Below are 56,615 nucleotides of genomic sequence, written 5' to 3'. Positions count from 1 at the left end.
CCAGGGCCGTCAGCTCGGGGATGAGCTGCCCGAACTGGAACACCACGCCGAACTCGGTGCGGCGCAGCTCGCTCAGCCGCTTCTCGGGCAGGTCCTCCAGGCGCCGGCCGTCGTAGGTCACCGAGCCCTCGTCCGGGCGTACGATCCCGGCCAGGCAGTGCAGCAGCGTCGACTTCCCGCTGCCGCTCGGGCCGGTCACGGCGAGGATCTCGCCGGCGCCCAGCTCGAGCGACGCGCCGCGCAGGGCGGTCGTCCTGCCGTGCGCCTTGGTGAGGCCGCTGGCCGTGAGAACAGGCACAGGTCTGGTCATGCTGCGTCGACCTCCGCGGTCAGGGTGGTGAGCCGGGCCGCTGTGGTGGTCATCCAGCGGAGGTCGGCGTCGAGATGGTTGAGGGCGTAGTCCGCCGAGAGCACGGTCGCCAGGTCGGCGCTCCTGGCGGCCTTGACCGCCGTGAGCTCCCGCATCCGCTCCATGTGGGCTGCGCGCTGGGCGCTCAGGTACGCGGCCGGGTCGCCGCCCGTGAGGATCGCGACGACGACCTTGGCGAAGATCTCGTTCGTCACGAAGGGCGCGGGCGGGGCGATCTCGGCGGCCCAGCGGGACAGTTCGCTCGTCCCCTGGTCCGTCGCGCGGTACCTCGTCCGCTCCGGGCCGCCGTCCGAGTCGGTGCCCTCGATCTCGGCGAGGCCGTCCCGGACGAGGCGTTGGAGGGTCGTGTAGACCTGCCCGTAGGCCAGCGGGCGGGCCTGCGGGAAGCGTTCGTCGTGGCGTCGCTTGAGGTCGTAGCCGTGGCTCGGACCCGTGGCGAGCAGGCCCAGCAGGATGTGGCGGGTGCTCATGCCGAGCATTATGTACTCAGTGTATGTACTGAGTACATAGCGAGCGGCGAGAACGTATGGGGAGATGGCCGATCCGGCGGCCGGGGATTCACTCCGTGACGGCGTACGCCTCCGCCGACCACAGCGAGTACCCGTACGGCGTGGCCCGCTTCTCGCCCTGCACCCGTACGAAGCGCACGTCGCGCTCGTCCATGCGGACGCTCTCGCGACCGCCCCGGCCGTCCCGTACCGCGGCGGCCGTGCGCCAGCGGCGGCCGTCCGGCGAGACCTGGACCCGGTACGCCGAGGGGTGGGCGTCCTGCCAGCGCAGCACCACCCGTCCGAGGCGTGCCGGGCGGGGCAGCTCGACCTGCCACCAGGCGCCGTCGTCGACCGGGGAGGACCAGCGCGTGTCCGGGTCGCCGTCGTTCGCCGCCGACGCCGGGAAGTCGGGCGTCTCGTCGCCCGAGGAGCGGGCGGTGCCGGTGCGGGCCAGGTCGGGGCCGCCGGTGGGCGGGAAGGCGCGGACGGTGAGCGTGCGGGTCGCGTCCGCGAAGCGCAGCCGGACGTCGTACGACCGCATCGGCGTGCCGCGGGGCACGGTCACCTCGACCGGGACCTCCACGGTCGTGCCACGGGGCACGGTCACCTCGGTGCTCGGCACCCGGACCCGGACGCCCTCGGGTGCCTCGACGGTGAGCCGGCCGCGGGCGTCGGCCGGACGCAGCGAGCCGAGCCCGGCCGTCAGCCGCCGGACCCGGCCGGTCTCGGCGTCCACGCGGTCGCGCGTCAGCTCCAGGGAGGCGGCCGGGGAGTCCGCGAACCACGGAACGAGATGCCGCACACGGGACGGGGCGGCCCCGACGACCCGCACGGCGTCCACCACGACCCGGCTCGCACCGGCCCCACCGGCGCCCCGCCGCTCCTGCTCCGGCCCGGGGTTCCCACCCGTGTCCGGTTCCGTCGTCGATCGGCCGGGTTTCCCGCCCGTGTCCGGTTCCGTCGTCGATCGGCCGGGCTTCCCGCCAGCGCCCGGCTCCGTCGTCTCCCGGTCGGGGTCCCGTCCGGGCGTGGTGCGCGGGCGCAGTTCGCTGGCGCCGGAGGGGGACAGGTGGCCGAGGGGCTGCCAGCCCCGGCCGGGTACGTGGACCTCGGCGGTGCCCTCCGTGCCGGGATCGGTCAGGATCGTCACGGCGGTCAGGGAACGGGGGTGCGGGAAGCGCAGCGTGCGGCCGTCGCCGGGGTCGCGGAGCGGCTCGTGGTCGATGCCCGCCCAGGCGGCGTACGACTTCTGCGCCCGCTGCAGGAACGGGTCGAGCACGTCCCCACCGACCTCGACCCGGGCCGACTCCAGCCGGGCCCGCAGACCGCCGAGCCCGCGGTACGCCGTCCAGGCCGCCGCCGCGTCCCCGGCGCGCTGCGCGTCCAGCATGTCGAGCGCGGTCGCGCCCGCCTCGCCGTACCGCGCCAGCTGCCCCGCCCAGGGGCCGACCTCCCTGGCCAGGGCCGTGCCCGACAGCCGCCGGGGCAGCTCGCGCAGCACCGTGAAGGCCTCGCGCAGCCGGCGCGCGGCGGTGTCGTCCCCGCCGGTGCCGCCCGCCGTGCGGGCCTGCCAGTACGCCTCGGTCAGCGGGCGCAGATACGCCGACTCCTGCTCGTCCAGCACCGACGACGCGTCGTTGCCGGCGAGCGCGGCCAGGGCCTGTTCGCGGCGCCGGTCCCCGCCCGCGAGGTCGGCGATCGCGGCCCGCCAGGACTCGCCCGGCCGGTAGCCGCGCGGGTTCCAGGCGAAGTCCGCGGCGGTGAACAGCGGGATGCGGGACGCCTCCGGCTGCTGCATCGCGTTGGCGAGCAGGGCGGCCGAACCGGTCGCCACGGCCGGCTCCCGGCCCCGGTACGGGCCGAGGAAGATGCGGCCCGGGTCGTAGTCGTTGACCGGGTAGTTGTCCATCGTGACCAGCGGGTGCCGGAACGCCTCCCGCGCGGCGGCCAGTTCACGGCCCGTGATGGTGCGCGGCACCACCCCGACGCCCGTCCACGCCACCTCGGCCCCCTCGGCCAGCGCGCCCGCCAGCGCCCGCCGGTAGTCGGTCGTGCCGTCCTCGTAGTACTCGGTCGGCATCAGGGACAGCCCGGCCGCCCCGGGATGCCGGTCCGCCAGGTGCCGGGCCACCGCGTTCGCCACCCGGGCCTGCGCCCGCGCGGCCGCCTCCGGGCCGGAGCCGAACCGCTCGGCGTCCGCCTCGCAGTGCCACTCGCTGTAGCTGACGTCCTGGAACTGGAGCTGGAAGGCCCGGAACCCCAGCGCCCACATCGCGTCCAGTTTCCGCGTCAGCGCCCGCACGTCGGCGTCCGACGCGAAGCACATCGCCTGCCCCGGGGCCACCGCCCAGCCGAGCGTGACGTGGTTGCGGCGCGCCCGCTCGGCCAGCTCCCGGAACCCGGCCCGCTGCTCCGCCGGGTACGGCTCGCGCCAGCGGGCCTGCCGGTAGAGGTCGTCGCCGGGGGCGTACAGGTAGCGGTTCTGCTTGGTGCGGCCCATGAAGTCGAGCTGCGCCAGCCGCTGCCGGTGCGTCCACGCGGTGCCGTAGAAGCCCTCCGTGATGCCGCGTACGGCGGTGCCGGGCCAGTCCCGTACGACGGCCGCCGTGATCGTGCCGTCGGGGCGCAGCAGCCGGCGCAGCGTCTGCACGGCGTGGAACAGGCCGTCCTCGCCGGTGCCGGTGAGGCTGACGCCGCCCGGGCCCACGGACAGCTCGTACCCGCCGGAGGGGAGCGCGTGGCGGTCGCCGGGGCGCACGGGTTCCGTCCGCGCCCGGACGAGCAGGGCCCCGGGCGCCGCGGAGTCCGTGATGCGGCGGGCCCCGGCCTGCCGCAGCAGCTCGCGCAGGGCCTCGACGGCCGGACGGTCCGCCCGCGCGTCCGCGACCAGGGCGACCTCGTCCGGCACCGCGACCGGGGCGCCGTTCGCCCGCAGGGACTGCGGGCGCGGCCACACCGCGAGGCCCGCCGCCCCGGCCGTGTCGGATGTCGGCGCGGTCGGCGCGGTGGCCGTACCGGGAGCCGGCGGTGCCGCCACCGCCGCGGGCGGGGCGCCGAGGCTGCCGGCGACGACGGCGACCGCCAGGGCAGCCGCCCGCTTCCCACGCCGCAGTCCCACAGGCCCCCCCTCCACAGGTGTTCGACCAGGAGAACGAGCCCACCACCCGGCCGGTGAGAGTGTCAACGAGAGTGGCCGCTCTGACCGGATTCGACGGAATATGGTCAGAGCGGAGGGGAGTGAAATGTGAGCAGAAGCACGATGTTCGGCCCAGGGCGTCTGCCTTCGCGTCGACTGGGTAGGGCTGCGATAACCCGTCGAATGCCGTACCCGACAAGGAGGCCCCCGTGGCTGCGATGACTTTCCTTCCGCTCCCGGCCCCGTCCAAACCCGTGGCGGACCCGTCCGCCGACCTCGACGACCCCCACTACGACGAATCCCCCTACGACGACCCCCACTACTGCGTCTTCAGCTCCGAGAGCACCTGCACCGAGCCCCCGCTGACCAGCGAGCCCCCGCTGCCCGACGCCGAACCCCTCACCAGCGAGCCGCCGCTCGCCGAAGCCGCCCCCCTCACCAGCGAGCCCCCGGCCTTCGTCCCGGACTTCACGAGGCCCTAGATGACCGCACCCCGGCCGGCCGACGCACCCTCCGAGGACCTGTCCCGCCTCGCCGCCCTGCACGGCGTGGCCACGTCCTACAGCCCGTCCCCGGACCGCACGGTCGCGGCCTCGGCCACCGCGGTCACCCTGACCCTGGCCGCCCTCGGCGTGGACGCGAGCACGCCCGGCGCCGTCCGCGCCGCGCTCGCCGCCCGCGAGCGGGAACAGGCCGCGAGGCTGCTGCCGCCGACCGTCGTCGGCTGGGGCGGCAGCCCCCCGGCCGCCCTCGCCGCACTCCCCGAGGGCAGCCGGCTGCGCATCGACACCGAGCAGGGCGAGACGCGCGCCTCGGCGGAGCAACTCCCGCCCGGCGTCCACCGGCTGACCGCCACCGCCCCCGACGGCCGCACCGCGGACGCCCACCTGATCGTCGCCCCGCCCCGCCTGCCCACCCCCACCGGACGCTCCTACGGACTCCTCGTCCAGCTCTACTCCCTGCTGTCCCGCCGCTCCTGGGGCATGGGCGACCTCGGCGACCTCGCCGAACTGGCCGGCTGGGCCGGCCGGTCCCTCGGCGCCGGATTCGTCCAGGTCAACCCGCTGCACGCGGCCGTCCCCGGCGCCCCCACCGACCCCTCCCCCTACCGCCCCTCCTCACGCCGCTTCCCCGACCCCGTCCACCTGCGGATCGAGGACGTCCCCGAGACCGCGTACGCCGAGGACCCCGAGCGGCTGCGCGCGCTGCTGGAGAGATCCGGCCGGCTGCGCGCCGCCGTACTGGAGAAGGGCGCCCTGATCGACCGGGACGCCGTGTGGGAGCTCAAGCGGGAGGCGCTGGAACTGCTCCACGCCGTCCCCCTCGGCCCCGGCAGACGCGCCGCCTACTGCGACTTCCTCGCCGAGCAGGGCCAGGCCCTGGAGGACCACGCCACCTGGTGCGCGCTCGCCGAGGTGCACGGCTCCGACTGGCACCGCTGGCCGACCGGCCTGCGCGACCCCCGCTCCGCCGACACCACCCGCGCCCGCAACGGCCTCATGGACCGCGTCGACTTCTGGTCCCGGCTCGCCTGGCTCACCGACACCCAGCTGACCGCCGCCCAGCGCGCCGGCCGCGAGGCCGGGATGCCGGTCGGGATCGTGCACGACCTCGCCGTCGGCGTCCACCCCGGCGGCGCCGACGCCTGGGCGCAGCAGGAGTACTTCGCCGCCGGCATGTCCGTCGGCGCCCCACCGGACGCCTTCAACGCCCGCGGCCAGGACTGGGGCCTGCCCCCCTGGCGCCCCGACCGCCTCGCCGAGTCCGGCTACGCCCCCTTCCGCGAGCTGCTGCGCGCCCTGTTCCGCTACGCCGGAGCCATGCGCATCGACCACGTCATGGGCCTGTTCCGCCTCTGGTGGGTCCCCCAGGGCCACCCGCCCACCGAGGGCACCTACGTCCGCTACGACGCCGAGGCCATGCTCGCCGTCCTCGTCCTGGAGGCCTCCCGGGCCGGGGCCCTGGTCATCGGCGAGGACCTCGGCACCGTCGAACCCGGCGTCCGCGAGGCCCTGCGCGAGCGCGGCGTGCTCGGCACGTCCGTCCTGTGGTTCGAACGCGACTGGGAGGGCGACGGCCGCCCCCTGCCCCCCGAGAGCTGGCGCGCCGACTGCCTCGCCACCGCCACCACCCACGACCTGCCCTCCACCGCCGCCCGCCTCACCGGCGAGCACGTCGAGCTCCGCGACAGCCTCGGCCTGCTGACCCGCCCGCTGGAGACGGAACGCGCCGAGGCCGCCGCCGACACGGCCGAGTGGCTGTCCCTGCTCTCCGAACTCGGCCTGCTGCACGGCACCGGCGGCGGCACCGACACCTCCTCGGAGGAGGCCGAGATCCAGGCCGTCCACCGCTTCCTGCTGCGCACCCCGGCCCGCATGGTCGGCGTCTGGCTCCCGGACGGCGTCGGCGACCGCCGCCCGCAGAACCTCCCGGGGACCTGGGACCAGTACCCGAACTGGCGCCTGCCGATCGCCGACGCGCAGGGGCGCCCCGTGACACTGGAGGACCTCGCCGCCTCGCCGCGGCTGCACGCGCTGATGGAGGTGCTCAGAGACGCCGGCACCTGACGCCGGGCTCCTTACGGCACCCCGGACGCGCGTCCCCGGTCGGCGTTGGATACTTTGACACCGTGGACAAGAAGAACGCCCTGCGCGCCGGCGCCCTGGCAGCCGGTACGACGCTGATGATGCTGCTCATGTCGTCCCCCGCGAGTGCGCTCACCCGCGACGACGGTGACGACCCCGGCCCGGGCCTGAGCGTCATCGAGACGCTGGGCCTGTTCGTCGTGGCCCCGATCGTGCTGTACCTGGTCATCGCCGGACTGGTGATGATCGGCGACAAGTCGCACAAGAAGAAGGACCCGACCAGCTCCAACATCAGCACCAAGTCCGGCGAAAAGGCCGACGCGAAGGCCTGACGCGGGGCTTCGCGTCGCCCGGACCGCCGCAGGGCTTTCCGAGGGCGTCGTCCGCAGCGTACGTACGTGTGATTTCGCCGTACGTGTGCCGCAGGCGGCGCCTTCGTCTTTTCGCCCCCTCCCGCTTCCATCCCTTCGCCATGCGCGCCTTCGCGCCGTCGCTCCTAAGGGTGCGGGGCCGTCAGATAGCGCTGCACGGTGGGTGCCAGCCACGCCACGATCTCCTCGCGGGTCAGTGCCACGGCAGGCGGGAACCGCAGGACGTACCGGGTCAGGGCCAGCCCCAGCAGCTGCGCGGCGGTGAGCGCGGCGCGCGTCGCGGTCTGCTCGGGATCGGGGCACACCCGGCGGGCGACCGGCATCACCTGGTCGCGGAAGACGCCCTGCATGCGCTCGGCCCCGGCCTGGCTGCCGGCACCGACCCGGAGCAGGGCGGTGAGCACCTCGTTGCCCTCCCACTGGTCGAGGAAGTGCGCCACGAGGACGCGGCCGACCTCCTGCCGGGGCAGCGTGCCCAGGTCGGGCAGCCTGATGTCCACGGCGACGGCCGCCGCGAACAGGCCCTCCTTGCTGCCGTAGTAGCGCATCACCATCGACGGGTCGATCTTCGCGTCCCGGGCGATGGCGCGGATGGTGGCCCGCTCGTACCCGTCGGACGCGAAACGCTCGCGGGCGGCGTCGAGGATGGCGGCGCGGGTGGCGTCGGAACGCCGGGCGGGGGCCGGGGCGGGGGCCGGGGGGCTGCTGCTGGCTGACGTGCTGTCGGGCATGTTGGCGAGCGTAGGACAACACTCGTGGGCCAACAACCGTTGACGCGGCCCGGTGGGCGCCGTACGTTGGTCAACGAGCGTTGGCAAACAGTTGTTGGCAACCGGCTGTTGGTAACCGGCTGTTGGTAACCGAGCGTTGGCAACCGGCTGTTGGCAAGTCGGCTGTCGGCAACCAACTACCATTGGCAAACCGCCCGCCCGCACCCGCCGTTGGCAACCAGCTGTTGGCCCACGCGTGTTGACCAACGTACGTTGGCCCCAGGGAGGCCCTGATGAACGGCACCACCCGCTCCGTGATCGTCGTCGGCTCCGGCCCCACCGGTCTGCTCCTCGCCGGCGACCTCGCCACCGCCGGAGTCCCCGTCACCGTCGTCGAGAAGCGCCCGCACCGGATCAGCAACCTCTCCCGCGCCTTCGTCCTGCACGCCCGCACCCTGGAGCAGTTCGACGCCCGGGGGATGGCCGACGAACTGGAGCGGGTGGGCCGGCGGCTCGCCCGGTTCCGCCTCTACGGCCGCCTCTCCCTCGACCTGACCGCGCTGCCCTCGCGGTTCAACCACATCCTGGTCCTCCCGCAGTACGAGGTGGAGGAGGTGCTGGAGCGGCGGGCGGCCGAGGCCGGGGCGCGGTTCCGTCACGAGACCGAGGTGACCGGGCTGACGCAGGACGCCGAGGGCGTGACGGTCGAGGTCCGGGGGCCCGGGGGCGGTACGGAGTCGCTGCGGGCGGCGTACGTCGTCGGGGCCGACGGGATGCGCAGCACCGTGCGGAACGCGGTCGGGCTGCCCTTCCCCGGCCGCTCGGTGATCCGCTCCCTCATGCTCGCGGACGTACGGGTCGCCGAGCAGCCCGGCGAACTGCTCACCTTCAACGCCGTCGGCGACGCTTTCGCCTTCCTCGTCCCCTTCGGCGACGGCTACCACCGCGTCATCTGCTGGGACGGGGGGCGTGAACTCCCCGACGACGCGCCCGTCGGCCTCGACGAGATCAAGGCGACCACCCGGCGCGCCCTCGGTCGGGACTTCGGTATGCACGACCCCCGCTGGATGTCCCGCTTCCACAGCGACGAGCGCCAGGCCCCGGCCTACCGCGCGGGCCGGGTCTTCCTCGCCGGGGACGCCGCGCACGTCCACACCCCGGCCGGCGCCCAGGGCATGAACACCGGCCTCCAGGACGCGGCCAACCTGAGCTGGAAGCTGGCCGCCGTCCTCAAGGGGCACGCGGACGACGCCCTCCTCGACAGCTACCAGGCCGAGCGCCACCCCGTCGGCCGGGCGGTGCTGCTGAGCAGTGGCGGCATCGTGCGTGCCGCCATGGCCAAGCGGCCCTGGACGATCGCCCTGCGCACGGCCGCCGCCTCCGTGGTCGACACCGTGGGCCCGGTGCGGCGCAAGGCGCTCGGCCAGGTCACCGGCATCGGCTACCGCTACCCCGCGCCCCGGGGCGCCCACCGCTTCACCGGCCGGCGGGCGCCCGACGTCGCCCTGGCCGGCGGTACGCGTCTGCACGAGGCCCAGCGCGGTGGCCGGTTCGTGCTGATCACCCCGGAGGAGTTCGAGACGCGGGCCGAGCGCAAGGACCGGCTGGCCGTCGAACGCTGGGCCAGCGACCGTCGTACGACCGTGCTGGTGCGGCCGGACGGGTATGTGGCGTGGGCGGCGGAGTCGGCGGACGAGCGGACGGTCGAGACGGCCCTCGCCGCGCACGTGGGGTGAGACGGCGCGCCTCCCCGGCCGGGCGCGCCTCCCCGGCCGGGTGCGGCTCCACGACGGTGGGCGCCGTTCCTGCGGCGGGCGCTGCTATCCCTCCGCGGACCGGAGCAACTCGCGCAGCAGGCCGGCCAGTTGGCCGGCCTGTTCGGTGTCCAGCGCCGACAGGGCCTCGGTCTGCGCCGCGAGGCCCGCGGCGACCGCCTCGTCGACCAGGGCCAGGCCCTTGTCGGTGAGGGTGACGTGCAGACCGCGGCGGTCGTGCGGGTCGGGGGAGCGGCGCAGCAGGCCCGCGCGCTCCAGCTTGTCCAGGCGGCCGGTCATGCCGCCGGTCGTGAGCATCAGCGTCGCGGAGAGCTGCCGGGGCGAGAGCGTGTAGGGCTCTCCGGAGCGGCGCAGGGTGGCCAGGACGTCGAACTCCCCGCGGGAGATGCCGAACGACGCGTACGCCTTCGTCGCCCGGTCCGCCATCGCGTGCGAGATGCGGTTGACCCGGCCGAAGACCTCCATGGCGGTGGTGTCCAGGTCGGGCCGGACCTTCGCCCACTGCTCGATGATCGCGTCGACGGGGTCCTTGCGCTGCTCCGGGCGTTCGCTCATGGCACGAGTATCGGTGCCCCCTCGGTCACCCGCAAGAAAGTAGCTTGACTGAAAGTTGCTTAGCGCTAAGCTACTTTCCACTGACCTACCCGAAGGGTGCTTCCCATGGCCGCGTCCCGCCCCGCTCTGATCGCCCTCACCGCCCTCGCACCCGTGTCCTGGGGCACGACCTACGCGGTCACCACCGAGTTCCTCCCGGCCGACCGCCCCCTGTTCACCGCCCTGATGCGGGCCCTGCCCGCCGGTCTGCTGCTGCTCGCCCTCGCCCGGGTGCTGCCGCGCGGTGCCTGGTGGTGGAAGGCGGCGGTGCTGGGCGCGCTGAACATCGGCGCCTTCTTCCCGATGCTGTTCCTCTCCGCGTACCGGCTGCCCGGGGGGCTCGCGGCGGTCGTCAGCTCGGCCGGTCCGCTCTTCGTGGCAGGCCTCTCGGCGGTGCTGCTCGGACAGCGGCCGTCGGCGCGCACGCTGCTCACCGGGGTCGCGGCCGCGTTCGGCGTCAGCCTGGTCGTGCTGCGGGCGGCCGGGGCGCTGGACGCGCTGGGACTGCTGGCGGCCCTCGCCGCCACCGCCTCGATGTCGGCCGGGACCGTGCTCACCCAGCGGTGGGGGCGTCCCGAGGGCGTCGGCCCGCTGGCCCTCACCGGCTGGCAGCTGACCGCGGGCGGCCTGCTCATCGCGCCCCTCGCCCTCCTGGTCGAGGGCGCGCCGCCCGCGCTGGACGGCCGGGCGGTCGGCGGCTACCTCTACCTCGCCGTCGCCAACACGGCGGTCGCGTACTGGCTGTGGTTCCGCGGCATCGGCCGTCTGACCGCCACGCAGGTCACCTTCCTCGGCCCGCTCTCGCCGCTGACCGCGGCCGTGGTCGGCTGGGCGGCGCTGGGGCAGGCGCTGACGCCGGTGCAGCTGGTGGGCATGGGGCTGGCCCTCGGGGCGACGGTGGCGGGGCAGTTCGTCACGCCGCGCGCGGCGCGTACGTTCCGTGTCCCTGGAAAGCCCGCTCGCAAGGACGCGTCGGACGTCACGGACGGGGCGCTGCGACGGTAGACGAAGGGGCGCCCGGGTGTACCGGGCGCCCCTGGGGAAGCCGTCGGGCTACTGCCCGGTCGCCGCGTCCGCCCGCTGCGCCCGCAGCGCGCGCTCCACACCGGCCCGCGACTCCGAGACCAGGCGCCGCAGGGCCGCGTTCGGCTCGGCGGAGTCCAGCCAGGCGTCCGTCTTGTCCAGGGTCTCCTGGGAGACCTGCACGGTCGGGTAGAGGCCGACCGCGATCTGCTGGGCCATCTCATGGGAGCGGGACTCCCAGATGTCCTTGACCACCTCGAAGTAGCGGTCCGCGTACGGGGCGAGCAGCTCGCGCTGGTCGGTCTGGACGAAACCGCCGATGACCGCCTCCTGCACGGCGTTCGGCAGCTTGTCGGAGTCGATGACCGACGCCCACGCCTCCGCCTTGGCCTCCGGCGTCGGACGGGCCGCGCGGGCCGTGGCCGCGTGACGCTCACCGGCGGCCGTCTTGTCCCGCTCGTACTCGCCCGCGATCTCCGTCTCGTCGAACCGGCCGACCGCCGCGAGCCGCTGCACGAACGTCCACCGCAGCTCCGTGTCGACGACCAGGCCCTCGATCGTCTGCGAGCCCTCCAGCAGCGCGTCCAGCAGGTCCAGCTGCTCGGGCGTGCGGGCCGTCGCCGCGAACGCCCGCGCCCACGCCAGCTGGTGGTCGCTGCCCGGCGCCGCCGCCCGCAGGTGGGCCAGCGTGGCGTCGGTCCAGCGGGCCAGCAGCGCCTCGCGGGCGGCCGGGTCGGCGTACAGGTCGATGGCCAGCTTCACCTGGCGCTGGAGCGACTGCACGACACCGATGTCGGACTCCTTGCCGATGCCGGACAGCACCAGCGAGAGGTAGTCGCGGGTCGCCAGCTCCGCGTCGCGGGTCATGTCCCAGGCCGACGCCCAGCACAGGGCGCGGGGCAGGGAGGACTCGAAGTCGCCGAGGTGCTCCGTGACGAACGCCAGCGACTGCTCGTCCAGGCGGACCTTCGCGTACGACAGGTCGTCGTCGTTGAGCAGGACCACGGCCGGGCGGCGCTTGCCGACGAGCTGCGGGACGGCGGTCAGTTCCCCGTCGACGTCCAGCTCGATGCGCTCGTCGCGGAGCAACTTGCCGCTGTCGTCGTCGAGTTCGTACAGGCCGACGGCGATGCGGTGCGGGCGCAGCGTGGGCTCGCCCTTCGCGCCGGCGGGCAGGGCCGGGGCCTCCTGGCGGATGGCGAAGGAGGTGACGACGCCGTTCGCGTCCGTCTCGATCTCCGGGCGCAGCACGTTGATGCCGGCCGTCTCCAGCCACTGCTTCGACCAGGTCTTCAGGTCGCGGCCGGAGGTCTCCTCCAGCGCGCCCAGCAGGTCGGACAGGCGCGTGTTGCCGTAGGCGTGCGCCTTGAAGTAGGCCTGCACGCCCCGGAAGAACTCGTCCTCGCCCACATAGGCGACGAGCTGTTTCAGCACCGAGGCGCCCTTGGCGTACGTGATGCCGTCGAAGTTGACGAGCACGTCGTCCAGGTCGCGGATGTCCGCCATGATCGGGTGCGTGGACGGCAGCTGGTCCTGCCGGTACGCCCAGGTCTTCATCGAGTTCGCGAACGTCGTCCACGAGTGCGGCCAGCGCGAGCCGGGCGCGGCGGCCTGGCAGGCGATCGAGGTGTACGTGGCGAACGACTCGTTCAGCCACAGGTCGTTCCACCACTCCATGGTCACGAGGTCGCCGAACCACATGTGGGCCAGCTCGTGCAGCACGGTCTCCGCGCGCGTCTCGTACGCCGCGTCCGTCACCTTCGAGCGGAACACGTACTGGTCGCGGATGGTCACCGCGCCCGCGTTCTCCATCGCGCCCGCGTTGAACTCCGGTACGAACAGCTGGTCGTACTTCTTGAACGGGTACGGGTAGTCGAACTTCTCCTGGAACCACTCGAAGCCCTGCCGGGTCACCTCGAACAGGGCGTCCGAGTCCAGGTACTCGGCGAGGGAGGGCCGGCAGTAGATGCCGAGCGGGACGGACTGGCCGTCCTTCTCGTACACGCTGTGCACCGAGTGGTACGGGCCGACGATGAGCGCCGTGACGTACGTGGAGATGCGCGGGGTCGGCTCGAAGACCCAGACGCTGTCCTGGGGCTCGGGGGTGGGCGAGTTGGAGATGACGGTCCAGCCCTCCGGCGCCTTCACGGTGAACTGGAAGGTCGCCTTCAGGTCCGGCTGCTCGAAGCTCGCGAACACCCGGCGGGCGTCCGGCACCTCGAACTGGGTGTAGAGGTAGGCCTGGTCGTCGACCGGGTCGACGAAGCGGTGCAGACCCTCACCGGTGTTGGTGTACGCGCAGTCGGCGACCACCCGGAGGATGTTGCGGCCCTTCAGCAGGCCGGGCAGGGCGATCCGGGAGTCCGCGAAGACCTCGGCGGGGTCGAGCGAGTCCCCGTTCAGCGTCACCTCGTGCACGGTCGGCGCGACCAGGTCGATGAACGACTCGGCGCCGTTGTCCGCCGTGACGTCGAAGCGCACCGTGGTCACGGACCGGTAGGTGCCGCCCTCCTGCGCGCCGGAGAGGTCGAGTTCGATCTCGTACGAGTCAACGGCGAGCAGCTTCGCCCGCTGCTGCGCCTCTTCGCGGGTCAGGTTTGTGCCAGGCACGCGGTCATCTCCTCGTTATGGGTGGGTTGCGCCATCTTTCCACGGCGGCCGGGCGTCAGGCGACGACCTGGGCGTCTCCTAGGGATACCCCTCGGGTGGCGAGTGTCCGGGCGAAGGCCCGTACCGCCGCCGACTCCCCGTCCCGGTGCCACACCAGCCCGAGCGCGGACTCCGGAACGCCCTCCACCGGTACGAACGCCACGTCCTCACGCCGGTGGTAGGAGGCCGTGGGACGGCACAGCAGCATCCCCGCGCGCCCGGCGGCGACCTGGGTCAGCCCCTCCTGGAGGGTGCTGACCGCAGGGCCCGGGACGGCGGACGGGGCGTGGGCGCCCCGCCAGTACGCCGGCGCCGGGGGACCGGCCGTGACCAGCGGTGTTTCCGCGACCTCCGCCGCCGACACCGCCGCACGGGACGCGAAAGGGTGGTCCCGGGCGACCGCCACCGTCTGCGGCCGCCGCGAGAACACCGGCCCCAGCACCAGGTCCGGCTCCCGCACCGGGAGCAGCACGACCGCCGCGTCCACCGCGCCGTCCCGCACCCCGCCGAAGGGGTCGGCGAGCGGGATCTCCACCAGGTCCGTGGCGCACCCGGGGTGCGCCGACCGGAAGGCCCGAACCGCCGCCGCCAGCCCGGCGTCCGCCGTCCCCTGGAAGCCGATCCGCAGGGCGCCCTCGACACCCCGGGCCGCCGCCCGCGCGTCCTCCACGGCCTCCCGCAGTCCGCCGTACGCCGGGCGCAGCCGCTGCACGAACCGTTCGCCGAGCGGGGTCAGGGCGACCCGGCGGCTGGTGCGGTGCACCAGCCGGCCGCCCACCCGGCGCTCCAGCGCGCTCACCAACTGGCTCACCCGGCTCTGCGAGACGTACAGCCGCTCACCCGTCCGGCCGAAGTGCAGCTCCTCGGCCAGGACCAGGAAGCACTCCAGCTCACGCAACTCCAGCCCCGCCACGGCGGTTTCCCTCCCGTTCGGATCGATCAGTCCCGCTCATGGAAGGGTGAGGACTTCGCCGTTGTTCCCGGGCGGGCGCCGCAAAAGGGTGGAGGCATGCCTTCCACGACGTCCGCGACGGTCCCGCAGGGGACCGACGCCGCCTCATCATCTTCCCGCCCCTGGTCCGCTGTCCTGGCCCTCGCCGCCGCCACCTTCGCCGTCGTCACGACCGAGATGCTCCCGGTCGGCCTGCTCACCCCGCTCGGCGCCGGCCTGCACGTCTCCGCCGGCACGGCCGGGCTCGCCGTCACCCTGCCCGGCCTCGTCGCCGCGGCGAGCGCGCCCCTGCTGCCCCTCGCGGTCCGCCGCGCCGACCGGCGCACCGTGCTGTGCGTCCTGCTGCTCCTGCTCGCGGCCGCCAACCTGCTCTGCGCCCTCGCCCCGAACCTCGCCGTCCTGCTGCTCGCGCGCGCCCTGGTCGGGGTGTGCATCGGCGGGGTGTGGGCGATCGCGGCCGGGCTGGGGGCGCGGCTCATGCCGCCGGAGCGGGCCGGGCGGGCGACCGCGCTGATCTTCAGCGGGATAGCCGTCGCCTCGGTGCTCGGCGTCCCCGCGGGCACCCTGCTCGGATCCCTCGCGGGCTGGCGCTGGGCCTTCGCGGCGCTGGCCGCCCTGGCGCTCGCGGTGACGGCGGCCCTGTTCCTCCTGCTGCCCCCGCTGCCGCCGGGCAGCCCCGTCCGCCCGGGCACCTTCGCGGGACTGCTGCGCACGGCGGGCGTGGCGCGCGGACTGCTGGCCGTGCTGCTCCTGGTCACCGGCCACTTCGCCGCCTACACGTACGTCCGCCCGGTGCTGGACCGCGTCCCGGGCCTCGGCGCGGGCACCTTCAGCACCCTCCTCCTCGGCTACGGCATCGCCGGAGTCGCCGGCACCTTCGCCGGCGGCGCACTGGCCGCCCGCGACCCCCGCAGGACCCTGCCCGCCATCGCGGCCGGGCTCGGCACGGTGGTGCTGCTGCTGATCCCGGCGGCCGGTTCCCTCACCGCTGCCACGGCGCTGCTCGTGCTGTGGGGCCTGGTCTACGGGGGCGTCTCGGTCTCCGCCCAGAACTGGCTGTCGGCGGCGGCGCCCCGGGCACGCGAGGCGGGATCGGCGCTGTTCGCGGGGGTCTTCAACACGGCGATCGCGCTCGGGGCGTTCACGGGCGGCCGCACGGCGGACGCGCTGGGGCCGACGGCGGTGCTGGCGGTCGGCGGCGCACTGGCGCTGCTGGCCCTGCCGGCGGCGCTGAGCGCGGGAACACGACGTCCGGATCCCGCCGGTGACCCGGCCCCGCGCGAGCGAGTCTGATCTACATGCCGACGACGACGACATACACCCCACGCCCCATCGACCCGCAGGCCCTGAAGGAACTGCGCACGACCGACGACGCGGGCCGCCCCACGGCCCCCTTCACCGACCCCGAGGGCGACGCCCCGCTCCGCTGCTGCCTGCGCCGCAGCGAGCCCGGGGAGCGGATCGCCCTGGTCTCCTACGCGCCCCTGCGCCGCTGGGCGTCCGCCACGGGAGCCGAACCGGGGCCCTACGACGAACAGGGCCCGGTCTTCATCCACGCCGACCCCTGCGAGTCCTCGGCCGACGGCACCCTGCCCTTCACCAACGCCCACCGGGTACTGCGCCGCTACTCCACACAGGGGCACATCCTGGGCGGGCGGCTGGTCGAGAGCCCGGCCGCCTTCGAACAGGCCCTCGCGGAAGCGTTCGACGACCCGTCCGTGGCGCTCGTCCACGTCCGGGCCGTCGAGTACGGGTGTTTCCTCTACGAGGTGCGCAGGGACTAGCCCTTCAGCTCCGCCGCCACCAGTTCCGCGATCTGTACGGCGTTCAGTGCCGCGCCCTTGCGGAGGTTGTCGTTGGAGACGAACAGGGCCAGGCCGTTGTCCACCGTCTCGTCGCGGCGGATGCGGCCGACGTAGGACGGGTCCTTGCCGGCGGCCTGGAGGGGGGTCGGGATGTCGGAGAGTTCGACGCCCGGGGCGTCCTTCAGCAGCTCCGTCGCGCGCTCCGGGGAGATCGGGCGGGCGAAGCGGGCGTTGACCTGGAGGGAGTGGCCGGAGAAGACCGGGACGCGCACGCAGGTGCCGGAGACCTTCAGCTCGGGGATCTCCAGGATCTTGCGGGACTCGTTGCGGAGCTTCTGCTCCTCGTCGGTCTCGTTCAGGCCGTCGTCGACGATCGAACCGGCCAGCGGCAGCACGTTGAAGGCGATGGGGCGCTTGTAGACGCCGGGCTCCGGGAAGTCGACGGCCTCGCCGTCGTGCGTGAGCTGGTCCGCGTCGGCGACGACCTTCTGCGTCTGCCCGTGCAGCTCGGCCACGCCCGCGAGGCCGGAGCCGGACACCGCCTGGTACGTGGCGACGACGAGGGCTTCGAGGCCCGCCTCTTCGTGCAGCGGGCGCAGGACCGGCATCGCGGCCATCGTCGTGCAGTTCGGGTTGGCGATGATGCCCTTGGGGCGGTTCTTGATCGCGTGCGGGTTCACCTCGGAGACGACCAGCGGGACCTCCGGGTCCTTGCGCCACGCCGAGGAGTTGTCGATCACGACGGCGCCCTGGGAGGCGACCTTCTCGGCCAGCGCCCGGGACGTGGCACCGCCCGCGGAGAACAGCACGATGTCCAGGCCGGTGTAGTCGGCGGTCGCCGCGTCCTCCACCGTCACGCCGTCCAGCTCCGTCCCCGCCGAGCGGGCCGAGGCGAACAGGCGCAGCTCCGTGACCGGGAAGTTCCGCTCCTTGAGGATCCTGCGCATGACCGTGCCCACCTGTCCGGTGGCTCCGACGATTCCGACCCTCACGGTGACTCCCTCTCCTGCGTCTCTTCACGTGCTCGTTGCTTGGCCGAGGCTTTTCCATCATGCGGCCGACCACGGCCCGTCTGTCCACTTCTTTCCCGGGACTGCCCGGGGAGTGGGACGACGTGTCCGGCTCCATGGTTGCGGACCTGCGGTGTCGACCCCGCTGAGCTGGAGATATTCGTCCGGCGGGGGTCGCGCGCCGCAAGCTCGCCTGCCCCTGTCGAGTCTCGGCCACACGGAAGTGTGACGTACGCCTCTGTCGCCTCGGCGGAACCGGCAGGAAAGTCGGCCGAACGTTCCGGGCCGTGGCGGCGTCGTAGGAGAAACACGGTGAGGGGGGTGGCTTGTGCTGCTGCGCGGAAGAGCCCGGCGCGGCCGGGAGGAGGCGCACGCCGGTGCCGGTGCCGGCGACGGTCCGCCGGGCGACGTTGTTCCGCTGAACGACGCCGATCAGCGCAACGACGCCGATCAGCGCAACGACGCCGATCAGCTGAACGGCGCCGATCCGCTGGACGCGGCCCAGGAGCGCCGGGTGCGGGCGGTGCTCGCGCTGGGCGGCGTGCCGCAGGCGGACCTGCCGGACGGGGTACAGCAGGTCCGCCTGCGCCTGCTGGAGCGGGCCGCGAGCGGGCGGGAGGCGCCGCGGGACGTCTCGGCGTGGGCGGCGGTCGTGGCCTCCAACCTCGCCATGGACTGGCACCGGGCCAAGCGCCGCCAGGAGCGGCTCGGGGAGCGGCTGGCCGCCCTGCGGCAGCCGGCCCACCCCTCCGGCGAGGACACGAGCGTGCTCTCCGTCGCCGTCGCCCAGGGTCTGGACGCGCTGCCCGACGCCCAGCGGCAGGTCGTGGTCCTGCGTTTCTACGCCGACCTGCCGGTCCGGTCCATCGCCGAGCAGCTCGGCGTCCCGGAGGGCACGGTCAAGAGCAGGCTGCACACGGCGGTACGGGCCCTGCGCGCCCGCCTGCACGAGGACGAGGTGGTGTGACATGACCGCCCGGAACGACGACGACCGGCACCACGCCGGGAGCGACGACGGTGGCGAGCGCGGCGGTGGCGTCTACGACGGTGGCGCGTACGACGGCCTGGATCCGCTGATGGCCGTGCTCGTCGGCGATCCCCTGCCGTCGGCGGCCCGCCGTGACGCGGGCTTCATGGCCGCTCACCGCGCGGCTGCCGCGGACGTGGCGCTGCTGCGGGAGCAGCTGGGGCTGATCGGGGACACCCTGGCGCAACAGGCCGGAGCCGACCCGTCCGCGAGGCCGGCGCAGACGGTGCCTGAGGCGGTGCCGGCGGCTGAGGCGGTGCCCGAGACGGAGTCGGGCGGTGGCGCGACGGTGACGCCGCTGTCGGTGCGGCCCCGACCCCGACCTCGGACCCGACCCGGCCCCCGGACCCGCCCCCTGGTTCTGGCCCTGCGCGGCCTCGCCGCGGCCGCGGTCGCCGCCGCGGTCGTGGGCCTGGGCTGGGTCGTCGTGCAGAGCGGTGCCGGGGCGGGGAACGACACGGCCAGCAGCTCGGCGGCCGACAGCGGGGCCCGTGCGGAGAGCGGCGCCGGGTACGGGGCCGAGGAGGGCAAGCTCAGCGACGCCGGCTACCTCGCCTGCGCCCGGCTCGTCGTCGAGGGCACCGTCGCCGAGGTCGAGGCCGTCCCCGGCACCGGCCGGAACCGTGTCACCGTGGACGTGGACCGCCACTACAAGCCCGCCGAGGGCCGGGACCGGGTCGTCTTCCCCATGGACGCCGGGATCGACCCGCCGCTGCGGCCGGGCGACCACGTCCTGGTCGGCATCCGGCAGGGCCACGCGGAGCCCGACCTGTGGACGACGGACGAGAAGGAGATCGCCCGCGAACGGGCCTGGATCACGGCCGCCCTGCCCGAGTCGCGCACGTACCCGTGTGAGGAGTAGCGGCGAGGGCGGGCGCCCGTACGGACGCCCGCCCTCACCGATGGCCGTGACCGGTTACGGCACGACCTTCTCGATCTTCACGCTGCCCACGCCCGCGACCGTGCCGCGCGCGTTGACCAGCTGGATCTGGCCGAAGAACTCACGCCCCTCGGGCGCGGCCGCCGCGGCGGTGACGCTGCCCGAGACCGTGGCCGACGCGCCCGTGCCGAGCTTCACCGACGCCGAACCGTCGACGCCGACGCTGCCCAGGCTCGGAGCGAAGAACACGTCGTAGTAGTCGTAGGCGGTGGTGCCGGCCGGCACCGCGTAGCCGACGACCTCGATCGTGTACGTGCCGGCGGCCGGCGACGGGAGGGAGACCGACTCCTCGGAGTCGCCGTCGGCGGAGCTGCCGGCCAGCGTGCCGGAGGCGTCGTAGACCGCGAGGTCCAGGTCGGCGGCCGCGTCCGAGACGCCACCGATGGTGACGTCCAGGGACTTCGCGCCCGCGGGGACCTCGACGGTCGTGGTCTGCGTCTCGCCCTCCTTGATCGACGGGCGGGTCGTCTTCGCCGAGCCGAGCGGGCCGCCCACCAGCTTGCCGTCGATCGCGGCGAAGCCGTTCGTCACCTTCCAGGAGGCGGCGGCCGGGGTGCCGACCTTAGCCTCGGGCAGGGTCACGGTCTCCGGGTCGAAGGCCGCGCCGAGGACGGCGACGTCCAGCTTGTACGGGTTGTCGAGCAGCGGCGACGTACGGCGCGACTCGACCTCGATCTCCCAGACGCCCGGCTGCGGGTTCGCGTAGGAACGCACGTCGGGGCGGCAGGTGTTGGCCGGGTTCGCGTAGTTCGGGTAGCAGTTGATCGTCGACGTCGGGTCGGCCGGGACACCGTACGGGTGGATGGAGATGAACCGGGTCTGGCTCTTGTCCTTCAGCCCGCTCATCGCGACCTCGAGGGACTTCGCGCCCTCGGGGACGGTGACGAAGTAGTGGTGCGAGCTGTTGCGCTGCACCGAGTCCGAGGCGGTGAAGGTGTACTTCAGCGGCGCGGAGACCACGACCGTGTGCAGGACCTGCTTGTCGATGCCCTCGGTCTTCGGGTCGTCGACCTCCAGGATCGCGCTCTTGATGCCCGCGGACTTCGGCGCGGCCTGGACCTTGACGGTGACCGGCTTGTTCAGCGGCAGCTTCACCTCGTCGGAGCCGACGATCCGGAAGGTGCCGCCCGCGTTGTTCTCGAAGTGCAGCTCGTGCCGGATCGCCTTGGCGGCGCCGGACGTACGGGTGATCGTGACCTCGTACGTCTTCTTCTGGCCGGCCTTCAGGCCGCCCTCACGGTCGTAGAGGCCCGTGCCGTAGCCGGGCGTCTTGAGCTTGTCGTCCATCGCGGTGTCGACCGGCGCCTTGACCGTGTAGGCGTGGGAGGTGGCGCCGTCGCGGATGGCGTCCCAGGCGTCCTCGATGTTCATCAGGCCCGCGCCCTCCTCGTACGCCTGCACACCCTTGATGTGGTCGGCGGTCGAGGTGAGGGCCGTGCGCAGGGTCGCCGGGGCGAGGTCCATCTTCTTCTGCTTCGCGGCGGACAGCAGCAGCGCGGCGGCGCCGGCGGCCTGCGGGGAGGCCATCGAGGTGCCCTGGAGCATGCCGTAGCCGGCCGGCAGGGTGTAGCCCGCCTCGGCGACCGGCTGGCCCGGCATCCAGGTCTGGATCGTGTTGATCGCGGCACCCGGGGCGACCAGGGTCGGGGTGAAGCCGCCGTCCTCACGCGGGCCGCGCGAGGAGAACGGCATCAGCGCGTACTTCTTCTCCACGACCGAGCCGTAGTTGGCGGCCCAGGTCTCCTTGGAGACGGACGCGCCGACCGAGATGACCTTCTCGGCCAGGGCCGGGTCGCCGATGGTGTTGGCGCCGGGGCCGGAGTTGCCCGCGGAGATCACCAGCTGGACGCCGTAGGTGTCGATGAGGCGGGTGTACAGCTCGGCGCGCGCGTTGTTGCCGTCGTTCAGCGCCGGCAGACCGCCGATGGACATGTTGACGATGTCGACGCCGCGCTTGGTGACGAGGTCGATCATGCCCTCGGTCAGGGCGACGTTGGTGCAGCCGCCGGACCAGGTGCAGGCGCGGGAGGAGACCAGCTTGGCGCCGGGCGCGGCGCCGTTCATCTTCCCGCCGAACAGGCCGTTGGCGGCGGTGATGCCGGCCACGTGGGTGCCGTGCTCGGACTCGATGACGCCGATGTTGACGAAGTCGGCCTTGGCGCCGGCGCCGTTGTAGACGACGTCCTTGCGGATCTCCACGACGAACGGCTGCCGCTCGGCGACGTCCGTCTTCGGGTCGTCGGTGCCGAAGTACCCGATCTGGAAGCCGTCCCGGTACGGCTTCATGGCGGTGTCGTCGCCGAAGTCGTGGTTGTCGTTGAGGTCGACGCGGACCGTGCCGGCCGCCGGGTCGTACAGCACGCCCCAGTCGTCGGTCTTGTCGCCGTCGCGGTTGGCGTCTCCCGCGGCGTCACCGCCGGTGGTGTACGACTCCTTGAAGGTGCTGATCCGGTAGGAGCCCGCGGGCGCCGTCCAGGTCGTGCCGCCGTGCGTGAACGTGGGGCCCGAGACGGAGGTGTCCATCCGGCGCCAGGTGTTGTCGCTGTCCACGACCGGGTCCGTCGCCGTCACCCAGTCGACGATCTTCCGCTCGCCGGTGGTGGTCTTCTGCAGCGCCGGGTGGCCGAGGTCCACGCCGGAGTCGAGGATGCCGATGGTGATGCCGCGGCCGTCCGCCTTCGGGTGGTCCTCGACGAAGTCGACCGCGCCTGTCTCGAAGGACGGGTTGTACGGGTTCTCCGCCGGGGTCCTCCTGCCCGGCGCCGGGTAGGCGCCCGTGGCCTTGGCGCCCTTGGCGGCGTCCGCGCTCGGCGTCGGGTCGTCCAGCGGGATCTCCTCGCGCAGGTCGATGCCGTGCACGGAGGGGAGCTTGACGGCGGCGGCGATGGCCGAGTCCGCCCGGGACGTCGGGACGGTGGCGCGGACGTAGCCCAGCTTGTCGTCGGCCCGGCCGACCGCGCCGCCCTTGACCGCGTCCAGCTGACCGGCGACCTGCTCGGTCTGCCCGGGCGCGGTGGCGATCATCATCGTGACGTTCTTGTCGCCGTCGGCCTTGGCCTCGGCGAGCAGGTCCGCGTCGTCCGAACCGAGCTTGGCGTGCGCGGACTTGACGTCGGCGTCGGCCGGTGCGGCGGAGCCGGGGCCGTCGGCGGCGAAGGCCAGGGGGATCGGCCCGGCCGCGGAGAGGGCGGCGACGAGGCCGGCGGCCACGGCGATACGCGCCACTCGTCTCGGGCCCGATATCGGGTCACGCTGGGGGGTGAGGGTCATCGGCATCCCTTGTAGGTAAAGGAACGAGCGGGAGCGACCGGGTCCGATCGGTCCTGGTCGCGACCGTCCGGAACGCAAGCCCGGACGATCGCACAGCTTTACGCAAGGGACGGAAGTTTGGGGATGGTTGACCGAAACGAAATGGACGCATGGGGAAAACCCGCTATGTGCTTTACGGACATGGGGCCCGAACGCGGCGAATCGGCCCGCTCGTCGGGTGTCACGGGTTAACGTCCCGTAATGCGACAGAGGTTGAGGGTGGCGGCCTACGCCGTATGCGTCCGGGACGGACAGATCCTCCTCGCCCGCTCACCCGCGCCGGACGGTACGCCCGAGTGGGTCGTGCCCGGCGGCGGCATGGAGCACGGCGAGGATCCCTACGACACCGTGCGCCGCGAGGTGGAGGAGGAGACCGGCTATCGCATCGAGGTCACCGGGCTGCTCGGCGTGGACTCCTCCCACCGGGTCTTCCGCAACGGCTTCGGACCCGCCGTCGACCACCACGCCGTCCGGCTCGTCTACGAGGGCCGCGTCATCGGCGGCGAACTGCGCTACGAGGTGAACGGCTCCACCGACCTCGCGGCCTGGCAGGACCTGGACGCGGTGCCCGCTCTGGCCCGGATCTCCATGGTCGACATCGCGCTGCGGATGTGGCGCGAGCGGCCGGTGACCGGACGGCTGGCAGGCGCCCTGGACTAGTTCTGGACTAGGTGCAGTACCCCGGAAGATGAACGCCGTGTGACCGGCTCCGGACCGTTCCCGGAGCGGACGACGACGCACTGGGTAGTCCAAGATCCACGTACGGTGATCGGCGCTGCCCGTTGCCGCCGCGTTTACGCACAGGTCATCCCCGCTGCCAACGATCCAGTACGAGCGGGGTGTTCACGTGAACGAACACCCCGCGACCACTGCCGACGCGTTCGCACTCGGGGAGAGAAGCGCATGTCGCGCACACGCTCAGTCGCCGGCTCCGGCCAGGGCATCCACCGTCGTTCCGTCCTCGCCGCCACCGGAGCGGTCGCCCTGTCCGCGGGCGTCGGCTACGCCCTGCGGCCCAGCGACAGCCAGGCGGCCACGGCCGAGGAGAGCGCGAAGGCCGCCGTTGCCGCCTCCTCGCGCCAGGCACCGGCCGCGCCGCTCGCCCCCTACACCAAGGGCACGACCGTGGCGTCCGTCGCCACCCCGCGCGCCGGCTCCGGATACCGGCGCCTGGGCGACGGACCCGGCTGGCAGCGGGTCGTGCGCTCCGAGCTGGCCGCGCCCAAGTCCGGCCGCGCCGGGCGCCGTACCGCGCTGGCGGCGTTCGTGCAGCTCACCGACCTGCACATCATCGACGCCCAGCACCCGCTGCGCCTGGAGTACCTGCGCTCGTCCGACGTGCACGCCTGGCGGCCGCACGAGGCGCTGACCGTGCAGGGCGCGATCGCCCTGGTGGAGCGGATCAACGCGCTGCGCGGCGCCCCCGTCACCGGCGCCCCGCTGCACTTCGCCATGACCACCGGCGACAACACGGACAACAACGCCAAGTCCGAGCTGGAGTGGTTCCTGAAGATCATGAGCGGCGGGCGCATCACGCCCAACACCGGCGACCCGCGCCAGTACGAGGGCGTCCAGAACAGCGGCCTCAAGCTCTACTGGCAGCCGGACGCGGCGGTCCGCGACACCGACAAGCAGGCCGGCTTCCCGCACCTCGACGGCTTCCTCAAGGCCGCGATCCGCGAGGTGCAGAGCCCCGGCCTGAACCTGCCCTGGTACTCCACAGTCGGCAACCACGACTCCCTGCCGATGGGCTGCTACGCCTCGCACGGCGACTCCTACCTCACCGAACTGGCCGTCGGCGGCAAGAAGCTGATGAATGTGACGGCGGCCGAGGCGCAGCGGCTGCAGACCCTCATCAAGAAGGCCCGGGACCCCGAGGGCGTCCGCTACCACGACTTCCTCAAGTCCCACGCCCGCGCCATGCGCTCGGTCACCCCCGACGAGAGCCGCGCCCCCTTCACGCCCACCGACTACATCAAGGCGCACCTGGACCCGGCCTACCGCGGCATCGGCCCGGCCGGCCACGGCTACTCCTCCGCCAACCTGGACGCGGGCACCCAGTACTACGCCTTCCGCATCTCCGACGACGTCATCGGCATCAGCCTGGACACCACCGACGCGGGCGGCCACTACGAGGGCTCCCTCGGCGCGGGCCAGCTGAAGTGGCTGGACCGGACGCTGCGGGAGAACAAGGACTCCTACGCGGTGATCTTCAGCCACCACACCAGCAAGACGATGACGAACACCCGCCGCGACCCGGCCCGCCCCTACGAGCGCCGGCACACCGGCCAGGAGGTGCTCGCCCTGCTCGGCGGCCACCGCAACGTGCTCGCGTGGGTGAACGGCCACATCCACAAGAACGTCATCACCCCGCACGCCACGTCCGCCGGCGGCTCCTTCTGGGAGATCTCCACCGCCTCCCACGTCGACTACCCCCAGCTGGCCCGGGTGATCGAGCTGACCGACAACAAGGACGGCACGATCTCGCTGTTCACCACGCTGGTGGAGTCCTCGGCCCCGCACCGCACGGACTTCTCCGACCTGTCCCAGACCGGCCTCGCGGCCCTCTACCGCGAACTGTCCCTCAACGCCCCGGGCGCGAGCACGACCCTCGGCGGCGACCCGGAGGACCGCAACACCGAACTGGTCCTCAAGAAGGGCTGAAACCCGCTCAACCCGCCCGGGCCGGTCAACCCGGACCGGGCGGCCGGGGTCCCTCGGCACATGAAGAGACGCGTACGGACGACGACCCTGACGGCGGCGACGGCGGCGGCCCTGTCGGCGGCCCTGGTGACGCCCGCACTGGCGGCGGCTCCCGCCGCAGCGCACGGCGGCCACGACGCGACCCGCAAGGCGGTGCGGGCCGCGGTCGCGGACGGTGTGCCGGGCGCGACGGTGACCGTGCGGCGGGGCCACGGCACCTGGGCGGCCACGGCAGGCGTGGGCGACCTGCGGACGGGCGAGCCGCGTTCGGTGCGGGACCACTACCGGGTCGCCAGCATCTCCAAGACGTTCGTGGCCACGGTCGTGCTGCAACTGGAAGCCGAGGGGCGGCTGTCGCTCGACGACACGGTGGAGAAGTGGCTGCCGGGCGTGGTCCGGGGCAACGGCCACGACGGCCGCCGGATCACCCTCCGCCAGCTCCTGGACCACACCAGCGGCATCTTCGACTACCTGCGGGACACCGGCTTCCAGCAGACGTACGCGACCGCCGAGGGCTTCATGAAGCACCGCTTCGACGAGGCCGACCCCCAGGACCTGCTCGCCCTCGCCCTGCGGAACGAGCCGTACTTCGAGCCGGGCGAGGGCTGGAGGTACTCCAACACGAACTACGTCCTGGCCGCGCAGGTGATCGAGAAGGCCACGGGCCACGCCTACGGCGACGAGATCAAGCGCCGGATCATCGACCCGCTGCACCTGACCTCCACGTCGGTCCCCGGCCGCCGGACCACCCTGCCCAAGCCCAGCAGCCGCGCCTATTCCAAGCTGGCCACCACGGCCACCGGCCCGACGTACGACGTCACCGAACTCAACCCGCGCCTGGCCTACGGCTCGGGCGAGATGGTCTCGGACTCGGCCGACCTGATCCGCTTCTACTCGGCGCTCCTGCGGGGCCGGCTGCTCCCGCCCGAGCAGCTGAAGGAGATGAAGGCCACGGTCGACGCCGAAGACACCTACCGCTACGGCCTCGGTATCGCGGATCTCGAACTCAGCTGCGGCGTCCACGTCTGGGGCCACGCCGGAGGCATCACCGGCTCCAACTCCATGGCGGTGACGACCGAGGACGGCCGGCACTCCCTGGCCGTCAACTTCAACGGCGACTGGTCGGGGGACACCGGCGCGGTCCTCGAGGCGGAGTTCTGCGGCAGATAGGTCCCGCCGTCGAGGAGGGGCCGCCGGCAGCACCCGGCGGCCCCTCCTCCCCCCTCCTGGCCCTGCCCCGGTCCGTCACTACCGGGGCAGGACCACGACGTACGCGGCCGGTTCGCGGTCGGCCGCCGCCATCAACGCCGTGCGCACCACCGTCGCCTGCTGCTCCAGCGAGTCGCGGAGCTTCCTCGGCGTGATGTGGACGACCGTGATGCCGAGCCGCTCCAGGTGCTCGCGCTTGCGGGCGTACTCCGACCACAGGGCGTCGTCGTCCTGCCGGGGCGCCCGCGTGTCCAGCTCCACCGCCACCGCCTGGTCGGGCCAGTACGCGTCCAGACCGCCGAGGTAGGGGCCGCCGGGCAGGCGCAGGTCGACGTTCCAGACCGGGTCGGGCAGGCCGTACTCGCGGACCATCCGGTACAGGCGGTCCTCCGCGATCGCCCGGCCCTCGGCCAGCAGGGACTCCACCGCGTCCACCACGTGCGGCCGGCTCAGCAGCCGCGCCTGGTTCAGTTCGCGGACCACCGCCGTCGCGTCGCAGTGGCCGCCGCGCACCGCCTCCGTCATCAGGCGGCGCACGACGTCGGCGTCCGAGAGGCCCGCCACCGCGTCGGCCAGCGCGCGGGCGACCGGTGCCACCGGCAGGCCGGTGACCTGCTCGGGGGCGGGCAGCGCGGCGCCGCGGACGATCCGCGCGCAGCCCGCCGAGCGCAGCCGCCGCATGCGCGGCACCAGGACGTCGATGGCGTCCAGGGAGGGCAGCGGGGGAGTGGAGGAGAAGCCGTGCAGCGTCAGCGCCGCCAGGCCCGTGATCATCACCTCCGGGTGGGCGGGGGCGGACGGCCGGCCCGCGCCGGGCTGGGCGGGCACGCCGCCGCGCTCCCGCGCCGCGTACATCAGCACCGCGTGCAGCCGCTCCTCGCTGGTCGGCGGGCCCGGGTGGAGCAGGACCACGCCCGGCAGGAACTGCTGCCAGGGCCCGCCGGGGCGGCACTGCTCGTTCGTCTCGGCCGTCGACACACCGTGCGAGCGGAGCTGGGCCGTCGTCATCACGCGGGGGCGGCCACGGCCGGACAGGGCGTGCGGGGGGCGGGGGGAGAGCGGGGTGTTGTGGGTCATGCTCCGCAATTTCCCGTGCCCGGACCGCCCTTGAACCGCTGTTACAGCTCCGTCGACAAATACGGACAACCCGGCCCTAAAGGACGGATGTTCGGATGCCGAAAGCCCCTGGTCCGTTCGGGTGCGGACCAGGGGTTACGGCTCGCGGCGCACACGTCTTGTAACGAAGGCGGAACGCCGGATCTTAGGCCAAAGCTACTGGTCAGCGGCCTCGTCGCACGCCTGTCCACGCAACGCCCGTGCCAGGTCGTCCCGGGCCTCCAGCACCAGTCGGCGCAGCGCCGGGGCGGCCTCCCGGTGGGTCTCCAGCCAGGCGTCCGTGGCCTCCAGCGTCTCCGGGGACTGCTGGAGCGACGGGAACAGGCCCTGCACCACGTGCATCGCGATCTGGATCGACCGCTCGGACCACACCCGCTCGATCACCGCGAAGTACTTCTCCGCGTACGGCGCGAGCAGCTCCCGCTGCGAGCCCTGGGAGAAGCCCGCGATGGTCGCCTCCACCATGGCGTTGGACAGCGCGTCCGACTCCACGACCTGCGCCCAGGCCTGTGCCTTGACCGCCTCCGACGGGCGGGCGGCCAGACAGCGCACCTGGTGGCGCCTGCCGGAGGCCGTGTCGTCCCGGGCCAGCTCCTCGGCCAGCGCCTTCTCGTCCACGGTCCCGTGCGCGGCCAGCGGCTCCAGGAACACCCACCGCAGCTCCTGGTCCAGCTCCAGGCCCTCGACCGTCGCCGTGCCCTGAAGCAGGTCCCGCAGCAGCGCGAAGTCGGCCTCGGTGGTGGCCGTCCGGGCGAAGAAGCGCGCCCAGGCCAGCTGGTGCTCGCTGCCGGGCTCGGCCGCGTACAGCTCGCGCCGCGCGCCCTCGGCGAGCAGCCCGGCGGCGACCTCGCGCCGGGCGGGCGCCGCGTAGTGCGTGACCGCCGACTCCGCCCACGCGTGCAGCATCTGCACCACGCCGATCCCGGACTCGCGCCCCGCGAAGCGCAGCACCAGCTCCACGAAGTCCCGCGCCGGGAGCAGCGCGTCCCGCGTCATGTTCCACAGCGCCGACCAGCACAGGGCGCGGGCGAGCGGGTCGGTGACCGACCCCAGGTGCTCGCGCAGGGTGGCCAGCGACGTCGCGTCGAAGCGGATCTTGCAGTACGTCAGGTCGTCGTCGTTGACCAGGACGAGGTCCGGGGCGTCCGCGCCGGCCAGGTCCGCCACGACCGTGCGCGCGCCCTCGATGTCGGTCTCCACGCGCGCGTACCGCTCGACCGCCCCGCCGTCCGTCACCCGGTACAGGCCCACCGCCACCCGGTGCGGGCGCAGTTCCGGATGCGACTCTGCCGCCTCCTGCACCACCGCCAGCTCCTCGACGCGGCCGTCCGCGTCCAGCAGCACCTGCGGCGTCAGCGAGTTCACGCCCGCCGTCTGCAGCCAGGACCGCGACCAGGCGCCCATGTCCCGGCCGCTGGTCTCCTCCAGCACCGACAGCAGGTCACCGAGGCGCGTGTTGCCGTACGCGTGCCGCTTGAAGTAGCGCCGGGCGCCCTCCAGGAACGCGTCCTCGCCGACGTACGCCACGAGCTGCTTCAGCACCGACGCGCCCTTGGCGTACGTGATGCCGTCGAAGTTCAGCTTGGCGTCCTGCAGGTCGCGGATGTCCGCCGTGATCGGGTGCGTGGAGGGCAGCTGGTCCGCGCGGTACGCCCACGCCTTGCGGCGGTTGGCGAAGGTGACCCAGCCGTTCTTGAAGCGGGTCGCGCCGACCAGCGAGAACTCGCCCATGAAGTCCGCGAACGACTCCTTCAGCCACAGGTCGTCCCACCACTCCATGGTGACCAGGTCGCCGAACCACATGTGCGCCATCTCGTGCAGCACCACGTTGGCCCGGCCCTCGTAGGACGCCTGCGTCACCTTGCCCCGGAAGATGAACTCCTCGCGGAACGTCACCAGACCCGGGTTCTCCATCGCGCCCAGGTTGTACTCGGGCACGAACGCCTGGTCGTACTTGCCGAACGGGTACGGGTAGTCGAAGTGGTCGTGGAAGAAGTCCAGGCCCTGCTTGGTGACCAGGAAGACGTCGTCGGCGTCGAAGTAGGGCGCGAGGCCCTTGCGGCACAGGGCGCCGAGGGGGATCTCCAGCGTGGTGCCGTCCGCGAACGTACGGGAGTACGTGTCCGTCACGTAGTGGTACGGCCCGGCCACCACGCACGTGATGTACGTCGAGATCGGCTTGGTCTCGGCGAACCGCCACACCCCGTCCGTCTGCTCGCCCGCCCCGTTGCTCCACACCGTCCAGCCCTCCGGGGCCCGCACCTCGAAGCGGTAGGGGGCCTTCAGGTCGGGCTGCTCGAAGTTGGCGAAGACGCGGCGCGAGTCGGCCGGCTCGTACTGCGTGTACAGGTACACCTCGCCGTCCTCCGGGTCGACGAAGCGGTGCAGGCCCTCGCCGGTCCGGGAGTAGGCGCACTGGGCGTCGACCACCAGCTCGTTGTCCGCGGCGAGGTCCTCCAGCGTGATCCGGGAGCCGTCGAAGACCTCACCGGGGTCCAGATCACGGCCGTTGAGTGAGACGGCCGTCACACTCGGCGCGATGAGGTCGGCGAAGCTGCTCGCGCCGGGCTCGTTGCAGCGGAACCGGATCGTCGTGACCGAGCGGAACGTGCGGGGCCCGTCACCCGCGTCCTCACCGACCGCGGACCGCAGGTCGAGGGACACCTCGTACCCGTCGACGCGCAGCAGGGCGGCCCGCTCCCGGGCCTCGTCGCGGGACAGATTCTCACCGGGCACGGGCGGCACTCCTCAAGCGTCGTGGGATACGGCTGAACAGCACCGATCCTGCCACGTGCCCCTGACGCCGGGCAGCCGGGAATGACGGCGGCGAACCGCGGTGTTCCCGGAGAAACGGTTCCCTCATGAGGAGAGACATGTCGGACAAGACCCCCGTCGACTTCTGGTTCGACCCGCTGTGCCCCTGGGCGTGGATGACCTCCCGTTGGGTGCTGGAGGTGGAGAAGGTCAGGGACATCCGGGTCCGCTGGCATGTCATGAGCCTCGCCGTCCTCAACGAGGACAAGCTCGACGAGCTGCCCGAGGAGTACCGCGAGCTGCTCGAGACCAAGGCGTGGGGTCCCGTCCGGGTCGTCATAGCCGCGCAGCAGGAGCACGGCGCCGAGGTGCTCGGGGACCTCTACACCGCGCTCGGCACCCGCATCCACAACCAGGGCGAGGGCCCCGGCAAGGAGACGGTCGCCGCCGCCCTGAAGGACGCCGGCCTGCCCGAGTCCCTCATGGAGCACTGGGACGGCACCCGCTACGAGCCCGAGCTGCGCGCCTCCCACAAGGAGGGCATCGACCTGGTCGGCCAGGAGGTCGGCACCCCGGTCATCGCCGTGCCCGGCGCCGACGGCGAGCAGCTCGCCTTCTTCGGCCCGGTCGTCACCCCGGCCCCCAAGGGCGAGGAGGCCGCCCGCCTCTGGGACGGCACCCTCGCCGTGGCCTCGGTGCCGGGCTTCTACGAGATCAAGCGCACCCGTACCAAGGGCCCGGACTTCTCCAACCTGTAGGACTCACTCGGCGGGGGCGGGCTGGATCTTCAGTTCCTCCGGGAGCAGGCCGTCCTCGCCGCGGTTGAGGTAACGCTGGTACCACCGGCAGCCGACAGCGGTGCAGCGCCAGTAGTCGTCCACGAAGTGACCGTCCCCCTTCTCCGCCCGGACGGCCGCCCGCTCGGCGGCGTTGAAGATCCGGAACTCCTGCATGGTGCCGCAGGTCCGGCACGCCCGGCTCACCGTCATCAGCCCCTCCTCGCCATCACCGCCAGGTCGGGGAAGTCGGTTACGACCGCATCGACCCCCATGCGGTAGTACAGCGCGTATTCGGCGAACGCGTCCCCGAAATCGTTCGGTCCGGTTCCCCGCCGCAGGTCCGCCGGCAGGAACTGGTTCTCCGCCCGGAACGTGTACGGCCCGATCCGCAGCCCCGCCGCGTGCGCGTCCGCGACGAGGGACGTGCCGACGAGCGACGACTTGTCCGGCCCGATCCAGTCCGCGTACTCCGCGATGTCCGCCAGGCCCGCCGGGGTCGCCATCTCCTCGTAGGTCGTCCCGGGCAGGTCGTACGGCCCGCCCGTCGTCCCCAGCGCCTGCCACAGCGGCACCCCCAGCCCCGCCGCGGCGATCCGCTTCAGGCTCGTCGGCTCGAAGGACTGCACGACGCACTCGCGCCGCCCGAGCCGGTTGCGGCGGATCGCGGACGCCAGCTCCGTCTCCAACGGCAGGCCGATCGACCGGAAGTACGTGGGGTGCTTGGTCTCCGGGAAGACGGCGATCGTCCGGCCGTACGTCCGCGACAGCCGCCGCGCCAGGTCCACGACCTCCTGGAACGTCATGACCTCCTCGCGGCCGTCGAAGACGGTGTTGCGATCGCGGACCTGCGGCAGCCGCTCCACCGCCCGCAGCGTCTTCAGCTCGGCCAGCGTGAAGTCCTCCGTGAACCAGCCCGTCACCGAGCGGCCGTCGACCGTCTTCGTCGTACGGCGGTCCGCGAACTCCGGGCGGCGGGCCACGTCGGTCGTCCGGGAGATCTCGTTCTCGTGCCGGACCACCAGCACGTGGTCCTTCGTCGGCACCAGGTCCGGTTCGATCCAGTCGGCGCCCGTCTGCACGGCGTACGTGTACGAGGCCGCCGTGTGCTCCGGCCGCCAGCCGGCCGCGCCCCGGTGGCCGATGACCACCGGGCCGCGTGTGCGGGGCTCGGCCGCCGCCGCAGCCGTTCCCGTGGCGGCCGTGGCTGTTCCCGTCGCCGCCGCGAGCAGGAGGGATCTCCGTCCGAGCCGCATGCGACTCCCCTTCGTCGAAGACAGGTTCACGAACGCGCCCGGTCCCGCGCCTGCGCCAGCCGGGTCAGGTGCTCCTCGTAGCCCCGCGTGTAGGACGCGGCCCGGCCCGGGTCCGGCTCGACGACCGCCGTCGGTTTCGTCCACGCCTTCGTGTCCAGCCCGACCCCGTACCGCTCGGCCGCCGCCAGTACCGCCCCGCGCGCGCCCACCTCGCCCTCGACGACCCGCAGGGGCCGCCCGAGCACGTCGGCCAGCAGCCGCATCCAGGCGGGGCTGCGGGTGCCGCCGCCGCACACCGCCAGGTCCCCGGTCAGCCCCGCCGCCTCAAGGCAGTGCCGGGCGGCGTACCCGATGCCCTCGCAGGTGGCGCGGACCAGATCGCCCCGGGTCGACTCCAGGGAGACGCCGGTGAGTTCGGCGCGCAGCCGGGGCTCGACGAAGGGGGCCCGTTCGCCGGAGGGCGCGAAGTACGGCAGGACGCGGACGCCGTTCGCGCCCGGCGGGGTCCCGGCCAGCAGGCCGTCCACCTCGTCGTGCCGTACGCCCGTCGTGGACAGCACCCAGTCCAGCGCGGCCGTGCCGACCATCGCGGGCATGGCGCGCAGCCAGTACCCGGGCCGGTCGGTGGAGATGTACAGGCCCGCCGGCTCACCGGTCAGGTCCAGCTCGGTCGTGGCGACCAGGCTGGCCAGACAGGTCCCGACGATCAGCAGACCGTCGCCCGGGGACGTCACCCCGGCGCCCAGCGCGCAGGCCGGCAGGTCGTAGGGGCCGTTCGCGATCCGGGTGCCGGACGGCAGGCCCTCGCCGCGCGCCTCGGCCGTCGCGACCGGGTCGCTGACGGGGGCGAGCAGGCCCCGCCGGTGGGTGAGGCCCAGCAGCTCGACGACCCGGTTGTCGTACGTGCGCGTCCGCGGGTCCAGGAACGGCATCGACGCGTCCGACACATCCGTCGTCGGACCGGCTCCGGTCAGCCGGTGGAACACCACGTCCTTGCAGTACAGGGCGGCCTGCGCGGCGTCCAGCGCCTTCGGTTCGCGGCTGTCCAGCCAGGCCAGCAGCGGGCCCGGGCAGCCCGGGAACATCGCGCTGCCGGTCCGCCGGAACACCGTCTCGAACGTGCCGTCGGCCAGCCACCGGTCGACCAGTTCGTGCGCCCGTCCGTCCATCCAGGAGGCGGCGGGGCGCACGGGCCGGCCCTCGCCGTCCACCAGCCACACCCCGTCGCCCTGCCCGGTGAGCCCCGCGAGCTCCACCGGTTCCGCCACGGCGGAGGTCAGCGCGTCGAGCACCGCGACGACCGCCCCGTACACCTCCTCCATGTCCTGCTCGACGAACCCGCCGTGCAGCGACAGGCCCACCGGGCGGGACTCCACGGCCAGTTGCCGGCCCGTGCCGTCGAAGGCCGCCGCCTTGACCATGGACGTGCCCACATCGATACCGACGTACATGCGGCTCTCCTCCGGGTCCTCAGGTCAGACAGTGCGCGAGCGGCTCTCCCCGCACCCAGCGGCCCACCTCCTCGGCGGCGATCCGCGCCGCCTTCTCCGCGACCGCGCGGGACGCGCCGCCCAAGTGGGGCGTGAGCACCACGCGTTCGGCGAACCCCCGCAGCCGGGACTCCTCCGGCAGCGGCTCCCGCTCGTACGTGTCGAGCGCCGCCGCCGACACCCGACCGCTCTCCAGGGCGTCGCACAGCGCGTCCTCGTCCAGCAGCGGGCCCCGGGCCACGTTCACCACCACCGCTCCCCGCGGCAGCAGCGCCAGCTCCCGGGCGCCGATCAGGCCCCGGGTCTCGGGGGTGAGCCGGGCGTGCAGCGTGATCACCTGGGAGCGGCGCAGGAGTTCGTCGAGCGAGGTCACGCGCAGCCCGTGGATCTCGCCGTGCACATAGGGGTCGTACACCATCACCCGCGCCCCGAACGCGCACAGCACGCGCGCGACCCGGCTGCCGACGGCCCCGTAGCCGACCAGGCCGACGGGCAGGTCCTCCAGTTCCAGGCCGCTCCGCTCGTACGTGTAGTACGTCGCGCCCTCCCAGCTGCCGTGCCGGGCGAGCGGCTCGTGGGCCTGGGGGATGCGGCGCAGGGCGGCCAGCATCAGGCCGAGAGTGAACTCGGCGGTGGCGGCGGCGTTGCGGCCCGGCGCGAAGCACACCCGCACGTCCCGCCGCTTCGCCGCGTCCAGGTTGACGTTCACCGGCCCGCCCCGGCACACCACGACCAGTTTCAGGTCCGGGCAGGCGGCCAGCACCTTCTCGGTGACCGGCCCCATCTGCGTGACCAGCACCTCCGCCCCGGCCAGCGCCTCGATCATCTCGTCCTCGGCGTCACTGGCCTCCTGCACCTCGGCGACCGGCCCGAACGGCTCCAGCGGCCAGCCGAGTCGCAGCTCACCGACCTGCGCCTGTGCCACCTCGTGCCGCACCGCCCGTGCGATCAGGGACGGCAGGACGAAGTGGTCACCGGCGGCCACGACACGCACGCTGTTTCCGGCAGTCATCGCAGGGAGTCTCCTGTCTCGGCGTCGAAGACGTGGGTGTGCTGTGGGTCGGCGGTGACCTCGACCCGGTCGTCGTGGGCGAGCCGGACCTCGGGGTCGGTGAGGACGACCAGATGCCGTTCGACCCCGTCCAGGGCGAGAGTCGCCAGGCCCGACTCCAGCAGGGGTTCGTGGGCGACGACCCGGGCGGGCAGCCCGCCTTCGGCGGTGAGCCGGACGTCCTCCGGGCGGATGCCGACCACCACCTCACGGCCCCGGTCCACCGGCACGGGCAGCGCGACGCGGACCGCGTCGGAGAGGCGGGCGTGGCCGTCGCCGTCGGCGATGCCGGGCAGCAGCGTGATCGCGGGCTCGCCGACGAAGTCCGCGACGAAGACGTTGGCCGGGCTGTCGTAGATCTCGTAGGGGGTGCCGAGCTGCTGGATGACGCCGTCCTTCATGACGGCGATCCGGTCGGCGAGGGAGAGGGCCTCCTCCTGGTCGTGGGTGACCAGGATGGTGGTGTGGCCGAGGTCCTTCTGGATGCGCTTGAGTTCGCGGCGGGTGGTGTCGCGCTGGGCCGCGTCCAGGTGCGAGAGGGGCTCGTCGAGGAGCAGCACGTCCGGTTCGCGGATCAGGGCCCGGGCCAGGGAGACGCGCTGTTTCTGGCCGCTGGAGAGCCCGGCCGGGCGGGCGTCGAGGAGGTCGGTCAGGCCGACCCGCTCGGCGATCTCCTTCACCTTGCGGTCGATGTCACCGCGGGCCGCCTTCCGCCGGGCCTTCAGCCCGAACGCCAGGTTCTCCGCGACGGACAGCGGCGGATACAGCGCGTAGTTCTCGAACGCGACCCCGATGTTCCGCTGCTGCGCGGGCCGTTCGACCACCGACGCCCCGCCCACCAGGATGTCCCCGTCGGTGACGGACTCCAGTCCGGCGATCATGCGCAGGGTCGTCGACTTGCCGCAGCCGGAGGGCCCGAGCAGCCCGAGCAGTTCCCCGGAGCGGAGGTTCAGGTCGATCCCGCGGACGGCGTCCACGGCAGGCCGCCCCCGCGACCGATAGGTCTTCCGCAGCTCACGTAGCTCCAGTCCCGTCATGGCCGCCCTTCGTCGCGCAAACCTCGTAACGGACCTTGTGCTCGTCCAGATCCCGCAGTGCCTCCGGCGACGCCCCGTCGTCGACGAGGACCGTGTCGAAGCGGGACAGCGGGACGACCCGGTGCAGGGCGACCCGGCCGAGCTTGGTGTGGTCGATCAGCAGGACGTTCCGTGCCGCCGCGTCGAGCATCGCCCGCTTCACGGACACGATGTGCTGCTCCTGGTGGTACGCGTAACCCCCGTGCACGGCCGATGTCGACGCGAAGCACACGTCCACCCGCAGCTGTTCGACGGCCTCCACGCAGGACACGCCGAGGAACGAGGAGTGCAGCGGGTCGTAGTCGCCGCCCAGGGCCATCAGATGGATGCCCCGCTGGTCGGCCAGGAGGTTGATCGCCTCCAGGAAGTTGGTGACGACCGTCAGGGGCGTGACCTCGCCCGTGCGCAGCCGCCTGGCTATCTCCAGCGTGGACGTGGAGTCGTCCAGCAGGATCGCCATGCCGGGCTCGACCATCCGCACCGCCCGCTCGGCGACGGCGGCCTTCTCGGCCCGCATGGTCTTCAGCCGGTACTGCACGTTCGACTCGAAGACCCCCGACGGCTGCGCGGTCACCCCGCCGCGGAACTTCCGTACGATGCCCTGCCGTTCGAGCTCGTCGAGGTCCCGGTGAATGGTCATCAGGCTCACCCCGAACCGCTCGGCCAGCTCCGCCGCCGTCGCCGAGCCGTCGGCCAGCACCTGCTCGGCCATGGCCGCCTGCCGCGCCGCGGGCCCCTGCTGTCCACCACTGCTGCTGCTCATGGCTGTGTCTCTATCCGTCGTCCCGGTCGTTCCGGCCGGTCGGCCTCGAACAGCAGCAGGTTCTCAGGCCGGACCACGAGCCGTACCGGATCGTCCGGACGAAGGCGCGCCGCGTCGGCCCGGGGGGCCACCAGCGACACCCGCTGCTCCCCGGTGCCGAGCCGGACGGTGACCTCGACGGACCGGCCGAGCACCTCGGTGACGTACACGGTCCCGGTCAGCCCGTGGCCCTCGCCGCCGTGCAGGGCGAGGTCCCGGGGGCGCAGGCCGACCAGGACGTCCGTGCCCGGAGCGGCCTGGGCCCGGACCGGCAGCTCCACCCCGCCCTCCGACCGCACCCCGCTCTCCGTCACCACGCCCGGCAGCAGGTTGATCCGGGGCCGGCCGAAGGCCCGCGCGACCTCAGTGTCGTGCGGCCGGTACCAGATCTCCTCCCGCGTGCCCGTCTGCACGATCCGCCCCTGCCGGATCACCCCGATCCGGTCGCCGAGCGCCAGCGCCTCCACCGAGTCGTGGGTGACGTACAGGGTGGTGGTGTGCTGCACGGCCCCGATGGCCTTCAGCTCGGCCCGCATCTGCTGGCGGAGCTTGGCGTCGAGGTGGGAGAGCGGCTCGTCGAGCAGGAAGGCCCGGGCGGGGCGGACCAGCACCCGGCCGAGGGCGACGCGCTGCCGCTGCCCGTTCGACAGCTGCCCGACGGGCCGGTCCAACAGCCCCGAGATCCCGAGCAGTTCGGCGATCGCGCCGATGCGCTCCCGGGCCTGGTCGGCGGGCAGCCGGTGCCGGGGCGAGCGCAGCGGCGAGGCGAGGTTGTCGTAGGCCGAGCGGTGCGGGTAGAGGGCGTAGCTCTCGAAGCACATCGCCACGCCCCGGTCGTAGGGCTCGACGCCCCGCATGTCCTGGCCGTCGAGCACGACCGTGCCGGAGTCGGGCTGTTCGAGTCCGGCGATGGTCTTCAGGGTGGTGGTCTTGCCGGCGCCCGACGGGCCCAGCAGGCAGAAGAACTCGTCCTCCCGGACCTCCAGTTCGAGCTCGTCGAGCGCGAGGGTCTTGCCGTACGTCTTCCGTATCCCGCTCAGCCGGATCATGACTTCACCGCCCCGAACGACAGGCCCCGCACCAGATACCGCTGGATCGTCAGCGCGAGCAGCAGCGGCGGGACGACGGACACCAGCGCGGCGGCGGCCGTGAGGTTGTACTTGGGCCGGTCCCCGCCGAGGAAGGACAGCGCGCCGACGGTCACCGTCTGCGCCTCGTTGGAGGTGAGGATCAGCGGGAAGACGAAGTTGTTCCAGGCGAAGATGAACGCCAGCAGCGACACGGCCGCGATGCCCGGCTTGACCAGCGGCAGGGCCACCTTGAAGAAGGCCTGCTTGCGGGTGTAGCCGTCGAGCAGGGCCGCCTGCTCCAGCTCGGGGGTGAGGTCGGCGAAGTAGGACCGCATGATCCACACGATCAGCGGCAGCGTCACCAGTTGCAGCACCCACACCATGCCGACGTACGTGTCGAACAGGCCGAGCTTCTGGTACAGCACGAACAGCGGGATGATGACGGTCAGTTCGGGTGCGAAGCGGAACGACAGCAGCGTGAACATCAGGTTCTCCGAGCCCTTGAACCGCCACCGGGCCGAGGCGTACGCCGCCGGCAGCCCGACCACCAGCGACAGCGCGACCGCCCCCACCGACACCACCAGGCTGTTGACGAAGAACCGCACGAACGGGATGCCCTCGCTGTCGCCGAGGACCGTCCGGTAGCCGTCGAGGGTGGGGGAGAAGGAGAAGTAGGTGGAGAAGAGCTGGTCCGCCGGCTTCAGCGACAGGATCACCATCCAGGCGATCGGGAACAGCGCGAAGACGAAGTAGAGGACCAGGGCGGCGTCGCACAGCCACCCCACCAGGCGTTTCCTCATGTGGTCACCTCCGCGGCCTTCCGCTGGATCTTCCCCAGGTGCTTCACCAGCACCATCGCGGCCAGGTACACCACGGCCCACAGCACGATCGTGTAGGAGATCCCGAACGAGTAGCGCTGGAAACGGATGGCCTCCAGGTACGCCCGGATCTGGAGCACGACGGTCGAGTCACCCGGCCCGCCCTCGGTGAGGGCGTAGATGATGTCGAACACCTTCAGCGAGTCCATGAACCGGAAGATCACCGCGACCAGCACGTACGGCCACAGCATCGGCAGGGTCAGCCGCCGGAACGTGTACCACCATCCCGCGCCGTCCACGGCCGCCGCCTCGAACGGGGAGGCGGGCAGCGACCGCAGACCGGCGAGGGCGAGGATCGCCACGAACGGGGTGTACACCCACACGTCCACGGCGATCGACGACAGCAGCGCGCCCGTGGGGGTGTCGGTCCACTGCACCCCGCCCAGGCCGAAGGGCCGCAGCAGGTAGTTGACGACGCCCACGGACGGCTGGAGCATCAGCTTCCAGATGATCGCCGCGATGACCGGCGCGATCATCAGCGGCAGGATGAGGATCTTCTCCAGGACCCGTCCGACGATCGTCGAGCGGTGCAGCAGCAGGGCGACGGCCACGCCGAGCACGGTCTCGGCGAGCGCCGCCCCGACCGCGTAGAGCACGGTCACCCACGCCGAGTTCCAGAACGCCTCCTGGGTGAAGACGGCTCTGTAGTTCTCGAACCGCACCATGTCCGGCTGCGGTTTGCTCGCCGAGAAGTCGAACAGCGTGTAATACAGGCCGAGCCCGAAGGGGTAGAGGATCCCGCAGGTGAGCAGCAGGGCCGGGACGATGAGGAGGTACGGTCGCAGCGCGAGCCGCATGGCTAGCCCACCTTGCCGGCGAGGTCGTCCGCCAGCCCGTCCAGCACGGACTTCGCGCCCTTGCCGCCGTAGATCTCCTGGAGGGCCGCCGCCCAGCTGGTCGTGGCGTCGAAGAACTGCGCCTGCGGGGTGAACTGGATCTTCGTCTGGTCGACGACCGTCTCGAAGGTCTCCAGGAACCCGGGCAGGTACCGCATCTTGTCCTTGTACGCGGCGTCCTCGGCGACCGACCTGCGCACCGGGTCGATGTGGTTGTGCGTGATCGCGCTCTTGCGCAGGTGCTCCTTGCCGGTGGCCCACTGCAGGAACAGCCAACTGGCGCTCTTCTTCTTGCTCTTGGAGTTCATGCCCAGCGACCAGATCCACATGTTCGTGGCGAGCGACCCGTCCGGACCCTTCGGCCCGGGGTGGAAGGCGATCTTCCCGGAGGCGGGGCTCGCGCCCTTCACCGCCTGGAAGTAGGCGGCCGTGTCCGCGTCGAACAGCATCCCGGCCTTCTTCGCGCCCAGGTCGCTGGAGCACTGGTACCAGGTGTACGAGGTCCAGGACGGCGGCCCGCCCCGCTTCACCATGCGTGCCCAGTCCTCGGTGAAGGCGACGGCCTCGGGACTGTTCATCGCGGGTGTGAGCTTCCCGCCGTCGACCGTGAAGTCCTTCAGGCCGTTGCGGGCGTACATCGTCATGAAGCCCGGGTGGATGGTGGCCCAGCTCCTCGACCCGCGTACGGCGATCCCGTACATGCCGTCGAAGCCCGCGCCCGGAGCCTTCCGCTTGATGGTGGCGGCGAGTTCGGTCAGCTCGTCGAAGGACTCGGCCGGTTTCAGGCCGAGTGTGCCGAACACCTCGGTGTTGTAGGCGACGACGTTGGTCTCCCAGCCCCACGGCAGCGCGTACTGCCCTCCCTGGCCCAGCGGCGCGCCCGCCTTCAGCGACCACTGGTCGGCCTGGAGGAGGTTCGGGAAGAAGTCCGCCTGGTCCCACTCGGCGCCCGTGGCGGCGGAGTTGCGCATCCAGGGCCCGAGGTCCTCCAGCCAGCCCGGCGGCCCGTACTGCCACACCATGTACGCGCCGAGCATGAAGACGTCGTAGGAGGCACGCCCGCTGGACAGGTCCACGGTCAGCTTGTCGAAGTAGTTGTCCTCGGGGAACACGTCGTACTCGACCTTGATACCGGTCTTCGCGGTGAAGGACTTCAGGTCGGCGATCAGCGCGTCCGTGTACGGGTGCTTGTTGAGCAGCGCCTTGACGGTGGTGCCCTTCTCCCGCTTCCAGTCGAAGGAGCCGGTGATGTCGTCGGCGGCGGACCCGTCGCCCTTGTTGTCGTTCCCGCCGAAACCGGCGCCGCAGGCCGTCAGCAGCGGGGCGGCCGCCGCCCCGGCGGCGAGGGCGAGGAAGCGCCGGCGGTCGTGCACGTGCGTGTCCATCCGTACCTCCGCGTGGAGCCTGGTTAACACGTCGAGTCGACTCGTTAACAGAGGGTGGAACGGCTGAAGTTGGGCGTCAATCCCTCGCGCACGGGAAAATATCGGGGCACAGTGAGAAGTTCACAGATCCGGCTGCGACGGCGTGGGAGGTTCCGGATGGTGGACGAGGATGCGGGCTGGCTGGGGATCGACCTGGGCACGCAGAGCGTCCGCGCGCTGCTCGTCACCGCCGACGGCACGGTCCTCGGCAGCGGCTCGGCCCCGCTGACCGGGCGGCGAGAGGGGGTGCGGCACGAGCAGGACCCGGTGCGGTGGTGGCAGGCGCTGTGCACGGCGTCCCGGGCCGCGCTCGGCGCCGCGCCCCCCGGCACGCCGGTCGGCGGACTCGCGGTGTGCGGCACCTCCGGCACGGTGCTGCTGACGGACGGCTCGGGCCGGCCCGTCAGCCCCGCCCTGATGTACGACGACGGGCGCGCCAAGGCGGAGGCGGCGCGGGCGCGGGAAGCCGGGCTCGCGGTCCAGGACACCTGGGCGCTGCCGAAGGCGCTCCGCCTGGTGGGGGAGTACGGCCCGGGCCTGCGGCTCGCCCACCAGCCCGACCTGATCGTCGCCCGCCTCACCGGCGCACCGCCCCCGGCCGACTCCAGCCACGCCCTCAAGACGGGCTACGACGTGGAGCACGAGTCCTGGCCGGACGTCGCCCTCGCGCAACTGGGCGTGCCGGACGGCCTGTTGCCCGCCGTGGTCCGCCCGGGCACCCTCCTCGGCGAGGTCCGCCCGGCCGCCGCCGACGCCACCGGCATCCCCGCCGGCACGCCGGTGCTCGCCGGGATGACCGACGGCTGCGCGGCCCAGATCGCCTCGGGCGCCCTGCGGCCCGGCTCCTGGAACTCGGTGCTCGGCACCACGCTCGTGCTGAAGGGCGCGACCCGCGACCCGGTCCGGGACCCCGCCGGCGTCGTCTACAACCACCGCGCCCCCGACGGCACCTGGCTGCCCGGCGGAGCCTCCAGCGTCGGAGCCGGGGCGCTCGCGGCGCACGTCCCGGACGCCGACCCCGCCGCGATGGACGAGCGGGCCCGGGCGTTCGAGCCGTCGAGCGCGGTCGCCTACCCCCTCGTCTCACCGGGGGAGCGGTTCCCGTTCCGGGCCCCGGACGCCACGCCCTTCCTCCTCGGCGACCCCGCCGACGACGCCGACCGGTGGGCCGCGCTGCTCCAGGGCGTCGGCTTCGCGGAACGCCTGTGCCTGGACTACCTCCACCACCTCGGCGCGCCCCTCGACGGCCCGCTCACCTTCACGGGCGGCGGCGCGCGCAGCCCCTACTGGAACCAACTGCGCGCCGACATCCTGGGCCGCCCAGCCCGCGTCCCCGAGCAGACGGAACCGGCCCTCGGCATGGCCGCGCTGGCCGCGTACGGGGTGTCGGGGGCCGGCACGCTGGCGGACACGGCCGCGCGCATGGTCCGGGTCCGTACCGTCCTCGAACCCCGCCCCGGCCGCACGACGGCCTTCGCCGAGCCGTACGCCCGCCTCGTCCGGGCCCTGCGGGAACGCGGCTGGCTGCCCGCCCCCGTGGCGGCGCACACCCTGACCCGTCTGCACCTGGACACGGGGGGATCATGACCAGGACCCTGGTGCGGCCCCGCACCGGAGAACCGACCACCCCGCTGCCGCCCCCGCATCGACCGCCCGACCGCCCGACCGCACGCGAACGGACCGGCCCATGACCACCACCCTCCTGCTGGCCCGCCACGGACAGACCGTCTGGCACGCCGAGAACCGCTACGCCGGCGTCAGCGACATCGCCCTCACCGACACCGGTCGCGCCCAGGCCGAGGCACTCGGGCGGTGGGCCGCCGCCCACCCCGTCGACGCGATCTGGACGTCCCCGCTCTCCCGGGCCGTCGCCACCGCCGACCCCGCCTGCCGTGCCCTGGGCCTCACCCCGCAGCGCGAACCCGGCCTGCGCGAATGCGACTTCGGCGTGGTCGAGGGCCGTACGCTCGCCGAGTTCGAGACCGAGGACCCCGAGTGGGCCGCGGCCTACCGCGCCGACCCGGTGGCCCACTCCTTCCCCGGCGCCGAGGACCCCACGGCGGCAGCGGCCCGGGGCGTCCGCGCCCTGCGCGACATCGCCGCCGCCCACCCCGGCGGCCGCGTCCTGGTCGTCGCCCACAACACCCTGCTGCGCCTGGTGTTGTGCACACTGCTGTCGATCCCGGCCCGGGAGTACCGCAGAGTGCTGCCCCGGTTGCGGAACGCGGCGATCAGCGAACTGCGCATGAACTCCGACGGATCCGCCGCACTCCTCTCACTCAATGTGCCGTGCGAGCCGGACATGCCGTAGCACTATGAGCCCATGACGCAGATCGACACGTCGGTGCCGCACTCGGCCCGGATCTGGAACTACTGGCTGGGCGGCAAGGACAACTACCCGGTGGACGAGGCGGCCGGTGACGCCTACACCGCCGTCTTCCCCGGCATCGTCACCATCGCCCGCAGCAGCCGCGCCTTCCTCGGCCGCAGCATCCGCCACCTCGTCCAGGAGGCGGGCGTACGGCAGTTCCTCGACGTCGGCACGGGCCTGCCCACCGTCGACAACACCCACGAGGTGGCCCAGCGCATCGCCCCCGAGTCGCGGATCGTCTACGTCGACAACGACCCGCTGGTCCTCGCCCACGCCCGCGCCCTGCTCACCTCCACCCCCGAGGGCGCGACGGCCTACGAGCCCATCAGCCTCTACGAGCCCGAGCAGATCCTCGCGGCCGCCGGCAGGACACTCGACCTCACCCGCCCCACCGCCCTGATCCTCAGCGGCATCCTGGGCCACGTGGCCGACTACGAGCAGGCCCGTGACCTGGTCCGCCGCCTGATGGCCGGCCTGCCCTCCGGCAGCTACCTCTCCCTCAACGAGGGCTCCCGCGGCACCGACCCGGCCTACGAGCAGGCGCAGGACGCCTACAACGAGACGGGCGCCGTGCCGTACTTCCTGCGGCCGGTGGAACAGATCGAGGCGTTCTTCGAGGGCTTGGAGCTGGTGGAGCCCGGCGTGGTCTCGGTGCCGCTGTGGCACCCCGAGCCGGGCGCGCCGACGGAACCGATCGGCCAGCACGGCGGCCTGGCCCGCAAGCCCTGACCACAGGCCCCCGCACACGGGAAACCCCCGCGAGTCACGTCCTCGCGGGGGCTTCCTTCTTACCGCCTGCCGTGCGTGAAGGGTGAGAAGACGATCACGAGGCAGGACGCTTCACGGAACCGGACTCAGGGAGCCAGCAGCAACACGTCCGCGCGGGACTTCGCGGCCTCATAACGCCGGGCCACGTCCTGCCAGTTGACGACCTGCCACATCGCCTCGATGAAGTCCACCTTCTGGTTGCGGTACTGCAGGTAGAAGGCGTGCTCCCACGCGTCGAAGACCAGGATCGGGGTCGCGCCCTGGCCCACGTTGCCCTGGTGGTCGTAGACCTGCTCCACGATCAGCCGGCCGCTCAGCGGCTCGTAGGCGAGCACGCCCCAGCCCGAACCCTGCGTGGTCGCGGCGGCCTTGGACAGCTGCGCCTTGAAGCGGGAGAAGGAGCCGAAGGACTCGGTGATCGCGTCGGCCAGCTCGCCCACGCCGTCCCGCGCCAGCGGCTCACCGCCGCCGTCCTTCGGGCCGGTCATGTTCTGCCAGTAGATGCTGTGCAGGATGTGCCCGGAGAGGTGGAAGGCCAGGTTCTTCTCCAGCCCGTTGATCGATCCCCACGACTCCTTGTCCCGCGCCTCGGCGAGCTGCTCCAGCGTGTCGTTGGCGCCTTTCACATAGGCCGCGTGGTGCTTGTCGTGGTGCAGCTCGATGATCTCGGGGCTGATCACGGGGGCGAGCGCGGAGTAGTCGTAGGGCAGGTCGGGCAGCGTGTAGACGGGCATGGGCGGGTTCCCCTCCGAACCTCTTATTGCAATAGCCTTGCAACTGCACGCTAGCAGCAAGAGTGCCGGGAGGGGTGGCCAGGGCACACAAAAAGGCCCCCGCGTGTGTCGCGGGGGCCTCTCACCGTGCGCTTCCTACCGCCGGGCGCGCGCCTTCTGCCAGGCGAAGCCGACGGCCGCCAGGGCCAGCGTCATCCCGCCCGTCGAGTACAACTGCACCCGCGTGTCCGGCTCCCGGGCCATCAGGACGAAGACGGCGGCCATGCCGGCCAGCGCGACCCACGTCAGCCACGGGAACGCCCACATCCGCACGACCAGCTTCTCCGGCGTCTCGCGCTCCAGCCGGCGGCGCAGCCGCAGCTGCGAGACCGCGATGAAGATCCAGACGACCAGGATCACCGCGCCGATCATGTTCAGCAGCCAGGGGAAGACGTCGTTCGGCCGCCAGTAGCTCAGCAGCACGCACAGGAACCCGAAGACGGAGGACGCCAGGACGGCGATCCGCGGCACCCCGCCGGAGACCCGGCCCAGCCCCTTCGGGCCCTGGCCGCGCTCCACCAGCGAGTAGGCGATGCGGGAGGCCCCGTAGATGTTGGCGTTCATCGCCGACAGCAGCGCCACCAGCACGACCACGTTCATCAACTGGCCGGCGCCCGGGATGCCCAGCTCGTCCAGGGCGGCGACGTACGGGCCCTTCTCGACGACCGCCTTCGAGTCCCACGGCACCAGCGTGACGATGACCGCCATCGAGCCGACGTAGAACAGCGCGATGCGCCACATCGCCGTACGGACCGCGCTCGCCACGCCCTTGACCGGGTTCTCCGACTCGGCCGCCGCGATGGTGACCGTCTCCAGGCCGCCGTAGGCGAAGACCGACGCGAGCAGGCCGATGACCAGGCCCTCGCCACCGTTGGGGAGGAAGTCGGTGAGGTGCGAGGCGCCGGGGGAGTCCGTGCCCGGCAGGATGCCGAGGATCGCCAGGACGCCGAGCACCAGGAACAGGGTGATCGCGCCGACCTTCAGCGCCGCGAACCAGAACTCGAACTCGCCGAAGTTCTTCACCGCCGCGAGGTTCGTGCCGCAGAAGACGACCATGAACAGCGCCACCCACACCCATTCCGGCGTGCCCGGCAGCCAGCCGCTGACGATCTTCGCGGCGCCGATGCCCTCCAGTCCGACGGCCGTGCAGAGCAGCACCCAGAACGACCAGCCGGCGGTGAACCCGGCCCAGGGGCCGATCGCGCGCTCCGCGTGCGCCGAGAACGAGCCCGACGACGGATACGCGGCCGACATCTCGCCGAGCATCCGCATCACCAGCATCACGAGGAGACCGGAGAGGGCGTAGGCGACCACGATCGACGGGCCGGCGGCGGCGATCCCCGCGCCGGAGCCGACGAACAGGCCGGCGCCGATCACCCCGCCGAGGGCGATCATCGACAGGTGGCGCTGCTTCAGGCCGTGGGAGAGGGAGACGTCGTCCGTGCTGGGCGGTGTCCCGGTGGTGGTGCTGGGCATGGGCGCGGCTCGTCCAATGCGTGAGAGGCGTGAGAGGGCAAAAACGCCGCCAGTCTGGGCGGTCCCGTCGCCCGGGAGGGACGACTGTCCAGCATGCGGACGCGTGGAGCGCAGCCCGTGAGGCCCCGGGGACGGAGGGTGGGCACCGGCGCGGACGCCGCAAGGCCACCTACCCGGAGGCACCCGGCGGGCGTTTGGCGAAACCCTACAGTCCCCCTGCGCGCCGACGGCGTGAGCGAAGCCTCCCTGCCTCCGTGACCGGCGTCACGCCGTACTCCGTGTAACCCCCACCCTTTGTCCGAAGGCGACCAAGCGTGTGTTCGCGCCTTTGTCGGGCGCTGACGGTGAACCGGGCGAGCACGCTGGGATAGCGTCACCGTGTCCCGACCGGCCCTCACCCTCGCGGAGTCCCCATGAGCACCGCTGCCGCCACACCCGTACGCACCGGACAGGTCCTCGCCGACCTGCTCCCCGCCTCCCGCGTGAGGGACGTGGCCCTCGTGCTCGGCGGTGCCGCCCTCACCGGCCTCGCCGCCCAGATCTCGGTGCCCGTGCCGGGCTCCCCGGTGCCGGTGACCGGCCAGACCTTCGCCGCGCTGCTCGTCGGCACGTCCCTCGGTGCCGGCCGCGGCTTCCTCTCCCTGGCGCTGTACGCGCTGGCGGGCCTCGCCGGCGTGCCGTGGTTCGCGGGCGCCTCCTCCGGCGTCGCCCCCTCCTTCGGCTACATCCTCGGCATGATCCTCGCCGCCACCGTCGTCGGCGCCATGGCCCGCCGCGGCGCGGACCGCTCGGTGTGGCGCATGGCGGGCACGATGCTGGTGGGCGAGGCGATCATCTACGCCGTCGGCGTGCCCTACCTGGCCCTCGCCAGGGACATGTCCGCCACCGCCGCGATCGCGGCCGGCCTCACGCCGTTCCTGATCGGCGACGCGCTGAAGGCGGCGCTGGCGATGGGCGCGCTGCCGTCGGCGTGGAAGTTCGCGAACAAGCGCTAGCCGCCTGCGTCTTCGACGAGAGGCCCGCCGGGATTCCTCCCCGGCGGGCCTCTCGCGTGTTCAGCCCTCCTGCGGTGCCGGCCGCCGCCGCTGCGACCACCACAGTCCGGCCGCGCCCGCCGCGAGCAGCGACGCCCCGGCCGCGCCCAGCGGCAGCACATCGCGTGCCGGACCGGTCTTCGGCAGTTCCTTGCGGCCCGGGGACACCGGCTTGTTGTCCGTACCGAGCAGCAGGGGAGTGGCGGGGGCGTCCGGCGACGGGTTCGTCGTGCCGAACGGCACCGGGCCCTGCTGCCAGAACGTCTTCTCGCCGTCGCCCGTCTGGACCGGCAGACAGATCTTCCCGGTCTTGCCCAGGTCGTACGTAGCGTCCACGGCGTACGACTTCGACTCACCGGCCGCGAGATTGTCGATCGGACAGGTGAAACCGCTGTTCGAACCCTCCGGAAGATTGTTCTCGGGTATCGGCGAACAGCCCTGCACCTTCTTGACCGTGAGCCCGTCGAAACCGACGACCCAAAGCCTGATCTTCCCGCTGTCCTTGCTTCCCCCGTTCTTCACCGTGGCGGTAATCGCCGTCTTTTCACTGCCGTTGTCGACCGAGATCTTCTCCGGTAGCAGCGTGGTCAGCTCCACTCCCGCCGGTGCCTCGTCAACGGCCTTTCCGCCCTTGTCGCTTGCCGGGCCTTCGTCTTCCGCGGCGGCGGTGCCCGACAGCATCACCACCGCCGAGAAAGATGCCACGACCAGCGATCCCGCGACCCCCGTCGTGCGACGAGAACTCATGTTCGCCCCCCTTGCCGTCCCCCTGGCTGCGCCTGAATTCGCAGCACTGAAAGAGGTACCACAAGATTTCGCCGCACTATCCTGGTGCGGCGTGAAGTGTGACCGTTGTGTTTCACTGGAGGCGGTCGCGGCGTCGTGGAGGGGGTGCAGCGAATTGCCGGGGAATGCGAACGGCGGCGGTGTTCCAGGGATATTGGTGACAGGGCGCTATCGCTTGGTCGAGAGTATCGGCCAGGGGGGAATGGGGCGGGTGTGGCGAGCCGCCGACGAAATACTCGACCGGCAGGTCGCCGTCAAGGAAATGCGGATCGACGGCCATGACGCGGAGGACAGCAGGACGCGCCGCGAACGCACCCTGCGCGAGGCCCGGGCCACGGCCCGGATCGACCACCCCAACGTCGTACGGATCTACGACGTGGTCGACGAGGGCGAACGGCTGTGGATCGTCATGGAGTTGGTGGCGGGCCGCTCCCTGGAGAGGATCCTTGCGGAGCAAGGGCCCCTCGGCCCCTGCGAGACGGCCCGGATCGGGCTCGGGCTGGTCGCGGCGCTGCGGCAGGTGCACGCGCGGGGTGTCCTGCACCGGGACATCAAGCCCGGGAACGTCCTGGTGGAGGACGCACGCGGCCCGGCCGGACCCGGACGGGGCGACGGCGGCGGCTTCGGCGGGGGACGGCGGGTCGTCCTCACGGACTTCGGGATCGCCGCGATCCAGGACGCCAAGGCGCTGACGATGGTCGGGATGCTGGTCGGCTCGCCCGACTACATGGCCCCCGAGCGCGTCTCCGGCCGCCCGCAGGGCCCGCCGTCCGACATCTGGTCCCTCGGCGCGACGCTCTGCGCGGCCCTGGGCGGCCGCTCCCCCTTCTCCCGCGCCACCACACTGGCGACCCTGCACGCGGTCCTCTACGAGGACCCCGAACTCCCCACCGCCGCCGGCCCGCTGCGCGCCACCCTGACGTCCCTCCTGCAGAAGGACCCGTCGACCCGCCCGAACCTCGACGACCTGGAAACGGCCCTGGAGCCGGTGGCGTTTCCCGTACCGACGCCTACGGTGCGGGTGGGGGAGTGGCCGGAGGCGGGGGTGGCCGAGCCCGGGCGGGGGCCCGAGCCTGACGAGCAATCCACCGCCCCCGCCTACGAGTCGACCCCTCGCCCCATCGCTCCACGAGACCCCCGCCAACCCGCTCCCGCCCTGCAAGGGGCACCACACCCGCGCCCCGGCCCCGTTTCCCTCACGCGCGCCCAGGCAACGACCGAGCGCGACCCGCAACCCGCACCGACACCGACGCCCACCCCGAACTCGGCACTGACATCCGCACCGACATCGGCCCCCGCACCGGCCCCCACACCGGAGCCCGCCCCAACGCCGAGAGGCGAACCGCCCGGCCCCGCTGTCCCCGCCACCCCCCGCCCCCGCACCGGCCCGCGTCGTGCCCTGCTCGGCGCCGCCGCGGCCACCGTCGCGACCGTCGGTGCCGTCGTAGGGATCCTGCTGGCGACGTCGTCCGGCTCGCCGGGCGGCGGCGACGACACCCGCGCGGGCTCCTCGACGTCCGCGTCCTCGTCCGCCACCACGGCCCCCGCCCACCCCACCCCCTCACCCACCGTCGAGGGCACGAGCAGGCCGCCGACCCTGCCGCCCGGGACCCACCGGGAGGCCGGTGGATTCGCCTGGGCGACGCCCGACGGCTGGCGGCGGGACGTGAAGACGGGCGCGGAGGTGCACTACACCTCCCCGGACGGCACGCAGGAACTGGTCGGCAAGTCCTCCCTCGCCCGCGGCGACCTGCTGGAGACCTGGCAGACCTCGGAGCGCAACGCCCACCAGGGCCAGGACTACCGCAAGGTCCGCCTGGAGGAGACGACGTTCCGCGGCCACCCGGCGGTGGTCTGGGAGTACACCTTCACGCTGGACGGCGTCCACTGGCACGCCCGCCTGCTCGGCTTCAACGTGAAGGGCAAGTCGTACCAGGTCAACACCTGGTACGACGCCGGCATCGAGGCGGAGGCCCTGCGCACGTACGACAAGGTCAAGGACAGCTTCACGGTGCTGTAGGGCAACGAAAAGGGCCTGCGACGCGCATGCGTGCAAGAAGCGGCACGCGCGCCGCAGGCCCACCCGTTCACGGGGAACGGCGAGTGTCTGAAGGGGCTCAGCCGGCCGAGACCTCGTCCCGGGCCGCGGCGGCGTCGGCGTCGGCCCGCCGCCCCCCACGCACCTTCTCCTTCACGAAGGCGATGACGAGCACCACCGCCGCGACGAGCAGCGACAGCGAGATGGTGGTGCGCCCGTCGTGCTCGGTGTCGGTGAGCATGTAGCCGAGGATGAACACGATCAGCGCGGCCGTGGCCCAGGTCAGGTACGGGTAGAGCCACATCTTCACGACGAGCTTCTCCGGCGCCTCGGCCTTGATGATCTTCCGCATGCGCAGCTGGGAGAAGCAGATCACCAGCCACACGAACAGGGCGACCGCGCCACTGGAGTTCACCAGGAACAGGAAGACGGAGTCCGGGAACTTGTAGTTGAAGAACACGGCGAGGAAGCCGAACGCGACGGAGGCGAGGATGGCCGTGCGCGGCACGCCGTTGGAGGTGGTGCGGGCGAAGGACTTCGGCGCGTCCCCGCGCTGGCCGAGCGAGAAGGCCATGCGGGAGGCGGTGTAGAGACCGGAGTTGAGACAGGACAGCACCGAGGTCAGCACGATGAAGTTCATGATCTGCCCGGCGTGCGGGATGCCGAGGGAGTCGAGCGCCGCGACGTAGGAGCCGTCCTTGGTGATGGACTTGCTGTCCCACGGCAGCAGGGCCACCACGACGAAGATCGAGCCGAGGTAGAAGACGGCGACGCGCCAGATGATGCTGTTGGTGGCCTTGGTGACGGCCTGCTGCGGGTTCTCCGACTCGCCGGCCGCGAGGGTCGCGATCTCGCTGCCCATGAAGGAGAAGACGACGAGCAGCACACCGGTGAGGATCGCCCCGGCCCCGTTGGGCAGGAAGCCGCCGTGCTCGGTGAGGTTGCCCAGCCCGGCCTGGTCGCTGTCCACGCCCGGCAGCAGCCCGAAGACGGCGAGCCCGCCGATGACGATGAACGCGGCGATGGCGACGACCTTGATCCCGGCGAACCAGAACTCGAACTCGCCGTAGGAGCCGACGGAGACCAGGTTGGTGGCGGTCAGCACCACCATCACGATGAGCGCCCAGCCCCACTGGGGCACGGCGGGGATCCACCCCTCCAGGATCACGGCTCCGGCGGTCGCCTCGACCGCCAGCACGACGACCCAGAAGAACCAGTACAGCCAGCCGATGGAGAAACCGGCCCAGGGCCCGAGCGCCCGGTCGGCGTGCGCCGAGAACGACCCGGAGGTCGGGTTGGCGGCCGACATCTCACCGAGCATCCGCATCACCAGCACCACGAGCGTGCCGACGAGGGCGTAGGAGAGGAGGATGCCGGGTCCGGCGGTGGCGATACCGGAGCTGGACCCGACGAACAGGCCCGCCCCGATGACACCGCCGATGGCGATCATGGACAGATGCCGGTTCTTGAGCCCGGCCTGCAGCCCGGAGCCGTGCGACCCGGGTTCGCCGGGGCCTTCGCGATCGTTTCCGGTGGTCTTCATCGTCGGCTGCGAGGTCATGGAACGGATTTCCTTTGCGCCGGGGAGTGGTACTTCCGTACGGAACCGCACGCGCCGTACGAACGGGGTGTGTCGCGGCATGACGGTGTACGGGGCCCGCACGAGCGGTGTACGAGCCGGTCCAGTGAATCGGAGGCGAACGTTTAGGAGAACCTTTGAATCCAGATTGTTACTTGAGGTTTTCCTGAGCTTCCGTAATGCGGCTCACATTCGCCTCACGTTTTCATGAGCGCCACCCCGCGCGCCTTCCCCGAAACACCCGTGTCACACTCATCCCATGCGCGTGTACCTCGGCTCGGACCATGCCGGCTACGAACTGAAGAACCACCTCGTCGAGTGGCTGAAGGAGGCGGGCCACGACCCCGTCGACTGCGGCCCCCACATCTACGACGCCCAGGACGACTACCCGCCCTTCTGCCTCCGCGCCGCGGAGCGGACGGCCGCGGACCCCGACGCCCTCGGCATCGTCATCGGCGGCTCCGGCAACGGCGAGCAGATCGCGGCGAACAAGGTCAAGGGCGTCCGCGCGGCCCTCGCCTGGAGCGAGGAGACGGCGGCGCTCGGCCGGCAGCACAACAACGCCAACGTCGTCGCCGTGGGTGCGCGCATGCACACGCAGGACGAGGCGACGAAGTTCGTCGAGACGTTCCTCAACACCCCGTTCTCCGGTGACGAGCGTCACATCCGCCGGATCGACATGCTCGCCACGTACGAAACGACGGGCGACCTCCCCCCGATCCCGCCCCACCACCCGCAGCAGTAACCGCACCGGGGCCCGCCCCCTGCGGACGCCTCAGCCCGACGCCGCCACGCCCCCCTGCGCCGGGCATCCAGGTGCGCCCTGGCACCCCGGTGCGCCCTGAGACCGAAGGGAGAACCGAGAGCCGTGCCGGAAGGCCACACCATCCACCGCCTGGCCCAGGACTACGCCACGGCCTTCCTCGGCACTGCCCCCCGGGCCAGCAGCCCCCAGGGCAAGTTCACCCCCGCCGCCACCCTCCTCACCGGCGCGGAACTCACCCACACGGAAGCCCACGGCAAACACCTCTTCCTCGGCTTCCGCGCGACCGACTGGATCCACATCCACCTCGGCCTCTTCGGCAAGGTCACCTTCGGCCCGGCCCCCGCGCCCCCACCCACCGACACCGTCCGCCTGCGCCTCGCGAACGACACCGCGTACGTCGACCTCCGCGGCCCCACCACCTGCGCCCTCATCACACCCCCGGAGAAGCAGGCGATACACGACCGCCTCGGCCCCGACCCGCTCCGCGACGACGCCGACCCGGACACCGCGTACCGCCGCATCTCCCGCAGCCGTACGACGATCGCCGCCCTCCTCATGGACCAGAAGGTCATCGCCGGCGTCGGAAACGTCTACCGCGCGGAGGTTCTCTTCCGGCACCGCATCGACCCGTACCGCCCCGGCAGGGACATCACCCCCGCCGAGTGGCAGGCGATCTGGACCGACCTGGTCGAGCTCATGCGCGAGGGCGTCCGCAACAACCGCATCGACACCGTCCGCCCGGAACACACTCCGGAGGCGATGGGCCGCCCGCCCCGCGTGGACGACCACGGCGGCGAGGTGTACGTCTACCGCAGGGCCGATCAGCCCTGCCACATCTGCGGCGGCGAGATCCGCACCGCCGACCTCGCCGCCCGCAACCTCTTCTGGTGCCCCACCTGCCAGCGCAACTGACCGCACCGCACGCCCGGACGCCGCCCGCCCGGACGCCGCCCGCCCGGACGCCGAGCGCCCCGAGCCGCCCCCGGCGTCAGAAGCCGTGCTGCAGCCACGGCGCCACGACGCTGCCGAAGGCCGGCGAGGCCTCCGCCAGCGCCCCGCGCCGCAGCTCCCGCACCCGCCCCGCCGCCGCCAACGCGGCCAGCGACACGCCCCCGAGGTACGCCGCCCCCAACTCCCGCACCGACAAGGCGAGATCCGCCGCGTCCGACGTCCGCTCGCAGGACGCGCCCTTCGCGTCCCCGCCGAGCCGCCAACGCCCGGCGTTCCAGGGGCAGAACGCGTCCTCCACCTCGAACACCACATCCACCGGCGTCTGGTACGTCCGCGCCTCCAGCGCGGCCCCCACGTCCACCGGCCGGACGTACAACGAGTCCCGCACCCAAGGCCGGCACCGCCGCGGGTCGGAGACCAGGTACTGCCACGCGTCGTCCACCGGCCGTCCCCGCACCACCAGCGTCGACGTCAGGTCGATGTCGAACAGGAACCGCCAGAGCGCCGCGTCCGCCGCGGGATCCAACGCGGCCGAGTCCCGCAGGATCACCGAGCCGTTGGGCCCGGGCGTCTCCCAGCTCGGCTTGACGCGGAACCGCGCGTACCCGACCGTCTCCCCGTCCCGCTCGGCGACGACGCACTGCAGCGGCGACGCCCCCTCCCGCGTGCTCTCCGGGTCGAGCAGCCCGAGCCGCTCCCAGCCGGGCAGCCGGGCCAGCATCCCGGGGCGCTCCGGAACCAGCCGGGCGCACACCGCCTCGCACGCGTCGAGGACGTCGGCGGGCACCGCGTACCGCACGCGTACGTCGTCGGTGCCGGGCGGTACCGACAGCCGTACCCGGCTCGTGTCGATCTCGGCGTTCAGATGGAACGTCGCGGCGCCGTACCCGAACCGGCCGTAGATCGCCGGCTCCGACGCCGTCAGCACGGCCAGCGGCTCACCCAGGGCCCGGACGTCGTCCAGCTGCCGCCGCATCATCGAGGTCAGGATTCCGCGCCGCCGGTGCGTGGCGGCCACGCTCACCATCGTGACGCCCGCGGCCGGCACCGACGCGCCGCCGGGCACGGTGACCCGGAAGCTGAACGCCCCCGCCGTCCCCACGCACGCGTCCCCGTCCCAGACACCGAGTGAACGGTCGAACTCGGTCAGTGAGTTCCACAACTCCCGTTCCTCGGCGGCCTCCGGCACCCCGCCGAAGCTCCGGAGCAGGGTGTCGTACCACTTGTCCCACTCGTCCCGCGCCAGTATCCGGAGGCCGGCCGAAGAGCCGGTCGCGTCAGTCGCCATGGGTCATGCCTACCAGCGCCCTGCGGGACGGGCGAGGGAATTTCCCCCGGGCGGCGGCGGGGCGGCGCGCTGTGAAGTTCACTGTGAAGTCGGCCCTCGGACGGGGGACAAGTGGGACCTCCCGTGCCAAGGGGCTGGTCCGATGGATAGGGTCCCGAACTAATGGCATCAGGACGAGAGCGGCGCGCGGAAGCCGAGACGTTCACGGCCCGGTTGAAGAAGCAGTGGCACCGGGCCCGCGTCGGCGTGCGCCGGGCCGCCGTGGACTACTTCCGCGGCGACGGCTCGGACTGGATCGCCCTGGCCGGCCTGCTCCTGACCGTCCCGCTGATCGCCACGGCGACGCTCGTGAACCCGGTGTGGTTCTCCCCGGCGGCACTGGTCATGCCGGTCGTCGTGGGCGGCCTGCTGCTGCGCCCGGCGAGCCTGCTCGGCCTGTACGCGGCGTCGGCCACCGCCCTGATCGTGGAGTCGGTGCGGCTCGGCCCCTACACGGAAGGCCCCTCCCGGGTCACCCCCGGCGTGGTGCTGGTGGTCGCCGCCTGCGGTTTCTTCGGACTGCTGCTGGCCCAGTTCCGCAGCCGGGTCGGCGTCCCCTGGCGGCGCGGCGGCACCATGCTGTTCGACCTGCGCGAACGCATCCGGGTGCAGAGCAAGCTGCCCGGCCTCCCGGACGGCTGGCACCGAGAGATGGCCCTGCGCCCGGCGGGCGGCCAGTCCTTCTCGGGCGACTTCGTGGTGGCCGCTCGCACCAACGGCGGCCGCACGCTCGAAGTCGTCCTCACAGACGTCTCCGGCAAGGGCATGGACGCGGGCTCCCGCGCCCTGCTCCTGTCCGGCGCGTTCGGCGGTCTGCTGGGCTCCCTCCCGCCGCACGCCTTCCTCCCCGCCGCCAACGGCTACCTGCTGCGCCAGGACTGGGACGAGGGCTTCGCCACCTCCATCCACCTGGTCCTCGACCTGGACTCCGGAGACTACGAGCTCTACTCCGCCGGCCACCCGCCGGGCCTCCAGCTCAGCGCCGGCACCGGCCGCTGGGAGGAGAAGGCGGCCGAGGGCCCGCTCCTCGGCGTGTACGACGGCGCCCAGTTCGACCCGGTGAAGGGCTCCTTGCGCCCGGGTGACGTGCTGATGCTGTTCACCGACGGCCTGGTGGAGACCGCCGACCGCGACATCGTCGAGGGCATCGACCGCCTCACCGGCGAGGCCGACCGCTACGTCGCCGGCGGCTTCCACGGCGCCGCCTGGCACCTCATCGAGGCCGTGGCCAAGGACGTCAACGACGACCGGGCCCTGCTGCTGATCTGCCGAGAGGGCCCGACGGCCGCCTCCGCCCGCTGACGTACGGACCGCCCGACCCATGGTTCGGTCATGATTGTGTGGTGCTTCTGTGACTGAACCGGACCCCGATTGCACAGGCAACTGTCGTGTTGATAGAGATTATTGACGAGACTTGAGGGCGGCCGGACGTGGCCGCCGCGATGGCCCATACGGGGGAGGCGAGTTAGCCATGAAGTTCGACATGGGGGCTCAGACGCTGTCGACGTTGCAGCGTGACACGCGTGGTTCGACGGATGATCTGGGTGGTCTGGTCCGG

The 56,615-nt window shown here is 72.5% G+C and carries 47 protein-coding genes (1 of these 47 running past the window's edge); 21 read left to right on the top strand and 26 right to left on the bottom strand.

Features of this window, described 5'->3' with window-relative positions; translation table 11 throughout:
* From ABZ386_RS34070 to ABZ386_RS34060, 3 genes are all read right to left on the bottom strand, one after another.
* A protein-coding gene (locus ABZ386_RS34070; protein WP_351346424.1) for an ABC transporter ATP-binding protein crosses the window boundary here: on the bottom strand, positions 1 to 310 show its 5' end (the start). Its footprint begins 377 nt before the window's first position; 310 of the gene's 687 nt are visible here — the first part of the coding sequence; it begins with the start codon at positions 308 to 310; its stop codon lies beyond the left edge, outside the window.
* Positions 307 to 840: a PadR family transcriptional regulator gene (locus ABZ386_RS34065; protein ID WP_351346423.1), complete on the bottom strand. Its 534-nt coding sequence runs from the start codon at positions 838 to 840 to the stop codon at positions 307 to 309. Before ABZ386_RS34065 ends, ABZ386_RS34070 begins: the two co-directional genes overlap by 4 nt.
* 88 nt (positions 841 to 928) lie before the next feature.
* Complete coding sequence (locus ABZ386_RS34060; protein ID WP_358967432.1) at positions 929 to 3,979, bottom strand: beta-N-acetylglucosaminidase domain-containing protein; 3,051 nt, start codon at positions 3,977 to 3,979, stop codon at positions 929 to 931.
* A 227-nt stretch (positions 3,980 to 4,206) separates the two neighbouring features.
* Between ABZ386_RS34060 and ABZ386_RS34055 the strand changes: the two genes are divergently transcribed.
* From ABZ386_RS34055 to ABZ386_RS34045, 3 genes are all read left to right on the top strand, one after another.
* Entirely contained in the window at positions 4,207 to 4,479 is a 273-nt protein-coding gene (locus ABZ386_RS34055; protein ID WP_351346419.1) for a hypothetical protein, read from the top strand.
* Positions 4,480 to 6,564 (top strand): 4-alpha-glucanotransferase, encoded by a 2,085-nt coding sequence (malQ, locus tag ABZ386_RS34050; RefSeq protein WP_358967429.1) that lies wholly within the window; start codon positions 4,480 to 4,482, stop codon positions 6,562 to 6,564.
* A gap of 62 nt (positions 6,565 to 6,626) precedes the next feature.
* Complete coding sequence (locus ABZ386_RS34045; protein WP_351346415.1) at positions 6,627 to 6,914, top strand: hypothetical protein; 288 nt, start codon at positions 6,627 to 6,629, stop codon at positions 6,912 to 6,914.
* Between the two features lie 164 nt (positions 6,915 to 7,078).
* On the opposite strand, the gene ABZ386_RS34040 is transcribed toward ABZ386_RS34045, so the two are convergent.
* Positions 7,079 to 7,684 (bottom strand): TetR family transcriptional regulator, encoded by a 606-nt coding sequence (locus ABZ386_RS34040; RefSeq protein WP_351346413.1) that lies wholly within the window; start codon positions 7,682 to 7,684, stop codon positions 7,079 to 7,081.
* Positions 7,685 to 7,956: 272 nt separating this feature from the next.
* Between ABZ386_RS34040 and ABZ386_RS34035 the strand changes: the two genes are divergently transcribed.
* Entirely contained in the window at positions 7,957 to 9,399 is a 1,443-nt protein-coding gene (locus ABZ386_RS34035; protein ID WP_358967427.1) for an FAD-dependent monooxygenase, read from the top strand.
* Positions 9,400 to 9,483: 84 nt separating this feature from the next.
* Here the strand turns inward: ABZ386_RS34035 and ABZ386_RS34030 are convergent, their stop codons facing one another.
* A complete protein-coding gene (locus tag ABZ386_RS34030) occupies positions 9,484 to 9,993 on the bottom strand; it encodes a MarR family transcriptional regulator (protein ID WP_351346409.1) in 510 nt (169 codons plus the stop codon).
* A gap of 105 nt (positions 9,994 to 10,098) precedes the next feature.
* Between ABZ386_RS34030 and ABZ386_RS34025 the strand changes: the two genes are divergently transcribed.
* Positions 10,099 to 11,037, top strand: a complete 939-nt coding sequence (locus ABZ386_RS34025) for an EamA family transporter (protein WP_358967424.1) — start codon at positions 10,099 to 10,101, stop codon at positions 11,035 to 11,037.
* A 48-nt stretch (positions 11,038 to 11,085) separates the two neighbouring features.
* Here ABZ386_RS34025 and pepN (ABZ386_RS34020) read toward each other — a convergent pair whose 3' ends face one another.
* Together pepN (ABZ386_RS34020) and ABZ386_RS34015 are read right to left on the bottom strand one after the other, a co-directional pair.
* Positions 11,086 to 13,665, bottom strand: coding sequence for an aminopeptidase N (gene pepN / locus ABZ386_RS34020; protein ID WP_356619649.1), 2,580 nt, complete (start codon positions 13,663 to 13,665; stop codon positions 11,086 to 11,088).
* 55 nt (positions 13,666 to 13,720) lie between these two features.
* The gene (locus ABZ386_RS34015) at positions 13,721 to 14,617 is read right to left on the bottom strand and encodes a LysR family transcriptional regulator (RefSeq protein ID WP_351346403.1); all 897 of its coding nucleotides are present in this window, start codon (positions 14,615 to 14,617) and stop codon (positions 13,721 to 13,723) included.
* Between the two features lie 96 nt (positions 14,618 to 14,713).
* Here ABZ386_RS34015 and ABZ386_RS34010 point away from each other — a divergent pair, with 96 nt between their 5' ends.
* Together ABZ386_RS34010 and ABZ386_RS34005 are read left to right on the top strand one after the other, a co-directional pair.
* Positions 14,714 to 15,949: an MFS transporter gene (locus ABZ386_RS34010; protein WP_358967421.1), complete on the top strand. Its 1,236-nt coding sequence runs from the start codon at positions 14,714 to 14,716 to the stop codon at positions 15,947 to 15,949.
* 5 nt (positions 15,950 to 15,954) lie between these two features.
* Positions 15,955 to 16,440: a DUF1203 domain-containing protein gene (locus tag ABZ386_RS34005; RefSeq protein WP_358967419.1), complete on the top strand. Its 486-nt coding sequence runs from the start codon at positions 15,955 to 15,957 to the stop codon at positions 16,438 to 16,440.
* Here ABZ386_RS34005 and ABZ386_RS34000 read toward each other — a convergent pair.
* Positions 16,437 to 17,453, bottom strand: a complete 1,017-nt coding sequence (locus ABZ386_RS34000; RefSeq protein WP_114252569.1) for an aspartate-semialdehyde dehydrogenase — start codon at positions 17,451 to 17,453, stop codon at positions 16,437 to 16,439. The genes ABZ386_RS34005 and ABZ386_RS34000 overlap by 4 nt on opposite strands.
* A 490-nt stretch (positions 17,454 to 17,943) precedes the next feature.
* Between ABZ386_RS34000 and ABZ386_RS33995 the strand changes: the two genes are divergently transcribed.
* Positions 17,944 to 18,438, top strand: a complete 495-nt coding sequence (locus tag ABZ386_RS33995) for a sigma-70 family RNA polymerase sigma factor (protein ID WP_358967545.1) — start codon at positions 17,944 to 17,946, stop codon at positions 18,436 to 18,438.
* A gap of 1 nt (position 18,439) precedes the next feature.
* Positions 18,440 to 19,360, top strand: coding sequence for a hypothetical protein (locus ABZ386_RS33990; protein WP_351346396.1), 921 nt, complete (start codon positions 18,440 to 18,442; stop codon positions 19,358 to 19,360).
* Positions 19,361 to 19,414: 54 nt separating this feature from the next.
* On the opposite strand, the gene ABZ386_RS33985 is transcribed toward ABZ386_RS33990, so the two are convergent.
* Positions 19,415 to 22,708 carry a S8 family serine peptidase gene (locus tag ABZ386_RS33985; RefSeq protein WP_358967416.1) on the bottom strand — a complete coding sequence of 1,098 codons (3,294 nt, stop codon included), beginning with the start codon at positions 22,706 to 22,708 and terminating at the stop codon, positions 19,415 to 19,417.
* A 240-nt stretch (positions 22,709 to 22,948) separates the two neighbouring features.
* On the opposite strand from ABZ386_RS33985, the gene ABZ386_RS33980 reads away from it, so the two are divergent.
* The 3 genes from ABZ386_RS33980 (at position 22,949) to ABZ386_RS33970 (ending at position 26,620) form a co-directional block, all read left to right on the top strand.
* The gene (locus ABZ386_RS33980) at positions 22,949 to 23,407 is read left to right on the top strand and encodes an NUDIX hydrolase (protein WP_351346392.1); all 459 of its coding nucleotides are present in this window, start codon (positions 22,949 to 22,951) and stop codon (positions 23,405 to 23,407) included.
* A gap of 243 nt (positions 23,408 to 23,650) precedes the next feature.
* Complete coding sequence (locus ABZ386_RS33975; RefSeq protein WP_351346390.1) at positions 23,651 to 25,411, top strand: TIGR03767 family metallophosphoesterase; 1,761 nt, start codon at positions 23,651 to 23,653, stop codon at positions 25,409 to 25,411.
* 60 nt (positions 25,412 to 25,471) lie between these two features.
* Positions 25,472 to 26,620: a serine hydrolase domain-containing protein gene (locus ABZ386_RS33970; RefSeq protein WP_356673557.1), complete on the top strand. Its 1,149-nt coding sequence runs from the start codon at positions 25,472 to 25,474 to the stop codon at positions 26,618 to 26,620.
* Between the two features lie 78 nt (positions 26,621 to 26,698).
* Here ABZ386_RS33970 and ABZ386_RS33965 read toward each other — a convergent pair whose 3' ends face one another.
* Together ABZ386_RS33965 and pepN (ABZ386_RS33960) are read right to left on the bottom strand one after the other, a co-directional pair.
* Positions 26,699 to 27,736, bottom strand: a complete 1,038-nt coding sequence (locus ABZ386_RS33965) for a hypothetical protein (RefSeq protein WP_358967414.1) — start codon at positions 27,734 to 27,736, stop codon at positions 26,699 to 26,701.
* Positions 27,737 to 27,931: 195 nt separating this feature from the next.
* On the bottom strand, positions 27,932 to 30,511 hold the full coding sequence (pepN, locus tag ABZ386_RS33960; RefSeq protein ID WP_351346384.1) for an aminopeptidase N: 2,580 nt from the start codon (positions 30,509 to 30,511) through the stop codon (positions 27,932 to 27,934).
* A gap of 137 nt (positions 30,512 to 30,648) precedes the next feature.
* On the opposite strand from pepN (ABZ386_RS33960), the gene ABZ386_RS33955 reads away from it, so the two are divergent.
* Positions 30,649 to 31,287 (top strand): DsbA family protein, encoded by a 639-nt coding sequence (locus tag ABZ386_RS33955; RefSeq protein WP_351346382.1) that lies wholly within the window; start codon positions 30,649 to 30,651, stop codon positions 31,285 to 31,287.
* Positions 31,288 to 31,290: 3 nt separating this feature from the next.
* On the opposite strand, the gene ABZ386_RS33950 is transcribed toward ABZ386_RS33955, so the two are convergent.
* The 10 genes from ABZ386_RS33950 to ABZ386_RS33905 are packed head-to-tail and all read right to left on the bottom strand — an operon-like array spanning position 31,291 to position 41,149.
* The gene (locus ABZ386_RS33950; protein WP_114252551.1) at positions 31,291 to 31,518 is read right to left on the bottom strand and encodes a hypothetical protein; all 228 of its coding nucleotides are present in this window, start codon (positions 31,516 to 31,518) and stop codon (positions 31,291 to 31,293) included.
* Positions 31,518 to 32,561, bottom strand: a complete 1,044-nt coding sequence (locus ABZ386_RS33945; RefSeq protein ID WP_358967411.1) for a glycerophosphodiester phosphodiesterase family protein — start codon at positions 32,559 to 32,561, stop codon at positions 31,518 to 31,520. The genes ABZ386_RS33950 and ABZ386_RS33945 overlap by 1 nt, the downstream gene beginning before the upstream one ends.
* A gap of 26 nt (positions 32,562 to 32,587) precedes the next feature.
* Positions 32,588 to 34,012, bottom strand: a complete 1,425-nt coding sequence (locus ABZ386_RS33940) for an FGGY-family carbohydrate kinase (RefSeq protein WP_355720081.1) — start codon at positions 34,010 to 34,012, stop codon at positions 32,588 to 32,590.
* Positions 34,013 to 34,031: 19 nt separating this feature from the next.
* The gene (locus tag ABZ386_RS33935) at positions 34,032 to 35,063 is read right to left on the bottom strand and encodes a 2-hydroxyacid dehydrogenase (protein ID WP_351346376.1); all 1,032 of its coding nucleotides are present in this window, start codon (positions 35,061 to 35,063) and stop codon (positions 34,032 to 34,034) included.
* Entirely contained in the window at positions 35,060 to 36,139 is a 1,080-nt protein-coding gene (locus ABZ386_RS33930) for an ABC transporter ATP-binding protein (RefSeq protein ID WP_358967408.1), read from the bottom strand. Before ABZ386_RS33930 ends, ABZ386_RS33935 begins: the two co-directional genes overlap by 4 nt.
* Positions 36,117 to 36,941, bottom strand: coding sequence for a DeoR/GlpR family DNA-binding transcription regulator (locus ABZ386_RS33925; protein ID WP_351346371.1), 825 nt, complete (start codon positions 36,939 to 36,941; stop codon positions 36,117 to 36,119). Before ABZ386_RS33925 ends, ABZ386_RS33930 begins: the two co-directional genes overlap by 23 nt.
* A complete protein-coding gene (locus ABZ386_RS33920) occupies positions 36,938 to 38,029 on the bottom strand; it encodes an ABC transporter ATP-binding protein (protein ID WP_358967405.1) in 1,092 nt (363 codons plus the stop codon). Before ABZ386_RS33920 ends, ABZ386_RS33925 begins: the two co-directional genes overlap by 4 nt.
* A complete protein-coding gene (locus ABZ386_RS33915; protein WP_351346367.1) occupies positions 38,026 to 38,850 on the bottom strand; it encodes a carbohydrate ABC transporter permease in 825 nt (274 codons plus the stop codon). The genes ABZ386_RS33920 and ABZ386_RS33915 overlap by 4 nt, the downstream gene beginning before the upstream one ends.
* Positions 38,847 to 39,725, bottom strand: coding sequence for a sugar ABC transporter permease (locus ABZ386_RS33910; protein ID WP_356619627.1), 879 nt, complete (start codon positions 39,723 to 39,725; stop codon positions 38,847 to 38,849). The genes ABZ386_RS33915 and ABZ386_RS33910 overlap by 4 nt, the downstream gene beginning before the upstream one ends.
* A 2-nt stretch (positions 39,726 to 39,727) precedes the next feature.
* Entirely contained in the window at positions 39,728 to 41,149 is a 1,422-nt protein-coding gene (locus tag ABZ386_RS33905) for an extracellular solute-binding protein (RefSeq protein WP_358967403.1), read from the bottom strand.
* A 156-nt stretch (positions 41,150 to 41,305) separates the two neighbouring features.
* Between ABZ386_RS33905 and ABZ386_RS33900 the strand changes: the two genes are divergently transcribed.
* From ABZ386_RS33900 to ABZ386_RS33890, 3 genes are all read left to right on the top strand, one after another.
* Positions 41,306 to 42,775: an FGGY family carbohydrate kinase gene (locus ABZ386_RS33900; RefSeq protein WP_351346361.1), complete on the top strand. Its 1,470-nt coding sequence runs from the start codon at positions 41,306 to 41,308 to the stop codon at positions 42,773 to 42,775.
* 100 nt (positions 42,776 to 42,875) lie between these two features.
* Positions 42,876 to 43,499, top strand: coding sequence for a histidine phosphatase family protein (locus ABZ386_RS33895; RefSeq protein ID WP_351346359.1), 624 nt, complete (start codon positions 42,876 to 42,878; stop codon positions 43,497 to 43,499).
* 12 nt (positions 43,500 to 43,511) lie between these two features.
* Positions 43,512 to 44,288 carry an SAM-dependent methyltransferase gene (locus ABZ386_RS33890; protein ID WP_355722105.1) on the top strand — a complete coding sequence of 259 codons (777 nt, stop codon included), beginning with the start codon at positions 43,512 to 43,514 and terminating at the stop codon, positions 44,286 to 44,288.
* A 125-nt stretch (positions 44,289 to 44,413) separates the two neighbouring features.
* Here ABZ386_RS33890 and ABZ386_RS33885 read toward each other — a convergent pair whose 3' ends face one another.
* Complete coding sequence (locus ABZ386_RS33885) at positions 44,414 to 45,061, bottom strand: superoxide dismutase (RefSeq protein WP_351346355.1); 648 nt, start codon at positions 45,059 to 45,061, stop codon at positions 44,414 to 44,416.
* Positions 45,062 to 45,196: 135 nt separating this feature from the next.
* Positions 45,197 to 46,576: an amino acid permease gene (locus tag ABZ386_RS33880; protein WP_355722111.1), complete on the bottom strand. Its 1,380-nt coding sequence runs from the start codon at positions 46,574 to 46,576 to the stop codon at positions 45,197 to 45,199.
* A 413-nt stretch (positions 46,577 to 46,989) separates the two neighbouring features.
* Here ABZ386_RS33880 and ABZ386_RS33875 point away from each other — a divergent pair, with 413 nt between their 5' ends.
* Positions 46,990 to 47,571 carry a biotin transporter BioY gene (locus tag ABZ386_RS33875; protein ID WP_356619621.1) on the top strand — a complete coding sequence of 194 codons (582 nt, stop codon included), beginning with the start codon at positions 46,990 to 46,992 and terminating at the stop codon, positions 47,569 to 47,571.
* A 60-nt stretch (positions 47,572 to 47,631) separates the two neighbouring features.
* On the opposite strand, the gene ABZ386_RS33870 is transcribed toward ABZ386_RS33875, so the two are convergent.
* The gene (locus ABZ386_RS33870) at positions 47,632 to 48,357 is read right to left on the bottom strand and encodes an LPXTG cell wall anchor domain-containing protein (RefSeq protein ID WP_351346349.1); all 726 of its coding nucleotides are present in this window, start codon (positions 48,355 to 48,357) and stop codon (positions 47,632 to 47,634) included.
* Between the two features lie 214 nt (positions 48,358 to 48,571).
* Between ABZ386_RS33870 and ABZ386_RS33865 the strand changes: the two genes are divergently transcribed.
* Complete coding sequence (locus ABZ386_RS33865; RefSeq protein WP_355722121.1) at positions 48,572 to 50,416, top strand: protein kinase; 1,845 nt, start codon at positions 48,572 to 48,574, stop codon at positions 50,414 to 50,416.
* A gap of 97 nt (positions 50,417 to 50,513) precedes the next feature.
* Here ABZ386_RS33865 and ABZ386_RS33860 read toward each other — a convergent pair whose 3' ends face one another.
* Positions 50,514 to 51,995, bottom strand: a complete 1,482-nt coding sequence (locus ABZ386_RS33860; protein WP_356499344.1) for an amino acid permease — start codon at positions 51,993 to 51,995, stop codon at positions 50,514 to 50,516.
* Between the two features lie 277 nt (positions 51,996 to 52,272).
* On the opposite strand from ABZ386_RS33860, the gene ABZ386_RS33855 reads away from it, so the two are divergent.
* Positions 52,273 to 52,758 carry a ribose-5-phosphate isomerase gene (locus ABZ386_RS33855; RefSeq protein WP_351346343.1) on the top strand — a complete coding sequence of 162 codons (486 nt, stop codon included), beginning with the start codon at positions 52,273 to 52,275 and terminating at the stop codon, positions 52,756 to 52,758.
* Between the two features lie 123 nt (positions 52,759 to 52,881).
* Positions 52,882 to 53,691 carry a DNA-formamidopyrimidine glycosylase family protein gene (locus ABZ386_RS33850; RefSeq protein ID WP_355722128.1) on the top strand — a complete coding sequence of 270 codons (810 nt, stop codon included), beginning with the start codon at positions 52,882 to 52,884 and terminating at the stop codon, positions 53,689 to 53,691.
* Positions 53,692 to 53,767: 76 nt separating this feature from the next.
* Here the strand turns inward: ABZ386_RS33850 and ABZ386_RS33845 are convergent, their stop codons facing one another.
* On the bottom strand, positions 53,768 to 55,018 hold the full coding sequence (locus ABZ386_RS33845) for a GNAT family N-acetyltransferase (protein ID WP_356499346.1): 1,251 nt from the start codon (positions 55,016 to 55,018) through the stop codon (positions 53,768 to 53,770).
* A gap of 162 nt (positions 55,019 to 55,180) precedes the next feature.
* On the opposite strand from ABZ386_RS33845, the gene ABZ386_RS33840 reads away from it, so the two are divergent.
* Positions 55,181 to 56,359 (top strand): PP2C family protein-serine/threonine phosphatase, encoded by a 1,179-nt coding sequence (locus tag ABZ386_RS33840; protein ID WP_114252506.1) that lies wholly within the window; start codon positions 55,181 to 55,183, stop codon positions 56,357 to 56,359.
* The last annotated feature ends 256 nt before the right edge of the window (positions 56,360 to 56,615 follow it).

Source organism: Streptomyces sp. NPDC006140 (assembly GCF_040628815.1).
GTDB lineage: Bacteria > Actinomycetota > Actinomycetes > Streptomycetales > Streptomycetaceae > Streptomyces.
The sequence above is the reverse complement of the archived record's forward strand: the minus strand, read 5'-3'. Positions and strand labels throughout refer to the sequence as shown.

Excerpts from the sequence above, each read along its gene's own strand:
- ABZ386_RS34065 (WP_351346423.1), bottom strand. The coding sequence starts at position 840 with ATGAGCACCCGCCACATCCTGCTGGGCCTGCTCGCCACGGGTCCGAGC.
- malQ (WP_358967429.1), top strand. The coding sequence starts at position 4,480 with ATGACCGCACCCCGGCCGGCCGACGCACCCTCCGAGGACCTGTCCCGC.
- ABZ386_RS34040 (WP_351346413.1), bottom strand. The coding sequence starts at position 7,684 with ATGCCCGACAGCACGTCAGCCAGCAGCAGCCCCCCGGCCCCCGCCCCG.
- ABZ386_RS34035 (WP_358967427.1), top strand. The coding sequence starts at position 7,957 with ATGAACGGCACCACCCGCTCCGTGATCGTCGTCGGCTCCGGCCCCACC.
- ABZ386_RS34030 (WP_351346409.1), bottom strand. The coding sequence starts at position 9,993 with ATGAGCGAACGCCCGGAGCAGCGCAAGGACCCCGTCGACGCGATCATC.
- ABZ386_RS34025 (WP_358967424.1), top strand. The coding sequence starts at position 10,099 with ATGGCCGCGTCCCGCCCCGCTCTGATCGCCCTCACCGCCCTCGCACCC.
- ABZ386_RS34010 (WP_358967421.1), top strand. The coding sequence starts at position 14,714 with ATGCCTTCCACGACGTCCGCGACGGTCCCGCAGGGGACCGACGCCGCC.
- ABZ386_RS34005 (WP_358967419.1), top strand. The coding sequence starts at position 15,955 with ATGCCGACGACGACGACATACACCCCACGCCCCATCGACCCGCAGGCC.
- ABZ386_RS33990 (WP_351346396.1), top strand. The coding sequence starts at position 18,440 with ATGACCGCCCGGAACGACGACGACCGGCACCACGCCGGGAGCGACGAC.
- ABZ386_RS33985 (WP_358967416.1), bottom strand. The coding sequence starts at position 22,708 with ATGACCCTCACCCCCCAGCGTGACCCGATATCGGGCCCGAGACGAGTG.
- ABZ386_RS33980 (WP_351346392.1), top strand. The coding sequence starts at position 22,949 with ATGCGACAGAGGTTGAGGGTGGCGGCCTACGCCGTATGCGTCCGGGAC.
- ABZ386_RS33975 (WP_351346390.1), top strand. The coding sequence starts at position 23,651 with ATGTCGCGCACACGCTCAGTCGCCGGCTCCGGCCAGGGCATCCACCGT.
- ABZ386_RS33970 (WP_356673557.1), top strand. The coding sequence starts at position 25,472 with ATGAAGAGACGCGTACGGACGACGACCCTGACGGCGGCGACGGCGGCG.
- ABZ386_RS33965 (WP_358967414.1), bottom strand. The coding sequence starts at position 27,736 with ATGACCCACAACACCCCGCTCTCCCCCCGCCCCCCGCACGCCCTGTCC.
- ABZ386_RS33955 (WP_351346382.1), top strand. The coding sequence starts at position 30,649 with ATGTCGGACAAGACCCCCGTCGACTTCTGGTTCGACCCGCTGTGCCCC.
- ABZ386_RS33950 (WP_114252551.1), bottom strand. The coding sequence starts at position 31,518 with ATGACGGTGAGCCGGGCGTGCCGGACCTGCGGCACCATGCAGGAGTTC.
- ABZ386_RS33945 (WP_358967411.1), bottom strand. The coding sequence starts at position 32,561 with ATGCGGCTCGGACGGAGATCCCTCCTGCTCGCGGCGGCGACGGGAACA.
- ABZ386_RS33940 (WP_355720081.1), bottom strand. The coding sequence starts at position 34,012 with ATGTACGTCGGTATCGATGTGGGCACGTCCATGGTCAAGGCGGCGGCC.
- ABZ386_RS33935 (WP_351346376.1), bottom strand. The coding sequence starts at position 35,063 with ATGACTGCCGGAAACAGCGTGCGTGTCGTGGCCGCCGGTGACCACTTC.
- ABZ386_RS33930 (WP_358967408.1), bottom strand. The coding sequence starts at position 36,139 with ATGACGGGACTGGAGCTACGTGAGCTGCGGAAGACCTATCGGTCGCGG.
- ABZ386_RS33925 (WP_351346371.1), bottom strand. The coding sequence starts at position 36,941 with ATGAGCAGCAGCAGTGGTGGACAGCAGGGGCCCGCGGCGCGGCAGGCG.
- ABZ386_RS33920 (WP_358967405.1), bottom strand. The coding sequence starts at position 38,029 with ATGATCCGGCTGAGCGGGATACGGAAGACGTACGGCAAGACCCTCGCG.
- ABZ386_RS33915 (WP_351346367.1), bottom strand. The coding sequence starts at position 38,850 with ATGAGGAAACGCCTGGTGGGGTGGCTGTGCGACGCCGCCCTGGTCCTC.
- ABZ386_RS33910 (WP_356619627.1), bottom strand. The coding sequence starts at position 39,725 with ATGCGGCTCGCGCTGCGACCGTACCTCCTCATCGTCCCGGCCCTGCTG.
- ABZ386_RS33905 (WP_358967403.1), bottom strand. The coding sequence starts at position 41,149 with ATGGACACGCACGTGCACGACCGCCGGCGCTTCCTCGCCCTCGCCGCC.
- ABZ386_RS33900 (WP_351346361.1), top strand. The coding sequence starts at position 41,306 with ATGGTGGACGAGGATGCGGGCTGGCTGGGGATCGACCTGGGCACGCAG.
- ABZ386_RS33895 (WP_351346359.1), top strand. The coding sequence starts at position 42,876 with ATGACCACCACCCTCCTGCTGGCCCGCCACGGACAGACCGTCTGGCAC.
- ABZ386_RS33890 (WP_355722105.1), top strand. The coding sequence starts at position 43,512 with ATGACGCAGATCGACACGTCGGTGCCGCACTCGGCCCGGATCTGGAAC.
- ABZ386_RS33885 (WP_351346355.1), bottom strand. The coding sequence starts at position 45,061 with ATGCCCGTCTACACGCTGCCCGACCTGCCCTACGACTACTCCGCGCTC.
- ABZ386_RS33880 (WP_355722111.1), bottom strand. The coding sequence starts at position 46,576 with ATGCCCAGCACCACCACCGGGACACCGCCCAGCACGGACGACGTCTCC.
- ABZ386_RS33875 (WP_356619621.1), top strand. The coding sequence starts at position 46,990 with ATGAGCACCGCTGCCGCCACACCCGTACGCACCGGACAGGTCCTCGCC.
- ABZ386_RS33870 (WP_351346349.1), bottom strand. The coding sequence starts at position 48,357 with ATGAGTTCTCGTCGCACGACGGGGGTCGCGGGATCGCTGGTCGTGGCA.
- ABZ386_RS33860 (WP_356499344.1), bottom strand. The coding sequence starts at position 51,995 with ATGACCTCGCAGCCGACGATGAAGACCACCGGAAACGATCGCGAAGGC.
- ABZ386_RS33855 (WP_351346343.1), top strand. The coding sequence starts at position 52,273 with ATGCGCGTGTACCTCGGCTCGGACCATGCCGGCTACGAACTGAAGAAC.
- ABZ386_RS33845 (WP_356499346.1), bottom strand. The coding sequence starts at position 55,018 with ATGGCGACTGACGCGACCGGCTCTTCGGCCGGCCTCCGGATACTGGCG.
- ABZ386_RS33840 (WP_114252506.1), top strand. The coding sequence starts at position 55,181 with ATGGCATCAGGACGAGAGCGGCGCGCGGAAGCCGAGACGTTCACGGCC.